At 70.7% G+C, this 56,455-nt stretch carries 54 protein-coding genes (2 of these 54 only partly in view); 20 read left to right on the plus strand and 34 right to left on the minus strand.

Annotated elements, in window-relative coordinates; genetic code table 11:
* Positions 1-21, minus strand: the 5' end (the start) of a protein-coding gene (locus ACFUN8_RS00230; protein WP_383629481.1) for a peptidase. The gene continues 1,284 nt to the left of window position 1, outside the view; the window shows 21 of its 1,305 coding nt (coding positions 1-21); it begins with the start codon at positions 19-21; the stop codon falls past the left edge of the window.
* 434 nt (positions 22-455) lie between these two features.
* Positions 456-1,229 carry a polysaccharide deacetylase family protein gene (locus ACFUN8_RS00235; RefSeq protein WP_383629483.1) on the minus strand — a complete coding sequence of 258 codons (774 nt, stop codon included), beginning with the start codon at positions 1,227-1,229 and terminating at the stop codon, positions 456-458.
* 246 nt (positions 1,230-1,475) lie between these two features.
* On the opposite strand from ACFUN8_RS00235, the gene ACFUN8_RS00240 reads away from it, so the two are divergent.
* Positions 1,476-2,027, plus strand: a complete 552-nt coding sequence (locus ACFUN8_RS00240; protein ID WP_383629485.1) for an AAA family ATPase — start codon at positions 1,476-1,478, stop codon at positions 2,025-2,027.
* A 64-nt stretch (positions 2,028-2,091) separates the two neighbouring features.
* On the opposite strand, the gene ACFUN8_RS00245 is transcribed toward ACFUN8_RS00240, so the two are convergent.
* Complete coding sequence (locus ACFUN8_RS00245; RefSeq protein ID WP_383629487.1) at positions 2,092-3,012, minus strand: oxidoreductase; 921 nt, start codon at positions 3,010-3,012, stop codon at positions 2,092-2,094.
* Between the two features lie 138 nt (positions 3,013-3,150).
* Here ACFUN8_RS00245 and ACFUN8_RS00250 point away from each other — a divergent pair, with 138 nt between their 5' ends.
* A complete protein-coding gene (locus ACFUN8_RS00250) occupies positions 3,151-4,065 on the plus strand; it encodes a helix-turn-helix transcriptional regulator (RefSeq protein WP_383629489.1) in 915 nt (304 codons plus the stop codon).
* A gap of 96 nt (positions 4,066-4,161) precedes the next feature.
* Here the strand turns inward: ACFUN8_RS00250 and ACFUN8_RS00255 are convergent, their stop codons facing one another.
* The 3 genes from ACFUN8_RS00255 to ACFUN8_RS00265 all read right to left on the minus strand — a co-directional run bounded on the left by ACFUN8_RS00255 (position 4,162) and on the right by ACFUN8_RS00265 (position 6,335).
* Complete coding sequence (locus tag ACFUN8_RS00255; RefSeq protein ID WP_383629491.1) at positions 4,162-4,761, minus strand: hypothetical protein; 600 nt, start codon at positions 4,759-4,761, stop codon at positions 4,162-4,164.
* Between the two features lie 335 nt (positions 4,762-5,096).
* Entirely contained in the window at positions 5,097-5,783 is a 687-nt protein-coding gene (locus ACFUN8_RS00260; RefSeq protein WP_383629493.1) for a TetR/AcrR family transcriptional regulator, read from the minus strand.
* A 99-nt stretch (positions 5,784-5,882) separates the two neighbouring features.
* Entirely contained in the window at positions 5,883-6,335 is a 453-nt protein-coding gene (locus ACFUN8_RS00265) for a hypothetical protein (RefSeq protein ID WP_383629495.1), read from the minus strand.
* A gap of 175 nt (positions 6,336-6,510) precedes the next feature.
* Between ACFUN8_RS00265 and ACFUN8_RS00270 the strand changes: the two genes are divergently transcribed.
* Genes ACFUN8_RS00270 through ACFUN8_RS00280 form a run of 3 tightly spaced genes read left to right on the plus strand, consistent with a single transcriptional unit; the run spans position 6,511 to position 8,692 of the window.
* On the plus strand, positions 6,511-6,684 hold the full coding sequence (locus tag ACFUN8_RS00270; RefSeq protein WP_383629497.1) for a hypothetical protein: 174 nt from the start codon (positions 6,511-6,513) through the stop codon (positions 6,682-6,684).
* Between the two features lie 47 nt (positions 6,685-6,731).
* On the plus strand, positions 6,732-8,012 hold the full coding sequence (locus tag ACFUN8_RS00275; protein WP_383629499.1) for a sensor domain-containing protein: 1,281 nt from the start codon (positions 6,732-6,734) through the stop codon (positions 8,010-8,012).
* A 35-nt stretch (positions 8,013-8,047) separates the two neighbouring features.
* Positions 8,048-8,692: a response regulator gene (locus ACFUN8_RS00280; protein WP_383629750.1), complete on the plus strand. Its 645-nt coding sequence runs from the start codon at positions 8,048-8,050 to the stop codon at positions 8,690-8,692.
* A 30-nt stretch (positions 8,693-8,722) separates the two neighbouring features.
* Here the strand turns inward: ACFUN8_RS00280 and ACFUN8_RS00285 are convergent, their stop codons facing one another.
* Positions 8,723-9,604, minus strand: a complete 882-nt coding sequence (locus tag ACFUN8_RS00285; protein WP_383629501.1) for a hypothetical protein — start codon at positions 9,602-9,604, stop codon at positions 8,723-8,725.
* Positions 9,605-9,658: 54 nt separating this feature from the next.
* Here ACFUN8_RS00285 and ACFUN8_RS00290 point away from each other — a divergent pair, with 54 nt between their 5' ends.
* Positions 9,659-10,255 carry a TetR/AcrR family transcriptional regulator gene (locus tag ACFUN8_RS00290; protein ID WP_383629503.1) on the plus strand — a complete coding sequence of 199 codons (597 nt, stop codon included), beginning with the start codon at positions 9,659-9,661 and terminating at the stop codon, positions 10,253-10,255.
* Between the two features lie 21 nt (positions 10,256-10,276).
* Here the strand turns inward: ACFUN8_RS00290 and ACFUN8_RS00295 are convergent, their stop codons facing one another.
* The 19 genes from ACFUN8_RS00295 to ACFUN8_RS00385 form a co-directional block, all read right to left on the minus strand.
* Positions 10,277-11,347 (minus strand): hypothetical protein, encoded by a 1,071-nt coding sequence (locus ACFUN8_RS00295; RefSeq protein ID WP_383629504.1) that lies wholly within the window; start codon positions 11,345-11,347, stop codon positions 10,277-10,279.
* 139 nt (positions 11,348-11,486) lie between these two features.
* Complete coding sequence (locus tag ACFUN8_RS00300) at positions 11,487-12,176, minus strand: M24 family metallopeptidase (RefSeq protein WP_383629506.1); 690 nt, start codon at positions 12,174-12,176, stop codon at positions 11,487-11,489.
* A gap of 196 nt (positions 12,177-12,372) precedes the next feature.
* Positions 12,373-13,092: an SGNH/GDSL hydrolase family protein gene (locus ACFUN8_RS00305; protein WP_383629508.1), complete on the minus strand. Its 720-nt coding sequence runs from the start codon at positions 13,090-13,092 to the stop codon at positions 12,373-12,375.
* Entirely contained in the window at positions 13,089-13,556 is a 468-nt protein-coding gene (locus ACFUN8_RS00310; protein WP_383629510.1) for a cupin domain-containing protein, read from the minus strand. The genes ACFUN8_RS00305 and ACFUN8_RS00310 overlap by 4 nt, the downstream gene beginning before the upstream one ends.
* An 83-nt stretch (positions 13,557-13,639) precedes the next feature.
* Entirely contained in the window at positions 13,640-14,476 is an 837-nt protein-coding gene (locus ACFUN8_RS00315) for a helix-turn-helix domain-containing protein (RefSeq protein ID WP_383629512.1), read from the minus strand.
* A gap of 429 nt (positions 14,477-14,905) precedes the next feature.
* On the minus strand, positions 14,906-17,932 hold the full coding sequence (locus ACFUN8_RS00320) for an ADP-ribosyltransferase (RefSeq protein WP_383629514.1): 3,027 nt from the start codon (positions 17,930-17,932) through the stop codon (positions 14,906-14,908).
* 301 nt (positions 17,933-18,233) lie between these two features.
* A complete protein-coding gene (locus tag ACFUN8_RS00325; RefSeq protein ID WP_383629516.1) occupies positions 18,234-18,812 on the minus strand; it encodes a snapalysin family zinc-dependent metalloprotease in 579 nt (192 codons plus the stop codon).
* A 140-nt stretch (positions 18,813-18,952) separates the two neighbouring features.
* Positions 18,953-20,416 carry an alkaline phosphatase family protein gene (locus ACFUN8_RS00330; protein ID WP_383629752.1) on the minus strand — a complete coding sequence of 488 codons (1,464 nt, stop codon included), beginning with the start codon at positions 20,414-20,416 and terminating at the stop codon, positions 18,953-18,955.
* A 148-nt stretch (positions 20,417-20,564) separates the two neighbouring features.
* Complete coding sequence (locus ACFUN8_RS00335; RefSeq protein WP_383629518.1) at positions 20,565-21,626, minus strand: 2-aminoethylphosphonate ABC transporter substrate-binding protein; 1,062 nt, start codon at positions 21,624-21,626, stop codon at positions 20,565-20,567.
* Positions 21,627-21,677: 51 nt separating this feature from the next.
* Positions 21,678-22,484 (minus strand): ABC transporter permease, encoded by an 807-nt coding sequence (locus ACFUN8_RS00340; RefSeq protein ID WP_383629754.1) that lies wholly within the window; start codon positions 22,482-22,484, stop codon positions 21,678-21,680.
* Positions 22,477-23,325, minus strand: coding sequence for a 2-aminoethylphosphonate ABC transporter permease subunit (locus tag ACFUN8_RS00345; RefSeq protein WP_383629520.1), 849 nt, complete (start codon positions 23,323-23,325; stop codon positions 22,477-22,479). The genes ACFUN8_RS00340 and ACFUN8_RS00345 overlap by 8 nt, the downstream gene beginning before the upstream one ends.
* Positions 23,318-24,397 (minus strand): ABC transporter ATP-binding protein, encoded by a 1,080-nt coding sequence (locus ACFUN8_RS00350; protein ID WP_383629522.1) that lies wholly within the window; start codon positions 24,395-24,397, stop codon positions 23,318-23,320. Before ACFUN8_RS00350 ends, ACFUN8_RS00345 begins: the two co-directional genes overlap by 8 nt.
* Positions 24,394-25,116 (minus strand): phosphonatase-like hydrolase, encoded by a 723-nt coding sequence (locus ACFUN8_RS00355; protein WP_383629524.1) that lies wholly within the window; start codon positions 25,114-25,116, stop codon positions 24,394-24,396. Before ACFUN8_RS00355 ends, ACFUN8_RS00350 begins: the two co-directional genes overlap by 4 nt.
* A gap of 5 nt (positions 25,117-25,121) precedes the next feature.
* On the minus strand, positions 25,122-26,246 hold the full coding sequence (locus tag ACFUN8_RS00360; RefSeq protein ID WP_383629526.1) for a TIGR03364 family FAD-dependent oxidoreductase: 1,125 nt from the start codon (positions 26,244-26,246) through the stop codon (positions 25,122-25,124).
* 144 nt (positions 26,247-26,390) lie between these two features.
* Positions 26,391-27,149 (minus strand): GntR family transcriptional regulator, encoded by a 759-nt coding sequence (locus ACFUN8_RS00365; RefSeq protein WP_383629528.1) that lies wholly within the window; start codon positions 27,147-27,149, stop codon positions 26,391-26,393.
* Between the two features lie 154 nt (positions 27,150-27,303).
* On the minus strand, positions 27,304-28,512 hold the full coding sequence (locus ACFUN8_RS00370; RefSeq protein WP_383629530.1) for a serine hydrolase domain-containing protein: 1,209 nt from the start codon (positions 28,510-28,512) through the stop codon (positions 27,304-27,306).
* Between the two features lie 181 nt (positions 28,513-28,693).
* Positions 28,694-29,803, minus strand: coding sequence for a winged helix DNA-binding domain-containing protein (locus ACFUN8_RS00375; protein WP_383629532.1), 1,110 nt, complete (start codon positions 29,801-29,803; stop codon positions 28,694-28,696).
* A gap of 3 nt (positions 29,804-29,806) precedes the next feature.
* Positions 29,807-30,388 (minus strand): DinB family protein, encoded by a 582-nt coding sequence (locus tag ACFUN8_RS00380; RefSeq protein WP_383629758.1) that lies wholly within the window; start codon positions 30,386-30,388, stop codon positions 29,807-29,809.
* Positions 30,389-30,654: 266 nt separating this feature from the next.
* On the minus strand, positions 30,655-32,580 hold the full coding sequence (locus ACFUN8_RS00385) for a LamG-like jellyroll fold domain-containing protein (protein ID WP_383629534.1): 1,926 nt from the start codon (positions 32,578-32,580) through the stop codon (positions 30,655-30,657).
* A 202-nt stretch (positions 32,581-32,782) separates the two neighbouring features.
* On the opposite strand from ACFUN8_RS00385, the gene ACFUN8_RS00390 reads away from it, so the two are divergent.
* A complete protein-coding gene (locus tag ACFUN8_RS00390) occupies positions 32,783-33,901 on the plus strand; it encodes an NADH:flavin oxidoreductase (protein ID WP_383629535.1) in 1,119 nt (372 codons plus the stop codon).
* A gap of 70 nt (positions 33,902-33,971) precedes the next feature.
* Here the strand turns inward: ACFUN8_RS00390 and ACFUN8_RS00395 are convergent, their stop codons facing one another.
* Together ACFUN8_RS00395 and ACFUN8_RS00400 are read right to left on the minus strand one after the other, a co-directional pair.
* Positions 33,972-35,543: a SulP family inorganic anion transporter gene (locus ACFUN8_RS00395; RefSeq protein ID WP_383629537.1), complete on the minus strand. Its 1,572-nt coding sequence runs from the start codon at positions 35,541-35,543 to the stop codon at positions 33,972-33,974.
* Positions 35,544-35,688: 145 nt separating this feature from the next.
* The gene (locus tag ACFUN8_RS00400) at positions 35,689-36,273 is read right to left on the minus strand and encodes a carbonic anhydrase (protein WP_383629539.1); all 585 of its coding nucleotides are present in this window, start codon (positions 36,271-36,273) and stop codon (positions 35,689-35,691) included.
* Positions 36,274-36,836: 563 nt separating this feature from the next.
* Here ACFUN8_RS00400 and ACFUN8_RS00405 point away from each other — a divergent pair.
* The 9 genes from ACFUN8_RS00405 (at position 36,837) to ACFUN8_RS00445 (ending at position 45,079) form a co-directional block, all read left to right on the plus strand.
* Positions 36,837-37,784, plus strand: a complete 948-nt coding sequence (locus tag ACFUN8_RS00405) for a hypothetical protein (RefSeq protein ID WP_383629541.1) — start codon at positions 36,837-36,839, stop codon at positions 37,782-37,784.
* Positions 37,785-38,075: 291 nt separating this feature from the next.
* A complete protein-coding gene (locus tag ACFUN8_RS00410) occupies positions 38,076-38,561 on the plus strand; it encodes a DUF6221 family protein (protein ID WP_383629543.1) in 486 nt (161 codons plus the stop codon).
* An 86-nt stretch (positions 38,562-38,647) separates the two neighbouring features.
* Positions 38,648-39,025 (plus strand): TraR/DksA family transcriptional regulator, encoded by a 378-nt coding sequence (locus ACFUN8_RS00415; RefSeq protein ID WP_383629545.1) that lies wholly within the window; start codon positions 38,648-38,650, stop codon positions 39,023-39,025.
* Between the two features lie 51 nt (positions 39,026-39,076).
* Positions 39,077-40,114: an LLM class flavin-dependent oxidoreductase gene (locus ACFUN8_RS00420; protein WP_383629547.1), complete on the plus strand. Its 1,038-nt coding sequence runs from the start codon at positions 39,077-39,079 to the stop codon at positions 40,112-40,114.
* A 33-nt stretch (positions 40,115-40,147) separates the two neighbouring features.
* On the plus strand, positions 40,148-40,387 hold the full coding sequence (locus tag ACFUN8_RS00425) for a putative leader peptide (protein WP_383629549.1): 240 nt from the start codon (positions 40,148-40,150) through the stop codon (positions 40,385-40,387).
* Positions 40,388-40,632: 245 nt separating this feature from the next.
* Positions 40,633-41,187, plus strand: coding sequence for an NADPH-dependent FMN reductase (ssuE, locus tag ACFUN8_RS00430; protein ID WP_383629551.1), 555 nt, complete (start codon positions 40,633-40,635; stop codon positions 41,185-41,187).
* A gap of 167 nt (positions 41,188-41,354) precedes the next feature.
* Positions 41,355-43,544 (plus strand): MMPL family transporter, encoded by a 2,190-nt coding sequence (locus ACFUN8_RS00435; protein WP_383629553.1) that lies wholly within the window; start codon positions 41,355-41,357, stop codon positions 43,542-43,544.
* Between the two features lie 146 nt (positions 43,545-43,690).
* Positions 43,691-44,134 (plus strand): BlaI/MecI/CopY family transcriptional regulator, encoded by a 444-nt coding sequence (locus ACFUN8_RS00440; protein WP_383629555.1) that lies wholly within the window; start codon positions 43,691-43,693, stop codon positions 44,132-44,134.
* Positions 44,135-44,137: 3 nt separating this feature from the next.
* On the plus strand, positions 44,138-45,079 hold the full coding sequence (locus ACFUN8_RS00445; protein ID WP_383629557.1) for a M56 family metallopeptidase: 942 nt from the start codon (positions 44,138-44,140) through the stop codon (positions 45,077-45,079).
* Here the strand turns inward: ACFUN8_RS00445 and aroQ are convergent.
* Entirely contained in the window at positions 45,039-45,734 is a 696-nt protein-coding gene (aroQ, locus tag ACFUN8_RS00450; protein WP_383629559.1) for a gamma subclass chorismate mutase AroQ, read from the minus strand. The genes ACFUN8_RS00445 and aroQ overlap by 41 nt on opposite strands.
* A gap of 188 nt (positions 45,735-45,922) precedes the next feature.
* Positions 45,923-46,858, minus strand: a complete 936-nt coding sequence (locus tag ACFUN8_RS00455; protein ID WP_383629561.1) for a sporulation protein — start codon at positions 46,856-46,858, stop codon at positions 45,923-45,925.
* A 157-nt stretch (positions 46,859-47,015) separates the two neighbouring features.
* On the opposite strand from ACFUN8_RS00455, the gene ACFUN8_RS00460 reads away from it, so the two are divergent.
* The gene (locus tag ACFUN8_RS00460; RefSeq protein ID WP_383629563.1) at positions 47,016-47,906 is read left to right on the plus strand and encodes a hypothetical protein; all 891 of its coding nucleotides are present in this window, start codon (positions 47,016-47,018) and stop codon (positions 47,904-47,906) included.
* Between the two features lie 4 nt (positions 47,907-47,910).
* Positions 47,911-48,645, plus strand: coding sequence for a class F sortase (locus tag ACFUN8_RS00465; RefSeq protein ID WP_383629565.1), 735 nt, complete (start codon positions 47,911-47,913; stop codon positions 48,643-48,645).
* Between the two features lie 74 nt (positions 48,646-48,719).
* On the opposite strand, the gene ACFUN8_RS00470 is transcribed toward ACFUN8_RS00465, so the two are convergent.
* Together ACFUN8_RS00470 and ACFUN8_RS00475 are read right to left on the minus strand one after the other, a co-directional pair.
* Entirely contained in the window at positions 48,720-51,023 is a 2,304-nt protein-coding gene (locus ACFUN8_RS00470; RefSeq protein ID WP_383629567.1) for an MMPL family transporter, read from the minus strand.
* A 48-nt stretch (positions 51,024-51,071) separates the two neighbouring features.
* The gene (locus tag ACFUN8_RS00475) at positions 51,072-51,626 is read right to left on the minus strand and encodes a TetR/AcrR family transcriptional regulator (RefSeq protein ID WP_383629569.1); all 555 of its coding nucleotides are present in this window, start codon (positions 51,624-51,626) and stop codon (positions 51,072-51,074) included.
* A gap of 281 nt (positions 51,627-51,907) precedes the next feature.
* On the opposite strand from ACFUN8_RS00475, the gene ACFUN8_RS00480 reads away from it, so the two are divergent.
* Positions 51,908-52,627, plus strand: a complete 720-nt coding sequence (locus tag ACFUN8_RS00480) for a DedA family protein (RefSeq protein WP_383629571.1) — start codon at positions 51,908-51,910, stop codon at positions 52,625-52,627.
* Between the two features lie 67 nt (positions 52,628-52,694).
* Here ACFUN8_RS00480 and ACFUN8_RS00485 read toward each other — a convergent pair whose 3' ends face one another.
* Together ACFUN8_RS00485 and ACFUN8_RS00490 are read right to left on the minus strand one after the other, a co-directional pair.
* On the minus strand, positions 52,695-55,139 hold the full coding sequence (locus ACFUN8_RS00485; RefSeq protein WP_383629573.1) for a phosphoketolase: 2,445 nt from the start codon (positions 55,137-55,139) through the stop codon (positions 52,695-52,697).
* A gap of 139 nt (positions 55,140-55,278) precedes the next feature.
* Positions 55,279-56,322 carry an aldo/keto reductase gene (locus ACFUN8_RS00490; protein WP_383629575.1) on the minus strand — a complete coding sequence of 348 codons (1,044 nt, stop codon included), beginning with the start codon at positions 56,320-56,322 and terminating at the stop codon, positions 55,279-55,281.
* Between the two features lie 129 nt (positions 56,323-56,451).
* Between ACFUN8_RS00490 and ACFUN8_RS00495 the strand changes: the two genes are divergently transcribed.
* Positions 56,452-56,455, plus strand: partial view of a TetR/AcrR family transcriptional regulator gene (locus ACFUN8_RS00495; protein WP_383629577.1) — the 5' end (the start) only. The gene runs 638 nt beyond the window's last position; the window shows 4 of its 642 coding nt (coding positions 1-4); it begins with the start codon at positions 56,452-56,454; its stop codon lies beyond the right edge, outside the window.

The raw sequence follows: 56,455 nt of genomic DNA on the forward strand, positions 1-56,455 counted from the left end.
GAGTATGCGGCGAATCTTCAACGGAGTCCTTCGCGGGTCCGACAAACAGGTCTGGACAACGGGTCTGGGAGCGGGCCCGAAAAGCGAGGCCCGAAAAGCGGGTTCACGTGTTGAGGCAACCGCTGCGGCAGCGACACGCAGGGCTTGGTTGGTGATCGTATGACCGAAAACACCGTTGTCGGAAGCGCGTTAGACAGAGCGCGAGTGCGGCAGACCGTCCGCACAGGTGGGGCAATTGCCGCATAAGGGGGCAGTTGCTTTCCGCACACGGGTCACTTTTGTGATCCATGTCATTTCATGGAAGGCGCCCGGAATCGGCCGTGGAGGCGGGAGTCCGGGGCCGGGTGGCGGTGCGGGTGGGAGTCACTGACCGTGCGGGCGGGAGTCAGTCGGTGTGCGGGCCAACCTCAGTCAGCGTGCGGGCCGGCCTCAGTGACCGTGCGGGCGGGACTCGGTCACCGTACGGGGAAGCCGAAGGAGTACCCCTCCTGCTTCAGCCAGGGCAGCACCTCGCGCAGCGCGGCCACGGTCTGCGAGCGCTCCCCTCCCGCGTCGTGGAAGAGGACGGTCGGGCCGTCGGAGATCTCCCGCTTGACGGTGGCGACCATGGTGTCCACACCGGGACGCTCGAAGTCCTTGGAGTCGACGTTCCAGCCCAGCGGCCGCATCCCCCGGGACGCGGCGAGCTGCCGGCTGTACGGGGTGAAGGCACCGCCCGGTGCGCGGTAGTACTCCGGCCGGACGCCGCCGGACGCCTTGGTGATCATGCGCTCGGCATCGAGGATCTGCTTGGACTGGTATGCCTCGGACTTGGTGTCCATGGTGGTGTCGTGCGAGACCGTGTGGTTGCACAGCTTGTGCCCGTCCGCCACCACCGCCTTGACCAGGTCCGGGTACGCCTGGGCCTGCGTGCCCACCATGCAGAAGGTGGCCTTCGTACCGTTGTCCTTCAGCAGTTGCAGCACCTGCGGCGTCCACTTCGGGTCCGGTCCGTCGTCGATGGTGATGTTGACGCCCTGGGCACCGCGGTCCGAGGCGTGCGCGATGTCCGCCGCCACCTTGGCCACTTCCCGGTCCTGGTCCGGCACGGAGACCCGCGCTTCCGGCTGCCGCCCCGCGACGGGGTTGGCCTGCGCGGTCCACATCGAGGCTGCCGCGGCCACCGCCGTGACTCCGAGCGCCGTAGCGAGAAGGCGGCCGTGCCATCCCTTTCCCTTGTGCTTTGACATGTTCGCCCGCCCCTTCGCTGTCTCCGCCGATGCCGTGCACTCATGAAGCCATACGAACGCCCGGGCAGGGCCCCTCTGTTACCGATCAAGGACGAACCCGGAGGGGGTCGGCGACAAACGCGGGAGATCCGCGACCTACGGACACCCGGACCGGGATCCGCACCGGGATCCGCACCGGGATCCGCACCGGGTCCGGACCGGGAAATACGATTGCCGCCCCGGCGGACGCGCTGGCACCATGCGGGCGTGACCACCGCCGGAGCGCCGAACTGCCTGCTGGTGACGGGGATGCCGGGCGCCGGCAAGTCGACCGTGACCAGGCTTGTCGCCGAGCGGCTGCCGCGTGCCGCCCGGCTCGACGGCGACGAGTTCAACAGGATGATTGTCAGCGGTTTCGTCTGGGCCCTGGGCGAGCCCGCCGACGAAGCGGCCCGGCAGGTGGAGCTGTTGCACCGCAATCTGTGCGCACTGGCGAACAACTTCGCCGACGCGGGCTTCACGCCCGTGATCGACGCGATCATCCCCTCCCGCGAGAAGCTGGACTTCTTCCTCGATCTCCTCACGCCCCGCCGGGTCCGGTTCGTCGTCCTGACACCGGGCATCGAGGTCTGCAAGCACCGCAACACGCTCAGGGATCCTCGCGACCGGTTCGACTTCGACGGTTACGAAGCCCTCGACGCTGACATGAAGGGCCAGTTCGGCGATGTCGGTTGGTGGTTCGACACCGCGGCGCTCACCCCCGGACGGACCGCCGATCTCATCGTCCGCGAAGCGGACCGCCGTGCCGTCGTGAACTGACCGGCGTCAACTGGCCGTTAGCCCGCCCGACGGTCTTGGTCCTGGTCCTGGCCCTGTACAACCGTCACAGATAGCTGACGCCGGTCAGTCCCTCGGCGGCCTCCCACAGCGTCTTCCCGTACGCGGGGTCGGACGCCTCCGGGTTGGGCTCCGTCGGGGCGACCGGGCCGCGGATCTCCTGGAAACCGGACGGGCCGTAGAACTGGCCGCCCCGTACGCCAGGTGCGGTCGCGGCGTGCAGTTGGGGGCGCGCGCCCCCTTGGACCGAAGGGAACGCCAGTTGTGTCCACCGGTCGATGGCCCGTGGGATCGCCCCGCGCTCCTCGAACGCCCGCTGGCTGAGGTTGGTACGGCAGATCCCGGGGTGGGCGACGACGCTGATGACGGGCGCGCCCGCCTTCTCCAGCCGGCGGTGGAGTTCGAAGCCGTACACGGTGCAGGCCAGCTTGGAACGGGCGTACGCGCGGCGGGGTTTGAAGTTGTTCCGCGACATCAGGTCGTCGAAGTCGAGTCGGGCGCCCCGGTGCGCGGTCGAGCTGATGCTGACCACGCGCGCGCCGGCCGCCCGGCTGAGGGGGCCGAGCAGCAGACCGGTGAGCGCGAAGTGGCCCAGCATGTTGACCCCGAAATGGGCCTCGAAGCCGTCGCCGGTGGTACGGGGCGGGCCGAGGTGGACCACACCGGCGTTGTTGACCAGGACATCGACCGCGGGGAAGTCGTCGTTCATCCCCTTCGCGAAGGCGCGTACGGATTGGAGCGAGGCCAGGTCGAGTTGGCGTGCCTCCACCTGCGCCCCCGGTACGGTCCGCCGGATGTCCGCGACCGCCTGCTCCCCGGCGACGGTGTTGCGTACGGCCAGCACCACCTCCGCCCCGCTGCGGGCGAGTTCGGTCGCGGTGGCCAGGCCGAGTCCGGAGTTCGCACCGGTCACAACGGCCAGGCGGCCTCTCTGGTCGGGGATGTCACGTTCGGTCCATTCGGTCATGACCGCTGCTCCTCGGGGACGCTGTGCACGGCTGCTGGGCCCCAACGCTAGGAGCGGGGAGCCGAGTTGACGTCGTACCCGCTTCCCTAGGAGTACGAGACCTACCTTCGGCCCGTACCGCACCCGCACACTGTCCGTATGGCTGCCGACCACTCGTTCGCCCGTGAACTCGGTGACTTCCTCCGCGCCCGGCGCGACCGGCTGCGCCCGCAGGACCTCGGGCTGGAGCCGGGCCCCCGGCGCAAGGTCACCGGACTCAGGCGCGAGGAGATCGCGCTGCTGGCGGGGCTGAGCACCGACTACTACCAGCGCATGGAGCAGGGCCGCGACGTACGCCCCTCCGACCATGTCCTCGACGACCTCGCCACCGCGCTGAACCTCGACGACGACGAACGCAGGCACCTCTTCGCCCTCGCCCAGGCGGCACGCCGGCCGCAGCGCGTGCGCAGGCGCCGCGCCCCCGAGCGCGTACCGGACGGCACCCGGCACCTGCTGGCCGCCATGAACACCCCGGCGGTGGTGCTCAGCCGGCACCTCGACCTGCTCGCGTGGAACCCACTGGCCGAGGAGTTGTTCGGCGACCCCAGCCAACAGCCGCCGGAGCACCGCAACATGCTCACCTCGCTGTTCCACGACCCCGAGACCCGGATGCGCTGCCCCGACTGGGAAGCCACCGCGCTCCAGTACATCGGCATGCTGCGCGCCGCCGTCGCCACGGACCCGACGCATCCGCGGGCCACCACTCTCATCGGCGAACTCAGCATCCGCAGCGCGGACTTCAGGCGGCTCTGGGCCCGGCACGAGGTGCGCGAGACGGTGCACGGGACGAAGCTGTTCCGGCATCCGCAGGTCGGCGAGATCACGGTCGAGTGGGGCAGCTACCCGTTGCCCGGCAGTCCCGGCCCGGTGATGTTCGTCTACACCGCCGAGCCGGGCACCCCGGACGCCGAGCGGCTGCAGCTGCTGGCCTCCCTGCGGGCCGGCCGCACCCGGCGGGACGGGCACGCGGAGTCCGGCGGGCACGCGGGGCACGACCGGTACCTCGGGTCGTAACAGACGGCCGGGTGCGACCGGCACGCGAAACGCTCGGCTGGGAGACCCCAACCGAGCGTCCGGTGTTCTGTGTTCTGTGCCGCTTTCGGTTTTCGGTCAGATCGTCGGTGTCTCGTCGACGATCTCCTTGTGCGGCTCGACAACGAACTTCCAGCCGTCGCTGGGCTCCAGGAACCGCACCCGGGTCGGGTAGATGTCCAGGGCGCGGCGGTCGCGGTTCTGGTTGCTCGTGTTCTTCCGCCCCCGGGCCGGCTCCTCGAACAGGTCGACCTTGACGTCCGGCACCGCGGCGACTTCCTCGCTCCAGCGCTGCACGATCCCCGCGCCGAACGCGTCCCGCGCGGAGGAATAGAGCGCCTCCAGGGATTCCAGATTCCCATTGGGTACGAAGAGAGCGAGGTTCAGGAGAACGCCGGCACTCTGGAGAACCTCGATTTCCTCCCCCGCCTTGTCGGCGACCCAGATCCCGCGCTCTTCGGCATTGTCCGGGAGAACATGGATTTCTTCACCGAAGATTGTCTTCGCGGTGAAGGACCCTCCCTCAAAATTCTTACCCGGCTCCGTGAGGAAAGCCGAGGCGTAGCAGTCGAGAGGAAGGCCATCCATCTCCGCCGAGACGAAAATGCCGTCCTGGAGCCCCAACTCGGAGACCTCTCCGGCCGTAAGACGTCGAGCCGTAACCTTCTCGGTATTCACGCCATTCCCCTTTTCTGCGGCGTCCTGTGAATTCATTGAACTCTACCATGAAAACGATCGTCCACTTCCCGCCGTCAATCGCCGAGCGGAATGTGAACGGACTTAGCGGAATGCAAACGGGTCGAGTCGCACCCTGACTACGGATAACCGCTCTCGCGGATTTCCCCGACCAATTCCGACAGATCGGCCCCGGCGTTCAACGACAACACTATTTCTGTCGTCAACGGTCGCGGGGCATACACATGACGCACCGCGTCCAGGTCCACGGGAACCCAGTAGTCGTATGCAGTCACGCGCTCATCCAACCGCACGCCACTGACACCGGCCCGCGCCGGTCAGAGGCCGACCGTGTCCGCCAGGCCGTCGGTGTGGGTGCGGAGGAAGGCTTCGGGGTCCGTCACCGTGTCCGCCGCGTAGTGGCCGAAGGTGTCGAACAGGATCGCGCCGATGACCGCCGACCACAGTCCGTAGACCCGGGCCACGTTGCCCACCGGCATGTCGAAGCCGAACAGTTCCCGCAGTCGCTCCATGTCGGCGCGGACCGCCGGATCGCGCGGCGCCTCCACCGTTCTCAGCTTGCCCGCCCGCCAGGCGTCCTCGACCAGTCGGGCGAGAGCGAGGGCGAGCCGGGTGCCGGGCTCCACGGTCTGGTCGCCGGGAGCCGTGTAGCCGGGGACCGGTGTGCCGTAGAGCATGGCGAAGCGGGACGGTTCACGGACGGCCCAGGCGCGCGCCGCGAGTACCGCCGCCTCCAGCCGCTCGCGGTGCGACAGGCGCGATGCCGTCGCGAGGGCCGCGTCGACCTCGTCGGCGAGTTCGTCGTAAGCGTCGACGATCAGCAGCGTGATGAGCGCTTCGCGGTCCTTGACGTAGCGATAGAGCGCCGACGGTACGACTCCGATGTCGCGTGCCACGGCCCGCAGGGAGAGGTCGGCGGGAAGTACCGTCGCCAGGTGCTCGCGTCCCACGCGCACGATGTCGTGCATCATCTGCTCGCGTGCGACTTGCCGTGAAGTGACCATGCATCCACCTTATTAGTCAACGGTGTTCTCTCTTGGGCCGGCGGTGCGCGATGGCCGGCCGGGGTCGTACCGGCCGGCCGGCCTGCTGCGCGTGACGGCTCAGGCCGCGGTCAGCGGAGCGTTCTCGCGCTGGAGGACCCGCCAGGACTGCCAGCCGCGGCAGGCGATGTACGCGAAGATCGTCAGCGTCGCGACGGAGGTGTCGGTGATGGAGGACTGCTGACCCTCGGTGGTGTCCAGGATCGTGAACGCGAGGATCGTCGCGGCGACCTTGTGGAAGATCACCATCTCCCAGATCGCCGGAACCTGACGCGGCCGGTACGCGAGCATCGCCCACATCGCGCTGAACACCAGATACCCGAACGTCCGCCAGCCCTCGACCATCATCCGGTCGTCGGCCGCGTCGGCCATCAGGAACAGCCCGTTGATGAACACCGCGAAGGTCACCGCGGAGTTCAGTCCCATCAGACTCCGGCCGATGAGGTCCCAACGCCGGGACGGGGCGCTGGTGTTGGTGTTGGTGTTGGTGGAGGTGACGGTCGCTGTGGCCATGACGGACATCCTTCGGGTGAGAAGCGAGAAGCGAGAACACTGTTCTCCGTTGAGAAGAATCATGCCTCGCATCCCCGGACGAAGTCAAGAACAGTGTTCTCGTTTCTCGCTCAGTCCGTGCCGCCGCACCCAGGAGGAGATCGCCGCGGCTATCTCGACGGGACGGTCCTCGGGCGTGTGGTGCCCGGCCGGAACCCTGGCTGTCGAACTCGACAAGCGCGCCGACGGCACACTCGACACGGAGGCCGGCGCCGTGATCCAACGCCTGCTGGACTGCACCGGCCACCAGTTCCGCGCCTTGGGCCTGCCCGCCCCGGACGACCTCGCCGTCACCCTCGTCGCCGCCTAGAGAAACGCGACGAGATGGACCGGGCGGGGCGGGATTACGCTGGGGGGATGGCTGAGTCGTTGCCCTCCGTGGTCGTCGGTCGGTGGCAGTCGCGAGGGCGGGGCGCCGGTCGGGTGGGGCGTCGTGTGGTCGGGGAGTCGGTGTATCTGCTCACCGCGCCGGTGAGTGCCGTGGTCGGTCTGCTGCTGGTCGTCGGTGGGTTGGGCGTGGGGGTGGCCGGGCGGGGGCTGGGGGTGGTGCGGTGGGCCGGGGATCTGGAGTGGTGGCGGATCGGCGCGGTGCGTTCCCGGCGCGGCGAGGAGCGGTCGAGGGTGGCCGGCGCGGCCGACCCCGGGCTGTGGCTGGACCTGGTGCACGCGGTGACGGTGCTGCCCGTCGTGCTGGTCACCTCCGTGGTGACGGGGCTGTGGTGGTTCGTGGGAGTCGCGACCGTCACGTATCCCCTGCGCAGCGGGGACGCGCCCGGGTCGCTGCCGCCCATGACCCTGTACGCGGGCAGTGACCAGTCCCATGTCGCCCTGAGCCTGGGGCTGACGTCCCCGGCCGAGCGGCTCGTCTTCGCGATCACGCTCGGGCTGTCGCTGCTGTGCACCCTGCCGCTGGTGACCCGGGTGTGCGTCGCCGCCCAGGCCGGGTTGGGGCAGGCGCTGCTCTCCAACACGTCGGCGTTGCACCGCCGGATCAGCGGGCTGGAGCGGGAGCGCGACACCGCCCGCGCACAGGCCGTCGCCGCCGTCACGGCCGAAGCCGCCGCCCTGCGCCGACTGGAACGCGACATCCACGACGGGCCCCAGCAGCAGTTGGTCCGCCTGGCGATGGAACTGGGCCGCGCCCAGCACCACTTCGACACCCGGCCGGAGATCGTCCGGGCGGCACTCGCCGACGCGGTCGTCCAGACCCAGGAGGCGCTGGACGAACTACGCGCCCTGTCACGCGGCATCGCCCCACCGATCCTCGCCGACCAAGGACTGCGGGAGGCGCTCGCCGCCCTGGCCGCGCGCTGCGTCGTACCCGTCGAACTCGACGCCGGTCCCTTGAACCGCCGGCTCGACGCTGCGGTCGAGACAGCCGCGTACTTCGTGGTCTCCGAGGCCCTGACGAACGTGGCGAAGCACAGCGACGCCCGCCGGTGCACGGTCGGAATGCGGCACACCGACGGAACCCTGCGCGTCTGGGCGACCGACGACGGGGTGGGCGGCGCGGCTCTCGCCAAAGGACACGGACTGCGCGGCCTGGACGACCGGGTACGTGCGGTCGGCGGCCGGCTGCGGGTCACGAGTCCCGACGGCGGCCCGACGACGGTCACCGCGGAGCTGCCATGTCGCTGATCCCGTACGAGACGGACCGCGCCGTCCGGGGGCCGCTGCGCGTCGTCGTCGCCGACGACGCGGTGCTCCTGCGCGAGGGCCTGGTCCGGCTGCTCACCGAGGACGGTCACCAGGTGGTGGCGGCGGTCGGTGACGGCCCCGCCCTGGTGGACGCGGTGCTCGAACACCGCCCGGACGTGTCGCTCGTGGACGTACGAATGCCCCCGACCCACCGGGACGAGGGCCTGCGCGCGGCGATCACCGCCCGTGGACATCTGCCTGGCGCCCCGATGCTGGTGCTCAGCCAGTACGTGGAGGTGTCCTACGCCGCCGCCCTGCTCGCGGACGGCTCCGGCGCGGTCGGCTATCTGCTGAAGGACCGGGTCGCGAAGGTCGAAGAGTTTCTGGACGCCCTGGACCGGGTCGCCCGTGGCGCGACGGTGCTCGATCCGCAGGTCGTGGCCCAACTGCTGGCCGGGCAGCGCCGGGACGACCCGCTCGGCGCGCTGACCGCGCGTGAACGGCAGTTGCTGGCGCTGATGGCCGAGGGCCACTCCAACACGGCCATCGCCCGGCGGCTGGTGCTCTCCAACAGCGCGGTGGAGAAGCACATCGGCAACGTCTTCGCGAAGCTCGGCCTACCGCCCGACGACGCCCAGCACCGCCGGGTGCTCGCCGTCCTCGCCTACCTCAACGCCTAGGAGACAACACGGCCGTACGAGGAGCCGTCATCACCAGCCGCCCTCGAGGAAGGCGAGGAGCGCCGGCGCCGAGTCCATCGTGGTGAGTGTGTTCGCGACGGCCACGACGATCACCGCCGGTGACAGCAGGGCGGAGAGAACGCCGTACGACGCCAGCACCCGCCTCGTTCGCCGCTCGGACGCCCCTGTTCCGGCGAACCTCTTCCACAGCACCACAGTCATCCGGACGAGAACGGCCCCCACGATCGCGGCGGCCACGGCTATCACCGCGTGGTACCGGGAGAAGTCGCTGATCATCTCCTGGAGGGCGGGAGAGGTCCGGACACTCGCGCCGGCGTTCGCGTTCGGGTTCGCGTTCGGGTTCGCGGCCAGGCCCTGCTCGATCTGGCCGAGGGCGTGGGCGAGTTCACCTTCTGGCGCGTCGAGCGGCAGCATCGGCAGCAGAGAGGAGAAGGGTGCTGTCGCGCCCTGGATGTTGGCCATCAGCGCCGCCGACGAGAAAAGCGCGAGCGCCGTGACGAGCACCCCGGCCGACGCGAGGGCCGCCCTGCTTCCCGCCCCGAGACCGCCGGCCCGCAGGAATGTCTGCCAGAGACGCAGGCCGAGCGCGACCAGCACGATCAGCAGGAGCGCGGCGATCACGGCCTTGGCCACGTGGTAGTGGAACCACTGGTCGACGAGGTGCGCCAAGTCCGGCGGGAACGCGCGGTCGCCGGAGTTCCAGTAGTCCACGAACGGCCCGGGAAGGCTTTCGCCGAGGGCGCGTTCGTCGGTGAAGCCGCCGCCCGACATGCGCGCCGCCCAGCCGCGAGGGGCGAGGACGAAGGCGGGGACGAGGGCCGCGGCGAGGGCGACGAGCGTGAGGTACGCGCGAGCGGAGGTGGCCGCGGAGGGCGGTGGGGCTGCTGTCATGCCGGTCAGCCTTTCGCCCCGGCGCCCACCCGGTCACTGCGGTCCGCCACTCACTTGAGGTATGGCCTGCCACACCCCAAGCCTGGTCCACCGCCACCGTCAGTCACGTGGCGTGGTCTCGAACTCGTCGCCGAACGCGGCCCGCACGGCTTCACCCTGGCCGAGGCGAGCCGCCGGGCGGGCGTGAGCGTCGCGGCGCCGTACAAGCACTTCGCCGACCGGGAAACCCTGCTGGCCGAACTCGCCACCAAGGGATACCGCGAGCAACGGAGCCGCTTCGCCGTCGCCGTGGGCAGCGGCGAGAGTCCCGAGGAGCAACTGGCGGCTTTCGCGTCCGCCTACGTCCGATTCGCCGCCGAGGAGCCGGCCCTCTTCGACATCACCTTCAACGCGGGCCTCAACAAGTCCCGGTTCACCGAGTTGGCCTCGGCCGGCGACGAGGTGGCCGGACTCCTGCTGCCGGTTGCCCGCCGGCTGGCCCCGGACCCGGACGAGGCGTCCGACCTGCTCCTCCGCGTCGCCGGTGCCGCGCACGGCCTCGCCGTATTTCTACGTCAGGGCCTGTTCGGAGTGGGGAGCGGAGCGCTCGCGGACACGGCGGAGAAGGCCGCTCGCACGGCCCGCGCGATCACGCGGCAGCACGACGCCTGACCGGCGACGCGGCTCGGCCGGTCACGACCGCGTGGCGGTTCCGCACTCCTCTTCGTCGGCGTCCTGCAGGCGGACGTCCATCGACGTACTGCGGTCGTACGGGTCCATCGCGGGGCCGGAACCCTTGTCCGTACGCTCGGAGGTGAACTCGGGGAGGAAGAAGCCGGTGGAGTCGGCGCAACCGCCGTTGGTGGCGTCCACCTTGTAGGAGAGAAGGGTGAACGTCCCCGCCTCGGTGATCACCTTCGCCGGGTCGTCCCAGCTCATCACCGTCTCGCGGCGCGCGATGGTGCGCGCGACCTCGTCGCTGCCCTTCGCCGCCCGGACGACCGGGTAGACGTACGTGACGTCGCTGGTCACCTCGACCGCGCCACGCTTGCCCTCACGGAAGGTGATCTGTCCCTGCGTCTTCACCACGTCCCCCACCAGCCGCACCTTCGTCTGCGCGAACCGGCTGAACAGCAGCAGGGGGTCGTTCTCCTCGCCGGGCTCGCGGAACGCTGCCGTCACGTAGTCCTGGACATCGCGCTGATGGGGATTCATCAGCGCGATCGCCTTCTTCGGTCGCTCCCCGCGCAGCACGGCCGGATCCAGACTGGACGCCTCAAGGAAGTTCCGGGTCTCGTCGAGCGCCCGCGCGACCTGCTCCTTGGTCATCCAACCGGTCGCCCGCGCCTCGGGCATGCTGATCCCGGCCGTTCCGTCGAACCACTCCACCGCCGGAGATCCCTTGAACGGCTCCTCCGGCGTGGGCAGTTGGGAAGCCTGCTCGACGACGGGCGCGGCGGTTCCCGCGCCCCCGTTGCCGTCGCCGTCCCCGAACCATCCGACGACCCGCCCCGGATCCAGCGCCAACGCCAACAGGCCGACCGCGAGCAGCAGTCCGACCACGTACCACGCCTTGCCCCGTTCACGCCGGGGTGGTTGGTGGGTCCGCCATCCCGCGGGAGGTGCGGGCTCTTCCCGCAGCCGCCGTCCGACCATCCGGGCCCGCGCGGACGGCTCCTGGGGCGCGCTGGAGGCCCCGGCCTCGGCATCCCGCAGGAAACGTTCCCACTCCTCGTCCGCTATGGACTCCCCGTCCTTGGCCATGACGCCCTCCCCCTTGCCGCGCGACGGTTCCACCCCCGGGTCCGTTCGCGATCCGAACATCATCACATGACTGATCTGCGGTGACGCGGCGGGGCGAGGTGGGGCGGAGAGGGGGCGAGGCCGAACCGGGCCGGGGGTCTCAGCCGAGGTCGAGGAGTTCCTCGTAGAAGCCGCCGAAGCCGTGTTCGCGGTCGACCAGGTGGATCTCCAGGATCCAGTGGCAGGCACGTCCGACGCGGTCGGGGCGGCGCAGCGGGGTCTCGTTGCCGGGCGCGATGTACGACTCGATGTCGGCCCCGTCGATCTTCTCGTGCGGGAACTCGCCCACCGGATGCCCGGCGTGCCAACCGCCCAGCTCCCAGCCGCGTTCGGCGGCCAGCCGGGCGACCTCGGCGTACAGGCGGGCACCGGTGATGTCCGGGTCGGCGTCGAACGCGCGGCGGCCGCCGGCGAACACCTCGGGCAGGTCGTCGCGCAGCCGGTGCTTGACGGGGTCGTCACCGAGCACGAAGGTGCGCCCGAAGTCGGCTTCCCACTCCTCGAAGATCGGGCCGAAGTCGGCGAACGCGATGTCGTCCTGGCCGATGGCCCGGTCCGGAGGGTTCTCCCGGTACGGGTGGAGGGTGTTCGGCCCGGAGCGGACGATGCGCTTGTGCCAGTGACGGGTCGGGCCGAACAGCTCATTGGCCAGATCCCGGATCCGGTCACTGACCTCCTTCTCCCCCACGCCCGGCGCGACCAGGCCCCGCGACTCGATCTCGGCGAAGAGGTCGGCGGCCTTGGCCTGGGCGTCCAGCAGGCGTTCGGCCCGGGTGGTCTCGTCGTTCATCTGTCCCTCTTCGTCGTGTGTCGCAAGGGCGGCCGACGTCAGCCTAGACGAGGGAAGAGGCCGGCGTTGGTGAGACCAACAATCCACCTGACGATTCGCCACACCACCATTCCGGGCAGCCCTCGAAGGAGCCGCCATGTCCACCGACGCCCGGTGGGAACCGAGTACGCGGGAAAGGGACCACCCTCCGAACCGGCTACGCGCGCCGGGTCGGGAGCCAGGTGTCGATGACCTCGGCGACAAGTGCGGCGCCGCGGCTGTTCTGGTGGATGTGGTCGGTCGTGAGCACGAGACCTCGGCTCCGCGAGATCGTGTCGAGGCTGCGGCGCAGCACGGCGCGCCGGACGAGGACGCCGACGCTCGCCGCGGGCGTCGGGTCCCGGTAGGGGATCGGCGGCGGGTCGGCCCGGCGTAGTTCCTCGGTCTGGCGTTCGTGGAGCGGGAGGTAGGTCGCCTCGTGGGCGGTGGCGACCTCGGCGATCATGCGGCTGTACGCCAGTGATGCCCGCCCCGCGGCTCCGTCGAGTTGTTGGCCGAGGACCGGGAGGGACAGCAGAGCGATCGTCGCGTCGGTCCGCGTTCGCAGCCGTTCGACAACGGCTCCCAGGCAGTGCTGGAACCAGCCGGCCGACGGGCGCTCGGGGAGTTGCTTGCGTTTCATGGCCCGCTCGACGGGGTAGCCGGCGAGGCTCGCTCGGGCGTCGTTGGTCCCGATCAGCACGGTGATCACGTCGGGTGGGTCCGCGACGACGGCATCGAGGCGCCCCAGAAGGTTGTGGGCGAAGTCGCCGTTGACGCCGAAGCGGGCGAGCCGTACGTCGCCGGGAGGACGGCGTCGTTCGAGAAGGTCCAGGTAGTCGACGCTGAGCTGCGCTCGGGTGAGGCTGTCGCCGAGGCACGCGACACGGGTCGTCACGGTGTTCGCGGGCCGGACGCGCCGGCGTGCCCGGTCGGGCGGGCTTCGGTCCGGGGACGGTGGTCGGTGCCGAGGCCGGCGGTGACGGTCAGGATGGACGCCGGCCCCGCCATGTCGACCGCGTGCCATGTCCCTGCCGGGTTGACGGTGGCTTCGCCCGGCCCGAGCACAACCCGGTCGGGCACTCCGTCCACATCGCGGGTGACAGTCACCGACCCGCTGAGGCAGACGACCAGTTCGTCGCCGGCGGGGTGGCGCTCCCAGTCGTCGCCGGGGCCGTCGCCGTCGAAGATCGTCACCAGCCGGCCCTCGGCGCCGTCCGCCGCGACCGCGGCGCTGTAGGCATGGAGCACCTCCGGGTCCCAGGCGAAGCCCTCGACGGGCTTGGCTCTCGACCCCAGCCCGAGGTGCACGGGGGTGGTCCGCAGGTCGATGGCGTCGGGTTCGTGATTGACGAGTCTCATGCCGACCATCGTCACAGGACGACAACGGGGTGGTCTTGAAGAAAAGGGAACGGAAGCCGACGCGATAGGCGGCCGGTCGGCGACTACCCGGTCCCGAGCAGGACTTCGCCGCGACGCCATGCCGTCGGCGATCGGCCCGTGAACTCGCCCCAGTCCCGTACGAGATGGGCCTGGTCGGCGTAGCCGGAGGCGGTCGCCACCTCGGCCCACGGAAGCGGGTCGTGCGCGGTGGCCAGTTCGTGCGCGTGCTCGAAGCGCAGAACCCGGGCGAAGGTCTTCGGCGACAGGCCCACCTCACCGCGAAACCGCTCGGTGAGATACCGACGGCTCCAGCCCAGTTCTGTGGCGACCGCCCCAACCCGGACCCGGCCCCGCGCGGCCAGGAGGCGGCGCCATGCCTCGGCCACCTCGGGGCGCACCTGGGACGCGCGGTCGCCGCCGGCGCCGCGGCCGACGGCTCGCAGGAGCAACTCGTCCAGCGCGGCGAACCGCGCGGCCCAGGTCGCCGCCGCACGGAGCCGGTCGACCAACTCGACGCCGAGCGCTCCGAGAAGCTCGTCGAGCGGGACCAGTCGGTGGGCGAGATCAGCGGCGGGCACGCCGTAGACGGCCCGGGCCCCGAGCGGTGTCAGCGACACCTGCACGCCTTCCTGGCGGCCGTCGTGGTGGATCGCGACGGACCGGCGCATCAGACCGCCGGCCACGCTGCCGAATCGGGTGACCGGTGACCCGTCGTCGACGCCCGCCGCCATCTCCAAAGGGCCGGACAGACTGATCACCGCGGTGAGCACGCGGCCCGGCGGACCGCAGTGCACCCCCGCCGGAAACCCACGAAGATCAAAACCGACGTACGAGCCGACGTACCGCCGCAGCGCGGGCGCCGGACACGCGGAGATCCTGGTGGCCCTATGGTCTTCCACCCTCGAAGTGTACGAACCGGCGATCGGAGTGTCGGAACGGAAATCAGCGGTAGCCACTGAGGGTTCCGGCCGTCGCGCTTGCCGGTGGGCGATCGGGGCGGCGCGCTCCCGGGCTCGGGACGGCTCGTGGTGCTCGACCTTGACGAGCCAGGCCGTGACGCGGTCGTGCAGCATCACGCGCATCCGGTCGGTCGTGTCGAGGACGATGTCGCGGACGGTCGGGTCGGTGGTCGCCTCGCCCCAAGGCTGCCCGCCGACCCGGGCCCTCGGCGACTCTCTTCGCGGCCGTCATCCGCCCGGCGCCTCCTGCGCCGGCGCCCGCTCAGAGAAGTGACGCGGCAGCCGCGCGTGTTGACCGCATGGACCCGTTACGACGCGGAGCGCCTGTGCGGTGACCGGAAGGCCACCGCACAGGGCCGTACGCGCGGCTCAGCCGACCTGCTTCACCTCGATGACCTTGTACTCCTTGCCACCGATGATCTTCGTCCGCTCTCCCACCTTCTCGAACTTGCCGTCGCGCGGGATGAGCACCTCCGACTCCTTGCCCCGGTAGCGGGACAGGGGGTCGATGTTGCGGCCGTTGTCCGTGGTGATTTCGAGCAGGACGTTCTCGCCGCCGGGCCGGTTCTTGTTCGCCGAGGCTTCAACGGCGCGATCGGCCTTCGCCGGGTCGCTGGACGTACTGAGGTATTCGGGCATCTCCACGACCTCACCGCTGGCGAACCTCTCGATCAGTTCGTCCGGCATGAACGTGCCCCGGTAGAACGTCCCCTCGACCGGCGGCAGGTGGTCCAGAGCACGGTCCATCCGCTCGATGAACTGATCCATGTTGTTCCCACGGAGGCCGGGGATCGTGTTACCCCGCAGGTGGCTGTTGGCGTCATCGGCCCAGGAGCCGGTGTAGTCGGCGATGGTGAGCGCGTCCTCGGCGGTGAAGTCCTTGGTCAGCTCGTACTTCTTGGCGATCTCCTCGACCTCGGCCGCCCACTTCTTGCTCGCCTCCTTGCCGCGCTTGTACTCCGGGATGTCGTCCAGGACGTTCATCGGAGTCTTCAGCGGGCAACCACCGAGGTGCGGCGGCTTGGGCGGCGGCTTGGGCTTCGGCTTCGGCTCGGGCTTCTCGTCGGGGTCGTCCTTGATCGGCGGGGGCGGCGGGTCGGTGAGACCGAGCGCGTTGCTGAGCCTGTCTTCGACCATCTGGTACGTATCGACGCCGGCCATGGCGGAGCCGGACACGGCGGCCATCATGCTCATCGGGGAGGGCGCTCCGGAGCCGGCCGCGAGCGTGGCACTGGTGACGACAACCTGCTGAGGGGCCCCGGCGGAGGCGAGCGTGTAGCGGCCGCTGCCGGCTGCGCCGGTGGTCACACTGCCGTAGAAGGCGACGTTCGTGGTGTCCGGGCAGTCGTCCTTGTCCTCGTCTTTGTCCTCGTCCTCGTCGTCCTTGTCCTCGTCTTCGTCATCCTTGTCGTCGTCTTTGTCGTCCTCCTCCGGCGGATCATCCGGCTTGGGGACTTCGTCGCAGTACTGGGTGATGCCCCAGGGGGCCATGACGGGATTGCAGACGGTCTCGGTCTCGTCTTCTTCGTCGTCGTCCTCGTCATCATCGTCGTCGTCTTCGTCATCGTCGTTGTCGTCGTTGTCCTCCGAGCCGCCGCTGCTCGAACCGCCGCCGGAGGAAGAGCCACCGCCGGACGAACCACCGGAGGATGAGCCACCGCCGGAGGAAGAGCCGCCACCGGACGAACCGCCGCCGATGAGGCCGCCGCTGATGACCCCGCCGATGAGCCCACCACTGGCCATTCCGCCGTTGGAACCGCCACCGCTGGAGGAGCCACCACCGGACGAACCGCCGCTGTTGGAACCACCACCGGAGTTGGAGCCGCCACCGCTGGAGGAGCCTCCGCTGCTGGAGCCGCCACCGGAGTCACTGCCGCCGTTGTTCCCACCGCCGCTGGAGGAGCCACCACCAGACGAACCGCCACCGTTGTTCCCGCCGCCACTGGACGAGCCACCGGAGTTGGAGCTGCCACCGCTGGAGGAGCCGCCGCCGGACGAGCCGCCGGAGTTGGAGCTGCCACCGCCGCTGTTGGAACCACCGCCGTTGCTGGAGGAACCGCCGCCGGACGAACCGCCACCGTTGTTCCCGCCGCCACTGGAGGAACCGCCGCCGGCGACGACGCCGTTGTCGTCGTCATCGTCATCCGAACCGCCGCTGTTGGAGCCGCCACCGGAGGAGTTGCCGCCGTTGTTCCCGCCGCCGCTGGAGGAGCCTCCACCGGACGAGCCGCCGCTGTTGGAACCACCGCCGTTGCTGGAGGAGCCACCACCGTTGGAACCGCTACCAGAGGCACCGCCGGTGTCGTCATCGTCGTCATCCGAACCGCCGGAGTTGGACCCACCACCGTTGCTGGAGGAGCCGCCGCCGTTCGAGCCACCGGAGTTGGACCCGCCGCCTGAGGAGGAGCCCCCGCCGTTGTTCCCACCGCCGGAGTCACCGCCGCCGTTGTTCCCGCTACCGCCGTTGTTGGAGCCTCCGCCGTTCGAACCCCCGCCGCCGGAGTCACCTCCGCCGCCGTTCGAACCCCCACCACCGTTGGCGCCGCCGCCGTTGTCACCGCCGCGGTTGTCACCGCCGCCGGAGTCGCCTCCGCCGTTGTTCCCACCGCCGCCGTTGGCACCGCCCCCGCCGTTCGAACCCCCGCCACCATTGGCTCCCCCGCCGTTGCTGCCGCCGCCCCCGTTGTCTCCTCCGCCGTTGTTGCCGTCGCCCGCGACCGTCGTCGCTTCGCAGTCGCCGCCCAGGATGTTGCAGACCTGCGTCCGCAGCCCGTCGGAAATAGCAGGTGCCACACCACTGAACAACAGGGTCCCGACGATGAGCGCGACCAGACCCACCATGCCCACGTACTCGACCGTCGACTGCCCCCGGTTCCGACGCCAGGTGATCAGATGCGGAACCGACGGCACCACCTCACGACGCAACCGCTCCCACGTCCACCGCGGCCTCACCACCCGCTCCTCCACCGGCAGCGCGAACCACGACCGGCTCGCCCCCACCCCCACCAACCCCAGCAGCACACCCGGCAACAGCAACTGGCTGACACCCCGCGCCGAACCCCCGTACAAGTTCACGACGCCACCCACCAGCAACCACACCTGCAGAGCGACCAACGCGAACCACACCACCCTCCCCCCGGTCCACAACCGCCCCGCCAGCACCACCGCCACCACACCCGGCACCACCGCATACACCGCCGCCACAGCCACCGCAACCGACACACGCGAACCCAGCCCCAGCAGCGAGTCCAGCACACCCACGCCACCCAACAGCGTCAACCCGAACATCAAATACAACAGAACCCGGGTCAGGATCAGGGGCCGGGGCAACTCCCTGCGGCCGGCGGACAGGCGCGGCGCGACGCCTTGGAACGTCAGGACACCCGGGTCGGACATTGGAAACCCTTCCACCGCACTGCTCAAGACGTTCCGCCATCGGCGTCCAGCCGTAGCGCACGCGTCGTCACCGTCGTCACCGTACGAAAGCGGAAGGCCCAATTCGCAGGGTCCACAGGCCCATCCAGGGCCCAACTGAGCCTCATGGCTGTCGTTCTCATCCGGATCGGCCGGGCGGCGGCTTGAGCGTGAGGTCCGGACCCGATGTCCAGTCGTAGGGTCCGGAACCACGTACGCCCCGGAGCGCGATTCAACGCTCCGGGGCGTACGGGCACTGCGCCTGGCGACTACACGCCGTGCGTCAGTCCACGATCATGGTGTTGAGCGGTGCCTCTCCGGCCGTCCGCGCGAACGCGCCGCCGAAGTAGCCCTCGACCGCCGACTTCTCGGCCGCGTTCGGGTACGGGTTGGTGCACGAGGTTCCCGCCGTGGAACCGGACATCAGGCTGGTGCAGGGGCCGGGCTTGATGTCCGGCAGGCCCAGGATGTGGCCCAGTTCGTGGGACGAGATACGGATCGTGTTGTGACCCTCGTTCACGGCCTGGCGGCCGATCCACACGGTGCCGTTGCCCAGTGAGGTGGTCTGGGCGCGGGGCCAGCCGTTGTCCGCCAGGACGCGTATGTTGGCGCGTTGGCCGGCCGCGGACGGGACGAGTTCGACGGCGTTGACGCTCTCGTTCCAGATCGCCGCGCCCCGGTCGACCGCCGACCTGAACTCCGCCGAACCGCTGGCGTCGTACGTGACGATCCGTGCGGCGACGGCGGTGTCCGCGGCGGGGGCCGGAGCCGGGGCCGGAGCAGCCGTGGCCTGGCCGCTCATCAGGGAGAACGTGACGGCCAGGGCGGCAACGAGTCCGCCGGTCAACTTACGGATGTGCATGGTCGACCTCCTTGGGGGGAGAGAGTCGTGGACGAGGGGTCGTGAACCGGAGTCCTGGACCAAAGTCGTGGACATGACACGAAGTTCCCCTCCTCACTGCCCAACGCGGCCTGACACCAATCCGTCAATCCGTTGGCGGCTCAACTGCCGCTGATACCAACCTGGTCGACGGTCCAGTACCAGTTGTTGCCCGCCGTGTAACGGAACCGGACCCGTGCCGTCCGGGCTCCCGACGGGACCTGGAGGGTGATCGACTCGACCCGCGACACGGCGTCGGCGGTGTAGGTCCGCACCGGGACCGGGGCGCCGTCGTCGTACGAGACGAGGACCTCGCCCCGCTGGGGTGACTCGTGGCGGTAGTGCGTCGTGTACGTGAGCGTGGCGGTACGGCCTCCCGTGACCGGCCAGGCCGGGCTGACGAGCGTGGAGTCGAAGGTGCCGGTGTACGCCTTGTCGACCCACTCGTCACCGTCGGCGACGGCGAAGACGTTCCGCGCGCGCACGTTGTTCTCACGCCACTGGTCCCGTTCGGCGGCGGTCCAGAACTCGTCGGTGGTGAAGGCCCAGCCGCGCCATTCGGTCATGCCGCCCGTCCCCATCGCCCCGTTCTCGACCGACCAGCCGGCGGGCGGGGTATGGGTGAAGCCGGGCGTCCCGGCCGGGATGCCGGTCTCGTCGACGCGGCCCGTCAGCAGCGGGCGCAGGGCGTCGAAGGCGTCGGGCGCGGGCTGTTGGAGCGGACGGCCGTCCAGCCCCCACGCGGTGGCGATGGGGATGCCGAGGTGGGCGAGGGCGGAGGCGGCGACGTCGGGCATCTTGATGTCGTGGCGGGTGGAGCCCGCGGCGACGGAGCCGCCGCTCGCGATGAGGAACGTCTGCCGCTCGGCGCCGCTGGAGCCGCCGTGCCCGCCCGCGTCGGTGTGCCCGTGGTCGGTGGTGACCATGATGAGCCAGTCCTCCGAGCCGTACGTCGCACGTGCCCGTACGGCGTCGACCATCCGCCCCACCTGCGCGTCGACGTCCTGGATCGCCTCCAGGTAACGCGCGGACGCGGCGCCGTGACTGTGGCCCGCGTGGTCGATGTTGTCGAGGTGGACGAAGACGGCGTCGCGGTTGCCGTCGCGCAGTTCGGCCACGGCCCGTGCCGTCGTGCCGGTGTCGTACTCGGCGGTGGGCGTGGAGACCCGGGTGTCGACCGCGGGCGAGAAGATCGTCGTGGTGACCGGGTTCCAGGAGGCGACGGCGTACGTCGACAGGGCGGGCTTCGCGGTCTCGATACGGGTCAGGAAGTCCGGGTACTGGCCGAACCGGCTGCCGGTGAAGTTGTTGTCCTTCACACCGTGCTTGTCGGGCCAGACACCGGTGATGATCGTGGACCAGCCCGGCCCGGACACCGTGGGTGCCATGGGGTTGGCGGGCAGCGGGCTCACCGAGGTGAGGCCGCTCGCCATCAGCGCGTCGAGGCGCGGTGCGACGGCGTCCCTGATCCGGCCGAGCAGGGCGCCGTCCAGGCCGATGACCAGGACCTTGGGGGTACGGGCCGCCGCGTGGGCGGTCGCCGCGGCGAGTGGTCCGGCCGCGGTGGCGAGGGCCGCCGCGCCCATGAGGAGCTTGCGGCGAGACAGACTTGATGACACGAAGGGCCTCCGAGTTCAGTTCCGAGCAAGGGACGAGCAATCGAGCAGGGGAGGGGAGTTGGGTGGGCTGCAACGTGGGCCCGTGGGTCCGGACCCGTTATGAAAGGGGCGCGCGTCAGCTGCCCGTCGCCGACTTCCACGCGTCCACGTAGCCGTCCAGGTTGGCGCCGATGTCCGACCAGTCCGGCTCGAAGATCTCCACGCCGTCCATCAGCGCGGTGAGTTCGGTGGCGTTCGGATCGGTGGCCTCGATGTCCTTACGGGCCGCGAAGCCGCCGCCGACCGCGCTCACGTCGTTCTGCGCCTGCTCGGAGAGCATGAAGTCCAGCAGCTTCTTGCCGTTGGCGGTGTGCGGGGCCTTGTCGATCAGCCCAGCGGCGTACGGGAGCGCGAAGCTGGTGGGGCGGCCGTCGCCCTTCGCGGGGAACCAGATGCCGAGGTTCGGCATGTCCTTGGACTGCGCGAAGTTCATCTGGACATCACCGTTGGCGGCGAGGAGTTCGCCCTTGTCGACCTTGGGCGCGAGCTTGCCGGTGGAGGCGGACGGGCCGACGTTGTTGGTCTGGAGCTTCTTCAGATACGCCATCGCCGGCTCCTCGCCGCCGAAGTCGTGCATCGCCTTGATGAGGACGGCCGTGCCGTCACCCGCGACGCCGGGGGTCGAGTACTGGATCTTCTCCTTGAACTTCCCCTCCAGCAGCTCCTCCCAGCTCCTGGGCGGGCTCGTCAGCTCCTTCTTGTTGTAGACGAAGCCGAAGTAGTTGTTCACGACGGACGTCCACTTGGCGTCGGACGCCTTGTCCGCGCCGTCGACCTGGCCCGCGCCGGCCGGCTCGTACGCCGCGAGCAGACCCTTGGAGTCGGCCTGCTGGATGAACGGCGGCAGCGTGACGAGGACATCGGCCTGGGTGTTGGACTTCTCGCGCACCGCGCGCTGCACCATCTCGCCCGAGCCGCCCTCGACGTACTCGACCTTGATGCCGGTCTCCTTCTCGAAGTCCTCGAAGACCTTGTCGTACCAGCCGTCGCCGTTCTCACCCTTGAGTCCGTCGGCGCTGTAGACGGTGACGACCTTCTCGTCGGCGGCGCTCGACGAGCCACCGCAGGCGGCGAGGCCCGCGAGGAGGGCGAAGGTGCCGCAGACGGCGGCGGCGGGCCGGATGTGGTTCTCGGGCATGAGCGGGTCCTCCAGGAAACAGTCAGTGGTTACGGGGAGTTGAGCGAAGGGTCAGCGGTACGAAGCCCTCGTCCGGATACGGGATACGGCCAGCAGCACGAGCAGCGTCGTCGCCATCAGGACCACCGCGACCGCCGCACCGGTGAAGAGCGAACCGCGGTCGGTGGCCGCGAAGATCCGCACCGGCAGCGGTGTCCAGTCGGGCGGGTAGAGCATCATCGTGGCGCTCAACTCGCCCATGGACAGGGCGAAGCAGAGCCCCGCGGCGGCTGTCAGCGAGGGCAGCAGCAGCGGCAGCCTGATCCGCCACAGGACGGACGAGGGGCGGGCCCCGAGGCTGGCGGCGGCCTGCTCGTACATCGGGTCGAGACGCGCCGCCGCGGCCGAGACCGACTGGTAGGCGAACGCGGTGACGAGGACGGTGTGCGCCAGGATCACGATCCAGCGCGTCCCGTTGAGCAGGACCGGCGGCCGGCTGAAGGCGACCAGCACGGCGAGACCGACGACGACGGACGGCACGGCGACGGGCAGCATGAACAGCACGTCGAGGAACCGCTTGCCGCGTGCGCGCAGCGAGGCGGCGGCCAGCGCCGCCCAGCCTCCGACGAGCAGCGCCAGGACGCTGGCGGTGACCGCCGTGACCAGGCTGGTGGTGAGCGCCTTGAGGGAGTCGCCGCCGGTGGCGGCGGCGTAGTGCTCGGTCGTCGCTCCCGAGGGAAAGGCCCCGGACCAGTTCGTGGTGAACGACGCGGCGACGACGACCAGCAGCGGCACGGCGAACAACGGGACGAAGAGCAGCAGGAAGACGGCCCAGGTGGCCCATTTCCCGGCTCGGCTGTGTACCAACGGGCTATGCACCGACACGGCGGCTCACCATCCGGTAGAGGCTGTAGAGACCGACGGAGATCGCGATGTTGACGACGGCGACGACGCAGGCGGCCGGATAGTCGGACTCCAGGATCGCCTTGCCGTAGACGAGCATCGGCAGCGTCGTGACGTCCTTCGCGCCGGTGAACAGCACGATCCCGAACTCGTTGAGGCTCATCACCAGGACGAGGCTGCCGCCGGCCGCGAGCGCCGGAAGCGCCTCGGGGAGGATCACCCGCCGCACGATCCGGGCCGGTTTGGCGCCGAGCGAGGAGGCGACCTCCAACTGGGCGGTGTCGAGTTGGGAGAACGCGGCGAGCAGGGGGCGCATCACGAAGGGCGTGAAGTAGGTGATCTCGGCGAGCAGTACGCCCCAGGGTGTGGTCAGGAAGTGGAAGGGGCCGCTGTCGGCGCCGGTGATGTCCGTCCAGAGGCCGTTGGCCATGCCGACCGTGCCGTACATGAACAGCAGGGCGAGCGTGATCAGGAACGACGGGAAGGAGAGGAAGACATCGATGAACCGGGCGACCGCCTTGCCGCCGGGGAACGGCACGAAGGCGATGATCAGCGCGAGGGCGAACCCGAGGACCAGGCAGCCGACGGTCGATCCCGCCGCGAGCCACACGGTGGTGGTGAGCGCGTCGCGGAACGACTCGGAGGCGAATACGTCGGCGTACGGGGTGAGTGACGTGCCGCCCTCGTCCGGTGAGACGGACTGCCGGACCACGAGGGCCAGCGGATAGAGGAAGGCGAGCGCGAGGACGACGACGGGCGGCAGCGCCCAGACGCGGCGCGGGACCCGGCTCGTCCCCGCGAGACCGGCGCTACTCATCGCCCGCCCCCACCGGGAGCAGCACCGCGTCCTCGGTGGCGAAGTGCAGGGTGGCGGGGGCGCCGATCGCCGGGGTCTCGCGCAGTTCGCGCAGGTCGGCCTTGACCCGGTGGCCCTCGATGTCCACGTACAGACGGTGGGTCGAGCCGCGCCACTGGACCTCGGAGACGGTCCCGGTCAGCGTGTTGGGCCCGGCACCGAGCCCGACCAGATGGGGCCGGACGCAGAGGGTGGCGGTGACTCCGGCCACCAAGTCACCTGTCGGAACGGTCAGTTGGTGTCCGGCGAAGTCGACGCGGCCGTCGGCGACGGTGACCGGCAGCAGGTTCGCGTTCCCGACGAACGACGCGGTGAACTCCGTACGGGGCCGGCGGTACAGCTCCTGCGGCGTACCGCAGTCCCGCAGCCGCGCCCGGTCCATGACGGCGATCCGGTCGGCGAGGGTGAGCGCCTCGACCTGGTCGTGGGTGACGTACAGGATGGAGACGTCGGGGAGTTCACGGTGGAGCCTGGCCAGCTCGGCGAGCATGCCGGAGCGCAGTTGGGCGTCGAGCGCGGAGAGCGGTTCGTCGAGCAGCAGGACTCCGGGGCGGGTCGCCAGCGCGCGGGCGATGGCGACGCGCTGCTGCTGGCCGCCGGAGAGTTCGCGCGGATAGCGGCCGGCGTACGTCGCCATGCCGACGAGTTCGAGGGCGTCGGCGACCAGTTGGGGTATCTCGGACTTCCGCGCCTTGGGGGTCTTGCGGGCCTTGAGCCCGAAGGCGACGTTGTCCGACACCCGCATGTGCGGGAACAGCGCGTACTGCTGGACGACCATTCCGATGCCCCGCTTGTGCGGAGGCAGCCCGGTGACATCACGCCCGCCGAGGTACACCCGCCCGTGGGAGGGCCGGACGAAGCCGGCGACGGCGCGCAGCGCGGTGGTCTTGCCCGATCCCGAGGGCCCGAGGAGGGCCATGACCTCACCGGGTTCGACGGTCAGATCGAGCCGGTCGAGGACGGTGTTGCCGTCGTACGCGACGCTGACCTGGTCGAACCGGATGCCGCCCGGTACGGCGCCGACGCCCGTCACGCCTCGGCCCGCGCTATCAGGTCCGGGAGTTCGGCGACGGAGGCGATGACATGCGTGGCCCCGTGGCCGGTCAGCTGCTCCTCGTCGTGGGCGCCGGTGAGGACACCCGCGACGATCCCCGCGCCGGACCGGACGCCGCTGAGCATGTCGTACGAGGTGTCCCCCGCCACGACCACGCGCCGCACCCCGTCGACCGCGCCGGTGCGCAGGAACGCGGCGAGGACCATGTCCGGATAGGGGCGGCCCCGGCCGCCCGCGTCGGCCGGGCAGAGGGTCAGGGCGACCAGGTCCCGCCAGCCGAGGGCTTCGAGGATCGCGTCCTGGGTGGTCCGGGCGAAGCCGGTGGTCAGCACGACCGTACGGCCCTCGTCCTGAAGTGTCTCGATGGCCTCCCGGGCGCCGGGGACCGGGGCGATACGGCCGGCGGCGACGAGCGCGAAGTACGCCTCCTCGAATGCGGTGTTGGCGCGCTGGGCCCGCTCCTCGGCTCCGAAGAGATGACGGAAGACGGAGATCTTCGATTCGCCCATGGTGGCCCGGACATAGGCGAGTTGGTCGGCGTGGTCGGCGGATCCGGGTGTCACGCCGAGGCGTTCGGCGGCGGCGGAGAACGCCTGCTCGACCAGGCCGCCGTCGGCCACGGTGGTACCGGCCATGTCGAGAACGATCAGCTTCAGCGTGTCGGTGGCAGTGTCGGTGTCGGTGTCGGTGTCAGACATGTTCGTCACCAGTCCAGTTCGTCGGCGGTGGCTTCGGCGATCGCGGGCGAGCAGGTCATGCCACGCCCGCCGGGCCCGGTGACCAGCCAGACCCCGTCGCGCACCTGCTGCCGGTGGACGACGCGGCCGGTGTCCACGCACTGGGCGTAGACCCCGGCCCAGCGCCGCCGGACGCGCGGCAGCGGGCGGCCGAGGAAGGACTCGACGACCCTGGTGAGGTGCTCGTACGGCTCCTCGACCGTGTCGAACGCGAAGGGGTGCTCGTACTCGTGCGTGTCACCGATGGTCAGTCCGCCGTCCCGGCGCTGCACCATCAGCAGTTGCATCCGGTGTTCGGCGGCGGTCGGGGCCTGCGGCTGCGCGGAGTTGAGAGCGTCCAGCGCCGCGCCGCGGTAGGCGGGGTAGTAGCGGAAGCTGTCGGCGTCGGCGACGGAGGTGGTGAGGTCCTCGCCGAGCGGGTCGGTCTGCATCATCTGGAGGCGGACGCGCCGTACGGGCAGGTCGGGACCGGCCAGTTCGCGGACGAGGCCGCCGAGCCAGGCGCCGGTGGCCAGGATGACGGCGTCGCCGGTGTGGACGTCGCCGTGATCGTCACGTACGGACGCGGTGCCCACCACCTCGCGGACCTCGCGGCCGCCGAGGTAGGTGTAGCGGCCGGACGCCAACAGGGCTTCCTTCAGGGCGAGTTGGGCGGTGCGCGGCTCGACCGCCGCGTCCCGCTCGCACCACAGGGCGCCGGTGAAGTCGCCGCGCAGCGCGGGGTTGAGCACGCGGGCCTCGTCGGCGGTGAGCAGTTTGTAGCCGCGGTCCGCCGCGTCGGGCCGGGCGACGGCCGCCTCGGCCACGGCGGTCTCCGGCCCGTTGCGGAGCGGAGTGAGGGAGCCGCAGGCCCGGAAGCCGAGACCGGGCACCCGCTCGCCGAGTCCCTGCCAGAGTTCACGGGCCCGGAGGGCGGTCGCCAACTCCTCGCCGCCGGCCCGGCCACTGACCCATATCTGCCCGAAGTTACGGAGTGACGCCCCGCGTGCCTCGCTCTCGCGCTCGATCTGTACGACCTCGTGGCCGCGGTCCACTGCGTGCCAGGCGTGCATGGTTCCCACCACGCCGGCTCCTACGACGATGACTCTCACGTCGTCAACGCTGGGCGCGGCGGGCGACCCGTACGGATCCGCGAGGCGACGGGACGGTGAACGACCCGCCAAACTTGGACTAGACCCGTTATCTTCTCGTGACAATAAGAAGAAGACGCCATGAGGTCTGAGGTCTGAGGTCGGTCAGGTCCCCAGGTGCGTGGTGAAGGAGAACCGGTCGCCGCGGAAGAGGGTCCGTACCCGCTCCAGCGGACGCCCGTCGGTGTCCCGCGAGAGCCGGTGCATCAGCAGCATCGGCAGGGCGGGCGGCGTGCCGATCAGCAACGCCTCGCGCGGGGTCGCCAGCACCGTCTCGATCCGCTCGTCCGCGTCCCCGAAGGAGATACCGAGCCGGTCACGGAGGTAGGCGTAGAAGGAGGAGTCCGGATCGAACCCCGTGTCCAGCTCCGGGACCCGGCCGACCGCGACGTACGTGCTCTCCAGGCCGACCCGCTCGTCGTCGGCGAGCAGCACCCGCTCCAGGTGCCAGACGGGCTCACCGAGGCCCACGCCGATCTCGGGGGCGAGCGACTCGGGGCACGGGAAGCGGTCGAGTCCGACGAGGCTCCGGCCGGGCCGGCGGCCCTGGCGCCGGACGCCCTCGGTGTAGCTGGCCAGCGACAGCGGCTGCTCCAGCTTGGGACCGGCGACGACCGTGCCGCGGCCCTGCCTGCGCAGCCGCCCCTCCAGCAGGAGTTCGCGCAGCGCCTGGCGCACGGTCTCGCGGGACACCTCGTAACGCAGGGCGAGGTCCCGCTCGGTGGGCAGCAGTCCCCCCTCGCCCAACTCGTCCACCAGGACGCTCAGATGGGCCTTGACCGCGTAGTACTTGGGGATACGGCCGTGCTCCGGAATGCCGGAACGGATGGGTGCGCCGGGGGCGTGAGCGTTCAGGTGGTCCACGGCCCGATGGTGTCAGACATCGGAAGAGGGCCCGCCCGGACCTGGTCCGGACGGGCCCCGCGCACTTCCGTCACCGGCGCTACGTCACCGGCTCCCCGTCGCCGGGTCTCACTCACCGGCTCTCCGTCGCCGGGTCTCACTCACCGGCCTTGGGTCACTTGGCGCCGTCGGCGCACAGTTGCTTGTCGACGAGGTCGCTCGCCGCGTGGATGGTGCCCGGCATGGACCCGTCGCCCGTGGCCTCCAGGACGACGACGCGGCGGCCGTCCGGAGTCGCGCCGGTACGGGTGGCGTAGCCGGGGAGGTCGCCGGCGTGGCCGTAGTAGCTGCCGCCGCAGGTGAGCGGGATCTCCATCAGACCGAGGCCGTAGCGGGCGCCCGGCCATGCCTCGTCCAGCTCCTCGGACCGCACCGTCTTCTTCATCTCCTTCAGCTGCGCCGGCTTCAGCAGCTTCCCGCGCATGAGCGCCTGGTAGAAGGTGGTCATGTCGCCGGTGGTGCTGATCATGGCCCCGGCGGCGCCGGCCGCGCTGGGGTTGATGGCGGTGACGTCGATGGCGGGCGCGGCCTCGCCGAAGGCGGAGTAGCCCTTCAGATGAGAGCCGGGTATCCGGGAGGACGTGGTCGGGGTGAGGGTGTTGCGCAGACCCAGCGGCCGGACGACGCGCTTGGTGACTTCCTGCTGCCAGGTGTGGCCGGTGACCTTCTTGATGATCATCCCGGCGAGGGTGTAATTCGTGTTGGAGTACGACCAGTTGGCGCCGGGCTCGAAGCTGGGCTCGTGGCGCGTCGCGATGGCGACGAGCTGCTCGTCCGTCCAGGTCGTGTAGCGGCCGGCCTGGTAGGCCGCGATGCCGGTGAGCGCCGGGAAGTCACCGGTGTAGTTGAACAGGCCGCTGGTGTGGTTCAGGAGCTGTCGTACGGTGATCTCGCCGCCGTCGTTGCCGTTGCCGGACACGACGCCGGGCAGCCAGTCCTCGACGGTGTCGTCCAGGGAGAGCCGTCCCTCGCCCACCAGTTGCAGCACCACCGTGGAGACGTACGTCTTCGTCGCGCTCGCGATCCGGAACTTGTCACCCGGCCGCGCCTTGCGGTTCGTCTCCGCGTCCGCCACCCCGGCCGTCGCGTACCGCACCCCGCGCGGCCCGGTCGACCGGGCGAGCACGCCCACGGTCCCCGTCCGCTGGACGGCGTCCACCTGCCGCTGGAAGGACTCCCGCTGGGACGCCTCCTGCCGGGGCGCCTCCGTCACTCGCTCCGTGGCACTCGCGGCCGGCACCGCGACACCCAGCGCGGCAAGCGCCGTGACGAGCGTGGTGGTCACGGCACGGGAGGTGGTCCGGCTGAACGTCTTGGTCGCCATGGTCCGCTGGCTCCTTGGGAGTTGGTGGTGCCACCGCTCCGTGCGGTGTGACCACCAACCTAGGAAATCACCCGGTCGGCAACGATCCGGCCAGCAGGCCACTCCGGGGTACAGCTAGCCATACCCCGTCCCCGCCCCGTACGCCCAGTATTCCCGCTCCTCCCGCTGCTCCCCGTGCGTCTCAGTGGGGCGAAGCGGCCACCCGTACACCGTCGTTCTCCTTGTCGGACAGGAACAACGCCATCTCCCGGCCCTCCTCGGCTACGGCCGTACGGTCCGCCCCGGACAGACGGCCCAGCGGCGTGACCGTCACCGTGCCCGCCTCGACGCGCCAGGTCGCGGCGACCCGGCCGTCGACCAGGACGACGCGCTCGCCCGCGACCGACAGACCGCGGTGTTCGTCGTCGATGATCCGGCCGCGGTCGTGGTAGCCCAGGATCGCGTTGTCGAAGGCCGGCAGGAACCGCACCGGCGCCGGTGTGTCCGGATCGGGGCGCGGCGCGTCGGGGAGGTCCAGCAGCTCCCTGCCGCGCTCGTCGCGGAAGGAGACCAGCTCCTCGCGCACCGCGGCCACCGCGGCCGGGAGCCCGGCGAGGCCGCACCAGGCGCGCAGGTCGGCCGAGGCGGCGGGGCCGTACGCGGCCAGATAGCGCCGGAGCAGCGCCTGGCCCACCGGGTCGGAGCCGTCCGGCGACAGCGGATCGGCCGCGCGGCCCAGCCAGGACGCGAGCGGGACGTTGCGTACACCCGCCTTCGTCCGCCACAGCCCGCGCGGCGGCAGCTGGATCATCGGCACCAGCGCGGTGATCACCATCTCGCCCAGCGCCCGCGGCCCCGGCGCCGGCCACCGACCGGCGAGCGCCCGTGCCACCTCGGTCATCGTGCGCGGCTCGCCGTCCGCCATCAACGCCCGCCCCGCCACCGCGAGTTCGTCGAGGTCGGTCCCCGCCAGCTCGCCGCGGTAGACCCCGAGCACGCGCTGACGCAGCATGGCCTCGTGGCGGGACCGCCAGGCCAGGGCGTCGGCGGCGGTGACGAGATGGACGGTACGGCGCATGAGATGCGTCCGCACCACGCTCCGCCCCGTCAACAGGCCCGAGAGCACGGCGGGTTCGAAGCCGCGCAGCCGCGACCAGAGCCCGGGATACGGCTCCTGCGGTTCCTGGGCCTGCAGACCGCCGAGGTGCGCGACGGCGTCGAGGACCGGTACGTCGGCCCGGTCGAGCAGCAACTGCCGGGCCAGCGTGGCGCGGTTGAGCGCCCTAGTGCCGAGCACAGTGCGAACGCTCATCGGTCAGGTCGACTTCTGGCCGTCGAGCGCCTCGCGCACGATGTCCGCGTGCCCGGCGTGCTGCGCGGTCTCGGCGATGACGTGCATCAGCACCCCGCGTACGCTCCGCACCGCTCCCGGCACATGCCAGGGCGCCGCCGGCAACGGGTGCGTCGCCGACAGGTCGGGCACGGCGGCGACGGTCTTCTCGGTCGCGGCGGCGACGTCCTCGTAGCGGGCGAGGATCCCGGCCGCCGTGTCGCCGGACTGCATCCGGAAGTCGTTCTCGCGGTCGAGCACCCATCGGGGGGCCTCGGCGACACCGGCCGCGAGGTCGGCCCAGGTGACGCCGTCCGGCAGGTCGAAGTTCATCGCCGACGGGCCCTCGGCCGCGAAGCGCAGCCACGCCTCCTCGGTGGACGCGACGTGCTTGATCAGCCCGCCCAGGCAGAGCGAACCGGCCGTCGGGGTCTCGCCGAGTTGCTCGTCGCTGAGCCCGCGCACCGTCTTGACCAGGGCCGCTCGTGTGGTCGCGAGCGTGGCGAGCAGATCGGCGCGCTCGGCGTCGGCGCCCGAGTCGGCGGTGGGGGTGGGGGTGGGGGTCATGATGATCGGGCCCTTCCGGTCGTTCACGCTCACGTCGTCCTGCTCGTGTTCTGACACGGACAACAGTCTCAGCACATGAGGACAGGTTGTGGCCGCTTCTCGGGCGCCATCGCGAGGACGGGCAGGATCCGAGGACGGGCAGGATCCCCGGCCCGCCCGTCGCGGAGGTGACGGGACACCCCACCGACGGGCAGACCGGGGAACTCGGCCGGGACGGCTGCCGGGACGGGACCTCGGCCGGGACCGCTGCCGGGCCAGGGACGCGCCTACTCGACGGGCAGCAGGAAGTCCCGCGGTCTCAGGGCGCGGTCGACGATGCGGGTGTCGCCGATCCATCCGTAGAAGCCCTGGCCGAACTCCTCCGCGAACTGGGTGCCGCCGATGGCGAACGGCTTGCCCAGCGTGGCGATGCCGGTGGCCCGCTGGGACGGATTGCGGGCGATCTTCGACCCGTCCACGTACATCACCGTGCGGCGGCCGTCGTTGACGATCGCGATGTGCGTCCAGCGGCCCACGGGCAGGGCATGGCTCCACGACGTGGGGTCGGCGTCCTGGACGTGCGGGTAGAGCACGAACTGCAGGAACCGCTCCGGTGTGATGTTGAGACTGCACGTGGGCTCGTCCGTCGACCAGCCCGTCGTCTTGCCCGCGTCGCCGTTGCGGCCCTCCCAGCTGAGTATGCCCATCCAGTCGTGGTTGCCCTCGTACGGCTCCGGCAGCTTGATGAACGTCTCGATGGTGAAACCGGACCTGAACGTGGCGCTGTTGAGCGGCGCAGTGGCGCTCGTGGTCAGCACCGCGCCCCGGTCGGGCCCCTTGCCGCCGTCGAAGCGCAGACTCGCGTGCGCGGGCTGGTGGGTGTGGTGGTCGGCGGACCGGGTGAGTACCTCCGCCGCGCTGTCGTGCAGCAGCCGTACGCGCAGGTCGTTGCCGTGCCCCGAGAGATCACGCGCCACCGCGCCCTTGCCCACCACCGACCCCGGCTTTCCGGCCCCGGCGAGTCCGTCGGCGTCGAACCGCCAGTACGCCACGGTGCCCCGCGGCATCACCCGGCCGGCCGGTCGCGGCTTCGGCGGGACGATGCCGTCGAAGCCCTTGAACCGCTCGGCGAAGTCGATGTCCAGGCTGAACCGGTCGACAGGGCCGGTCAGTTCGAGGGTCTCCGCCTCCAGTGGTGTCCGCTTCGCGGGGTCCCGCCGCAGGAACCACGGCGCGAACGTCTCGATGTCGACGGCGCCGCGCGCCGTGTCGAAGGCGTACAGGCGGATCATGCCCGCGCCGCCGTAGTAGCGGTCCTGGTAGTTGGTGATGTGGACGTGCACATCGTGCCCGGCGTCGTTGGTGAGGACCGTACGGCCCGAGGGCCAGTAGTGACCGCCCAGCGCGAGGAAGAACTGGTCGTTGCCCCGGACGAGGCCGTCCCAGAGCCGCTGCCCGTGCTCCGACAGCCGCGCCTCACCGTTCTCCTCGGCCCAGGCCAGGTCGTGGGTGGTCAGGATCGCGGGCAGGGTGGGGTGGGCGTCGAGTACGCCCTGCGCCCATGCCAGGGCCTTGTCCGACGCGCGCCAGTCGATGGCGAACACCAGCCACTGCCGGCCGGCCGCCTTGATCACGTGGTAGCTGTTGTAGCCGCCGGGTGAGGCCCCGCCGAACGTCGGCATACCGGTGAACCGGTCGGGGCCGAACGCCTTCAGATAGGCGGAGTCCCCGCGCTGGTCGTCCTTGCTCCCGTCGATGTCGTGATTGCCCGCCAGGACGCTGTAGGGGACCTTGCCGTGGATGGTCCGGAAGGTCTGGGCGGCGAGCGTGATCTCCTGCTCGGTGCCGTGCTCGGTCACGTCACCGAGGTGCGTCATGAAGGCGATGTTCGCCCCCTCGCGCTCCGAGACGAGGTAGTCGAAGGTCTCCCGCAGCGGCTCCGGGTCGGCGCTGTCGGCGTCGAAGAGGTACTGCGTGTCCGGCAGCACGGCCAGCGCGAAGCGGGGGCTGTCCTCGTCGTAGCGGCCTCGTCCGGAGGAGGAACCCGAGGAGGCCGGGGAGCCCGAGGAAGCGGCGGGCGCCTGGGGCGCGGCCTGCGCCTGTTGCGTGCCCAGGACGGCGGCGGTGGCCCCGACGGCGGGGACGGCGAGCGCGGCCTGCAGCAGCGAACGCCGGTCCGGACCGGCGGGAACAGAGGGAACGGACTTGCTCATTACGATCTCCCAGCTCTCGACACATGCGTGTCCGTGGGGATCGTGTGCCGTCCCGGCGTCCGTATGACAACGCTGTCCTGAACGGCGGCCGTCGCCGACCGGTCCGGAGACCTGCGCCACACCGTCCCGGCGGCGGGAAGTGGAGGGGGCCTTCGGTTGTTGCCCACCGTCGGACACCCCCACCCGAGGAACAGGACTGGCCATGACAGACGCGTACGCCCACCGCTCGGCGGACACCCTCGCCCGCCCCTTCACGGTCCGCGGACTCACCACGCGCAACCGGATCGCCATGGCACCCATGACCCGGCAGTTCTCCCCCGACGGCGTCCCCGGCCAGGACGTGGCGGACTACTACACCCGACGCGCCGCCGGCGGCGTCGGCCTGATCATCACCGAGGGCACCTACATCGACCACGACTCCGCCGGCACCAGCGACCGGGTCCCCCGGTTCCACGGCGCGGACGCGCTCGCGGGCTGGGCGGATGTCGCGGACTCCGTGCACCGGGCGGGCGGCGCGATCATCCCGCAGCTGTGGCACGTGGGTGTCACGCGGGACGCCGGCGCCCCGCCGGTGACGGACGCGGAGCCGGTCGGCCCCTCGGGCATCTCCCTGAGCGGTGAGCCCAAGGGCCGCGCCATGACGCAGAAGGACCTGGACGACGTCATCGGCGCGTTCGCCGACGGGGCCGCCGCCGCCGAACGGCTCGGCTTCGACGGGATCGAACTGCACGGCGCGCACGGCTACTTGATCGACCAGTTCCTGTGGGCGGGCAGCAACCGCCGTACCGACGTGTACGGAGGCGACATCGTCGCCCGCACCCGCTTCGCGGCCGAGATCGTGGCGGCCTGCCGCGCCGCCGTGTCCGACTCCTTCCCGATCTTCCTCCGTATGTCCCAGTGGAAGGGGGGCCTGTACGACGCGAAGCTCGCGCACTCGCCCGCCGAACTCGACATCCTGCTCAGGCCCCTGGTCGAGGCCGGTGTCGACGTCTTCCACGCGTCCACCCGCCGCTACTGGCTGCCGGAGTTCGACGACTCCGACCTGAACTTCGCCGGCTGGGTCAAGAAGATCAGCGGCCGGCCGACGGTCACCGTCGGCTCGGTCGGTCTGGACGGTGTCTTCTCCGACTCCTTCCAGGGCAAGGACTCCGGGGTCACCCCCATCGATCCGCTGCTGGACCGGCTGGAGCGCGACGAGTTCGACCTGGTCGCCGTGGGCCGGGCGCTGATCGCCGACCCCGAGTGGACGGTGAAGACCCTGGGCGGGCGCACCGAGGCCATCACGCCGTTCGCCGCGGAGATGCTGAAGTCGCTTCGCTGAGCTGACGCCCGGAGCGGACCCGACCGCCGTCCCCCAGGCTCCGGGGGACGGCGCTCGTTTACCGGACCGGTCAGACGGCCGCGGTCGAGGAGGGGTCCTTGGCCGGCGGCGGGACCATGCGGACCGGGACCGTGTCGGCGTCGTTGTGGCGCTGGGACCAGGTCTCCAGTGCCACCTGGCAGGCGTGGTCGAGGTGGCGCAGACCGGTCAGGTCCAGTTCGATCGGGCGGTTCTGGGGCAGTGCCTCCAGTTGGTCGAGGATCCGCGGCAGACGCAGGAAGGTCGCGTTGCCGGTGATGGCCACGACCAGGCGTCCGCCGGTGAGTTCGTGGACGTTGAGGTGTATGTGCGAGGTCTCCCAGGCCGACTTGCAGACGGACAGGAGCAGCCCGAGCACCACGCCCTCGAAGAGGTTGCCGATGACGATGGTGCCGGTGGTGATGCCGAGGATGACGGCGTCGCCGCGGTGTGTCCGCCACAGCGGGACGATCTCCTTGACCGGCACGAGCTTCATCCCCGCGTGCACCAGGACACCCGCGAGCGCGGCCAGCGGGATGACGCCGATGACGAACGGGAGCAGCGCGGCGAACAGCAGCAGCCATACGCCGTGCAGGACCCGGGAGAGTGAAGTCTTCGCGCCCGCCTGCACGTTGGCGGCGCTGCGCACGATGACGGCGGTCATCGGGAGCGCGCCGAGCGCCCCGCAGACGGTGTTGCCGATGCCCTGCGCCATCAGCTCCTTGTCGTAGTCGGTACGGGGACCGTCGTGCATACGGTCCACCGCGGCAGCGCTGAACAGGCTCTCGGCCGAGGCGATCAGGGTGAAGGCGAGGATCGTGCCGAGGGCGGCGACACCGGCCAGGCTGCCGAAGTCCCCGAGGCCGGGCGGGTCGATCGCCGCCAGCAGGCCCCGGACCTCGACCCGGGCGACATCGAGATTCAGCAGGACGGCGGCGCCCGTGGCCAGTCCGACCGCGACGAGCGGACCGGGGACGACGCGCGCCTTGGCCGGCAGCGTCGGCCACACGAAGAGGACGGCGATGGTCGCGGCGCCGAGCAGGAACGCCGTCAACGCCGTTCCCCCGGTGACGACTTCGCCGAAGAGACCGGGCAGCCCGGCGATCTTCGCGAGCCCGCCCGAGGGCTGGGTCACGTCGGCCATCGCGTAGACCTGGCCGAAGACGAGGACGAGCCCGATGCCGGCGAGCATGCCCTGGACGACGGCGACCGAGATGGCCCGGAACCAGCGTCCGAACTTCAGCGCCCCTAGGAGGAGTTGGAGAAGCCCGGAGATGAGGACGAGGGCGCCGAGCGCGCCCAGCCCGAACTCCTGGACGGCCTCGAAGACCAGGACGGTCAGTCCGGCCGCGGGGCCGCTGACCTGGAGGCTGCTGCCGGGCAGCAGACCGACGAGCAGCCCGCCGACGATGCCGGTGATCAGGCCCAGTTCGGCCGGCACACCGGAGGCGACGGCGACGCCGACGCACAGGGGCAGGGCGACGAGGAAGACGACGAACGAGGCGAGGACGTCGCGCCCCAGGACGCCGGGTTCCTTCAACTGCGAAACGCGCGAGGTGAGTGAGGGGGGCGCGGAGGATGAGGGGGGTGAGGGGGGTGCGGAGGGTGAGGGGGGTGAAGTCATGGGTGTGTTCCTTGCGGAGCGGTCCGCCGACAGCGACGGCGACGGACGGAGGGGACACGGACTCGGAACGCGGACCGGAGAGACGGACTCGGGCGCGGCTCGACGCGTCGGCCGCGCGGGCGCGGCGGCGCGGAGCGCGTCCCGGTCAGAGCGGCACGAACGCGCCGCCCGCGCCGGGCCGTTGGACGCTCACGGTGCCGGTGTCGACCTCGTAGTACCAGGCGCTGAGCGCGAGGGTGCCCTCGGCGAGCGCCTCCCGGACGCACGGGTAGCCCCGCAGGGTGTCGAGTTGGGCGACGACATGGTGCCGTACGGCGTGGGGGATGCCCGCGTCGTCGGGGAGGCCGGCGACCGAGTGGTCCAGCCAGCCGCGTACGGCGGGGACGGCGGAGAGGTCCGTGCCACTCACGAGCGCTCCGACCGCGCCGCAGTGGGAGTGTCCGCACACGACGATGTCGCGCACTCCGAGGACCCGTACGGCGTACTCGATGGTGGCGGTCTCGCCGCTGGGACGGTCGGAATCGTAGGGGGGCACGATATTCCCCGCCGTACGCAGTTCGAAGAGTTCACCCGGCCGTGCGCCGGTGATGAGTGTCGGTACGACACGGGAGTCGGAACAGGTGATGAAGAGCGCTTCCGGTTGTTGTCCGTGGGCGAGGACGCGGAACTCCTGGCGTCGCTCGGCCACGCGGTCCGGAAAGGAACGGGCGTTTTCGATAAGGGATTTCATGGCGGCCTGCCTCCTGCGCCCGCGATGTGGGGACGGGGCGCGGTGTGGTCGGGTCAGAGGAAGATACCTGCTGGTCCGTGACGTCTCCGCACAGAGTCACGGGCAGGCTGGAGCGCACCGGACCGCGACATCGCGAACCGGGTGCTCTCCTGCGAAGACCGTACGCTTTACCAATACATTACCTTCGCAGTGGCGACGATATCACGCCAGATAAAGGCTCCCGGAAAGCCGACGCATGTGTCATCGATGTGAACGGATGATGTCTCCACTATCACCCCGCCGCGTACATATAGCGGAAAACCGGCCGCGCGTTCGAGAATGGGCCGGGGCGCCGGCGGATATTCGCCGCCGCTCGGGCCGGTCCGGTGCGCGTCTTCACTTGGCCGGGAATATCCGGCCCGGGAACTTTCCGCCCCGGCGGCGGCACGGCCGGGCACGGTCGGGGCGCGACTCCGGCACTCACCTAACTCGCTTCCAGTGACCGGGAGTTGACGCCTAAACTGCCCACTCCTCCGGGTGCTGGTCCGCGCGCCCGCCACAGTGAGCGAGGAGTGAGAGCGAGAGTGAGTCACGGGGGACACGGTCCGTACGGCCCACAGCCACCGCAGCCGCCGCCGTATCCGCCGTACGTGCCGTATCCGCCGCCGCACATGCCGCTGTGGCGACGGTTCCGTGAGGACGAGTGGCCGACGCTCAGGGAAGTCCTGCGGTCTGCCAGTCAGATCCACGGCTGCCTGTGGCTCTTCGCGTTGTGCTGTTTCGGGCCCACGGTCGTCGGGCTGCTGATCTGCTATCCACTGGCCCGCTCTGCGCGGACCCACGCCCGGCGGATCTTCCCGCCGGGCGCCCATCTGCGGGTCCACTTCCCCGACGTGGTGCGCATCCAGAAGGCCCGCGCGTGGGTGGCGCTCGCCGCGACCTTCGCGCTGCTGGTGGCGTACGCGACACCGGACGACTGGGACCAGGCGATGCGGCAGTTCGCCCTGCGCATGGCGATCACTCCATGGCTGCTGCTTCTCAGCGCGCCCCTGGTGATCACGGTCATCATCCGGCTGGCCGCGCCCACCGCGAGAGCCGGCATGCGGGCCAGGCTCCGTCCGTCGCTGCGGTCGGCGCTCTGGTACTGCGGGGCGTTCGCGGCGACGCCGGCTCTCTTCGCGGGCGGTCTCTACGTCAACTACGAGCTGTACGAGGGCCCGCTCGCCCCGTTCGTCGCGATCGTGCTGGTGCTGCCCGCCCTGTGGGTGGGGCTGTTCGTCGCGTTCGCCTCCCCGACGGTCGTACGCTCGGCGTTCCACACGGCGCCCGTGCACGCGGCCCTGCCCGCGCTGCTCACCGGCGTACTGGTGTGGGAGTTCGCGGCCATCAGCCTGGCGGTGGGCGGCCTGCCCCCGGGCCCGACCTTCCTCGCGCTCCTCGCGGCGGTCGGCGGCCCGGCGACGGTCTCGGCGCTGGCGTGGTGGGAGATCCACCGGCTGCGTACGTGGCACGGGGTACGGCTGCGGGCCTGAGCCGTACAGGGTGGTGGTGCGCGGTCGGCGCTGACAGGTCTCGCTCAGGCCATCGTCGGAGCCTGGCCGCTGGTTGGGTCCCGGCTGTTCCCGGGCCTCCCCCGAGCAGAACCAGGGATGCAGCCACACTGCGGAGTTGGACACCTCGGATGCCGACCGCGCGCCTCCCACCGTAACGACGCCCACTGACAACGGCCGGGCGGCGGGGGACGGCCGGGCGATGGAGCGGCCGGGCGGCGGAGGCTGATCAAATCAGCTGACGCCTGCCCCGAGTCCGCCCAGGATGGGCCCATGAGTGACGACCTCGTGGAATTCCTGCGAGCGCGCCTGGCCGAGGACGCCGAACTGGCCGCACGGAGCGGCGGCGACGGCTGCGGAGACTGGGTGGCCCACGGTCACACGGTGGACTTCTGCCAGTCGGAACTGGCCGGCTTCCACCCCGCTGTCGCCCGCCACGTGGCCGCGCACGATCCCGGCCGCGTCCTGCGTGACGTCGACGCCAAGCGGCGCGTCCTGGCGCGGCACGCGCTCAGCCCCGCCGTCGGCGACCCCGAGCTGCCGTGGGACAACCGCGACGACTGCCAGTGGGACGGGGAGAAGTGGCCCTGCCCCGACCTCCTCGACCTGGCGCTCCCCTACTCCGACCACCCCGACTACCGCGGGCAATGGCGGCCGCACCCGAAGGCGGGCATCCGGCGGCGAGCGGTACGGCGCCGAGCGGTCCGGCGCCGAGCGGTCCGGCGCCGAGCGGTCCGGCGTGACCGTGGAAGAGGCTGACCGGCGCGCCCGTGGGAGAGGCCCGTGGGAGAGGCTGGCCGGGGCCGGTCAGGAATGCCTCGGCCGGGGTGGGCGTTGTTCGTGCCGTGAGCCCCGAGGTCCCCGCCGATCACGCATCCGTACGCGCGCGGCTGTCCGCCCGCCGTACGGACACCCATGCGCGGATCGACGCCCTTGAGCGCGATTTCGACGCGATCGTCGAGGCCAACACGCTGGTCGCGGTCGACGACGAGCACGACCCCGACGGATCGAGCACCGCCTTCGAGCGGGCCCACGTCGCCTCCCTGCTGGCGCGGGCGCGCGAGGAACTGCTCGGGCTGGACGAGGCACTGGAACGGCTGGAGCAGGGTGACTACGGGCAGTGCGAGGTGTGCGGTGAGGCGATCCCCGTCGAGCGGCTGGAAGTACGGCCTGCGGCGCGTAGCTGTGTACGGTGCGCCACGGCCGGGCGGCGCCCCCGCTGAGCACCACCGACAGACATCGAAGCAGTACGACGTGAACGACGGAGGAGCCTCGTGCCGCTGACCTCGGAGCCGTTGCGGAAGCTGGGCTTCCTGACCATCGGGCTGTTCGACGCCGCCGATCCGCGGCGGGGCCACGAGTCGACCCTGGAGATCATCGAGCTGGGCGAACGGCTCGGGTTCGACAGCGCGTGGGTGCGCCACCGGCACCTCCAGTACGGCATCTCCTCCCCCGTCGCCGTCCTGGCCGCCGCCTCGCAGCGCACAAGCCGTATCGAGCTGGGCACCGCCGTCATCCCCCTCGGCTGGGAGAATCCGCTGCGGCTGGCCGAGGACCTGGCGACCGTCGACATCCTGTCCGGGGGCCGGCTCAACCCCGGCGTCAGCGTCGGCCCGCCCATGCACTACGACCAGGTCAAGGGCGCGCTCTACCCCGACACGGCCGAGGCCGAGGACTTCAGTTACGAGCGTGTACGACGGCTGCTCGCCCACGTACGCGGTGAACCCGCCACCGGATCCGGGGGAGTCGAGGGCTTCGAGGTCTTCTCCGACCGCGTACAGCCACAGGCCGCCGGTCTGGGCAGCCGTATGTGGTACGGCGGCGCGAGCACACGGTCCGCGCGGTGGGCCGGTGAGCACGGGATGAACTTCCTGACCAGCAGCGTCGTCAAGGCGGAGGAGGGGCAGGACGCCCCGGACTTCGCGGCGATCCAGCTCTCGACCGTCCGCGCCTTCCGCGCCCACCACCCGGACGGCGACCGCGCCCGTGTCTCGCAGGGGCTCGTCGTCGTCCCGACGGACAACGCGACGGCGACGCAACGCGCCAAGTACGAGGAGTACGCGCGTACGCGGCTGCCGCGTACGGCCACACCCCAGGGCCCGGCCCGTCTGATGTTCGCGCCCGATCTCGTCGGCCCCTCGGCGGAGATCGCCGAACGCCTCCATGAACACGCCGCGTTCCGCGAGATCGACGAGGTCGCGTTCGCGCTGCCGTTCACCTTCGACCACGAGGACTACGTCCAGATACTCACCGACATCGCCACCGGTCTCGGCCCGGCGCTCGGCTGGCGAGCACAGGCGAACGGCCTCTAGGCGTCTCGGCGTCCAGGCGTCCAGGCCGCGTACATGGCCAGGACCTGGGCGGTCGGACCTGGGCGGTGGATCCCGCGCCATGCCCGACCAGCCGGGGATCCGTCTCCGCCTCCCGGACACCCGACCGTCTCGACCCGGCGGCCCGCTGTGCGTACTCTCGTTGACGTGGGCCATTCCCGATCGGCGCCGGTCCCGGCGCAGCGGATTCTGACGCGGCGACGTCACATCGACCTCGCCCGTGTCTCCAGTGCCTTCTGTTGTCGCGCAGCCTGAGGGGCAACTCCCCTGCGTGGCGCGCCACTTCGAGGACCGGTAGACCGCTTCGTACCTAGCGACAGGTAGTCCGCACCGCCCCCCTATCCCAGCCACGAGCGGCACTCCCCCCGCCTGGGCCGTGCCTCGCCATGCCCGTGCGAGCGCGCACCCCCACGGCCGAGCCGAGCCGACTTCGGACACCCACCACCCCAACCCCAGCACGCCAGCACCCCCCACCCGCCCGACCACGGAAGCGAGCTCTCATGGCCACCGTTCTGTCCGTCTCGGGGAGCCCGTCCCCGACGTCACGCACCGCCCGGCTGCTGCGCCATCTCGACGCGGCGCTGATCGCCCAGGGCCACCGGGTCGTCCCCCTCGACGTCCGGACCCTGTCCGCCGAGGCCCTGCTGGGCGCCGACTTCGGGCACCCCGACATCAAGCGCGCGACCGAGCTGTTCGCGCAGGCCGACGGGGTCGTCGTCGGTACGCCGGTCTACAAGGCCGCCTACTCCGGACTGCTGAAGTCGCTCCTCGACCTGCTGCCGCAGTACGCCCTCGCCGACAAGGTCGTCCTGCCGCTCGCCACCGGCGGCTCCGTCGCGCACGTCCTGGCCATCGACTACGCGCTCCGCCCGGTCCTCACGGCGATGGGGGCGACGCATGTCGTGCCGGGCTGGTTCGTCCTGGACCGGCACATAGTCACCGCCCCGGACGGGTCGACGGAGATAGAGGAGAGCACGGCCGGGGCGCTCGACCAGGTACTCACGCAGTTCTCCACGGCCCTCGGGGGCGGTGTGTTCCTCCGCGCGGCGAGTTGAGCCACCCACCGTCCCGTCCGCCGGCCGGTGAGGGCGTGACAGGATCCCGCGGGCGAATGACGCGTGACCCGCCCACGTTGGAGTGACGTTTCTCCGCCGCAGCGAGCCCGTCGAGTAGATCTTCATCCGTCCTGTCCGGCCACTCGACATCCCGGCGGAGAAGCATCGTGTCTCGACTGGCTCACTGGTGTTTCCTGCACCGCCGCAGAGTGGTGGCCCTCTGGCTCCTGGTCCTGGTCCTCGCCGTCGGGTTCAGTCAGTCGCTCGGCAGCAAGTACAACGAGAGCGCGAGCCTGCCCGGCACCGACGCCCAGGCGGCCATCACCCTCCTCACGGACAACTTCCCCGCGGCCTCCGGCGAGGGCGACCAGATCGTCATCGAGGCCACCGGCGGGGACACCGTCCGCTCGGACGCGGTGCGGACGCCGGTGACCGCGGCGCTCACCAAGGTGGCCGCCATCCCCGGCATCGCGTCGGTCGTCAGCCCGTACAGCAAGCAGGGCGCGGCGCAGATCAGCAAGGACGGCACCATCGCGTTCGCCGCCGTCAACTGGAAGATGAAGGCCGCCGATGTCACCAAGTCGGACGCCCGGAAGCTGATCGACGCCGCCAAGACCGCCGACGGACCGAACATCCGTATCTCGCTCGGCGGCCCGGCCATCACCAACGAGGAGAGCGCCGGCCCCGGCCTGTCGGTCGCGGTGGGCGCGATCGCCGCACTGGTCGTCCTGCTGATCGTCTTCGGCGGCGCCCTGTTCGCCTCGCTGATGCCGCTGGTGACCGCAGCCATCGCGCTGTTCATCGGCACCTCACTCATCAGCCTGCTGTCGCACGTCATGGACACCCCGAGCGTCTCCAGCGACCTCGCCGTACTGATCGGACTCGGCGTCGGCATCGACTACGGCCTGTTCATCATCAGCCGCCATCGCAGCGCGGTGAAGACCGGTCTGTCGTACGAGGAATCGACGGTGCAGGCGGTCAACACCTCAGGCCGGACCGTGCTGTTCGCCGGGATCACGGTGTGTATCGCGCTGCTCGGGCAGTTCGCGCTCGGGATCGACTTCCTGTACGGCCTGTCGGCGGCCTCCGCCCTCACAGTCGCGCTCACCATGGCCAGCTCGCTGACGTTCCTGCCCGCCATGCTGGGCTTCCTCGGCCCCAAGACCCTCTCGCGGCGCGAGCGGCGCGCGCAGACGGAGAAGGGGCCGGTCTCCGACGACGCCGCCGGATTCTGGCTGCACTGGGCCACGTTCGTGGAGCGGCGCAGGGTGCCGGTGGCCGCGATCGCACTGGCGGTGGTCGTCGTGATCGGGCTGCCGCTGTTCTCGCTGCGCCTCGGCTCGTCCGGCGCCGCGAACGACCCTTCCGACTCCACCACCCACCAGGCGTACACCACCCTGGCCAGAGGGTTCGGGCCGGGCTTCAACGGGCCGTTCCAACTGGTGACGGAGCTGAAGTCGCCGGACGACGCGCAGGCGTTCAACACGTACCTGGCCGCCGCCGCCAAGACGCCGGGCGTGGTGTCGGTGACACCGCCGACGACCTCGCCCAACGGCAAGGTGGCACTCGCGATCCTCTACCCGAGCACCGGCCCCGGGGCGAAACAGACGGTCACGCTGGTGAGCACCATCCGCGACCTGGCGCCCAAGGCCGAGGGCCCCGGCCACTCCGCCGTCCATGTCGGCGGAGTGACGCCCACCAACATCGACTTCTCACGGGTGCTCAGCTCGAAACTGCCGCTGTTCATCGCCATCGTCGTCATCCTGGCGTTCCTGCTGCTGGTGGCGGTGTTCCGCAGTCTGCTGATCCCGCTGGTGGCGGCCGTGATGAATCTGCTGTCCGTCGGCGCCGCGCTCGGCGCGATGAACGCCGTGTTCACGTGGGGCTGGGGCATCTCGGTCTTCAACATCGCGGGAACCGGGCCCGTCGACGCCTTCATCCCGGTCCTGCTGTTCTCGGTGCTGTTCGGGCTCTCGATGGACTACGAGGTGTATCTGGTCAGCCGGATGCAGGAGGAGTGGGGCCATCGTCGCCCGACGTCGTCACGCGCGGACGAAGTCGAGGCCAACCACTGGGCGGTGACGCACGGTCAGGCGAAGACCGGCCGGGTCATCGCGGCGGCGGCCGGGATCATGATCCTGGTGTTCGGCTCGTTCCTGATCGGCGACAACCATGTGCTCCAGGAGTTCGGCTTCGGCCTGGCCTTCGCCGTCCTCGTCGACGCCCTGATCATCCGGGGCCTGCTCGTCCCGGCACTGATGCATCTGATCGGTCCGGCGAACTGGGCCATGCCGGCCCGGCTGAACCGGATCGTGCCCAACCTCTCGATCGAGTCGTCGCGAAGAGACGCTCGCTGAGGGGGAGTTGGCGGACGGGGGTACGGCGTGCCGGGAGAGGGCGCGTGCCGGGGGCCGGGTCCGACTTCATCGCGCGGGCCCGCACTGGTACGGGCCCGCGATCTGCGTCAGAATCTACAGCAGTGTAGAAGTTGACGGGAGACGGTGTGAGCGAGCGAGAGGGCCCCGACGAACGTCGGCGCCGGGGGCAGGGCGAGCTGGAGTCGCAGGTGCTGGCGGCGCTCCGGGAGGCGCCGGGGCCGGTGAACGCCGGCTGGGTACGTGAACGGCTCGGCGGGACCCTCGCGTACACCACCGTGATGACGATCCTGACCCGTCTCCAGGCCAAGAACGCGGTGACCAGGGAGCGTTCGGGGCGTTCCTTCGAATGGCGCGCGGCCTCCGACGGCGCGGGGCTCGCCGCGCTGCGGATGCGCCGGGTGCTGGACGCGGAGTCGGACCGGGAGACGGTGCTCGCGCGGTTCGTCACCGCCCTGTCGTACGACGACGAGCGGCTGCTGCGCGACCTGTTGGACGACCTGCCGCACGAGTCGCCGAACGAGTCGTCGCACGAGTCGCCGAACGTCGTCGCAGACGAGGCGGAGGACTGATCCGTGGGTGTCTTCGTCTTTCTGCCACTGGTGCTGCCCCTCACGGCGGTGCCGGTCGCGCGGCTGGCCGAGCAGCATCTCCATCCACGCCTGGCCACCCGTTTCCTGACGGCGCTGGCCGTGGTCCTGGCGGTGTGCAGCACGCTGTGCCTGGGGCTGTTGGTGGTCGTCGGGACGGCCCAACTGCCGGGAAACCCGCTGCCCGACGGCTGGTCGGACGCGGAGGTGCGGGAGGCCGTCCCGTACGACGAGGTGGCCGGCAGGGCGGCGATCGCCGCGCTGGTCGCGGTGGCCGTGGGGTGCGCGGTCACGGGGTGGCGGCACCGGCGCGTACGGCGACGGGCCTGGCGGGCGCTGGAGGAGATGCCGGAGCGACAGCTCGTGGTACTGCCGGACGACGGGACACCGTACGCGTACGCACTGCCCGGAAGCGGTCTGGAGGAGGGACGGATCGTCGTCTCCAGCGCGCTGCTGGACTGTCTCGACCCGGCCGAGCGGAATGCACTGTTGGCCCACGAGCGGGCGCATCTGACGAACCGTCACCATCGCTCGCTGCTCGCGGTACGGCTGGCCGCGCGGGCGAACCCGTTGCTGCGGCCCCTGCGGGCGGCCGTGGCGTACACCACCGAGCGCTGGGCCGACGAGGAGGCGGCCCGGACCACCGGCAGCCGCAAGCAGGTGGCCCGCGCCATCGGCAAGGCCGCGCTCGTGTCACGCGGGGCCCCGACGCCGACGCTGGCCGGAATCGACGGCGCGGGCCCCGTACCGCGCCGCGTCGCCGCACTGCTCGCCCCGGCACCCGCCGCGATGACGTGGCCCTCGGTCTTCACCACGGCGGGCCTGGCCGTCTGGACGGCGGCGGCGGGGACGGTCGGCTCGGCACTGTCCTCGGCGAACGCGACCGTCACGCTCTTCTTCGTACTGAAGGCGGCGACTCCGCTGTAGCGGCGCGGGCCGTCGATTCCGCGCACACCGAGGGCAACGCCCGCTCCAGCCCCTTCAGATGCGGGAGGTTGAGCTGGTGGCTGTACGCCGAGAGGGCCGCCGCGCCGTACAGCCGCGGCTCGCACGTCAGCGAGGCGCGCACGCCCTCCGTCGCCGCCAGCGCGCTCAGCAGCCGCGTGGTGATGCGGTCGAGTGCCGGCCGGACTTCCTTGTCGAGGTCCGGCCGCTGGGTGGGCCGCTCCTCAGGATGCTTGTCCCAGCGCGAGTAAAGCCCACGCTGCACCACCTTGCTCGCCTCGATCTGGTCCCGGAAGACGGCGACCACCGCGCCGGGATCCAGCCCGAGCCCGACGGCCCGAGCGGCGACGTCGTCGAGGATGATCCGCTCGCGCGCGGGGTCGTCGATCGGCCGGTCGGTGCCGTACTTGGCGGCGGACACCTTGTCGGCGATCAGCAGCCGCTCGGCGAACAGGTCGGTCAACGAGGTGAGTCCATGAGCGGCAGAAGGCGCGGACGCGGACGCGGCAGGCTGCGACTGGGCGACTGCGGGCATGGCAGTGGCAGTGGCAGCGGCAGCGGAGAGCAGCAGCGCGGCGGATGCGACGACCAACACGGACCGTGTACGTCGGATTCGCACGGGGAGTGTCCTTTCCATGGGGGGATCAACGCCTGTCGGCCTACACGTTCGACAACCCGTTCCACCACCACCAGGACCTCAACCGGCCGGCCCGCCCGGCCACCGGGCGGACCCGGTGAACCCTTCCGGTCACGGCACCAGGCCCTGTCCGGAAAGTCTCGCCCGGCCCGCCCTCGGGGCGGACGGCGCTACGTCTCACACACGGTCTAGCCCTCCTCGTCGCCCTCGAAGAAGTCGCCCACCTCGTCCACGACCTCGGCCGCCACCATGCCGCCCGCGACGCCCACGGCCAGACCGGCCGCGCCGACGGCGACCGCCGCGCCCGTGCCCATGCCGGAGCCGTGGCCATCGCCGCCGCCCCGGCCGCCACGGGCCGCGTACCGGCCGGCGAGTTGTTCGACCCAGCCCCCGACCACGGTGTTCCAGTCGGTGTGCGCGACCTCGTCGTGACCGACGGTGTGCCGGTTCAGGGCGTCGTCCACGCCCGTGCCCCCGCGCCCGTCCGCCTCCAGGACGATCTCGGTCCCGCCCGCGTGAGCCAGGAACGTCACCTCGATCTCATTCAGCCGGTCCGCGTAACCCGGCGCCGGAATGATCTCGATCTCCTGGTAGAAGGGCAGTTGCTGCCCGCTCCCGTTGATGTGCCCCAGCTCCAGGTCCGCCGACCTGAAGCCGAAGCCGAGCTGCCCGAACGCCTCCAGCACGGCTTCCTGCACCGCCAACGGCCGTACGACGAAGGCGTCGAAGTCGCCCTTGTCCCTTGCTCCGGCGATCTCCAGCTCCGTACGTACACCCAGCGTGATGCCCAGCGCCTCACCGTGCAGCTCGGTGACGGGCGTCTCCCACGGCAGCGTCACCTCGAACGGCACGCGGTACGAGTCCTCCTCGCCCAGCCGGAAGGCGCCACCGACCTCGTACCGCGCGAAGCCGACCAGGCCCTCGCTCTCACCCTCCTCGTGCTCCGCCTCCGCGCGGGCGACGAGTTCGAGGGTGACGCGGTCGATGTCGTACGACGCGTTCCCGCCGGCCAGCCGCACCTCGCCCCGCAAGGTGCCACCCGGCAGGACCGCGCCGTCCTCCAGCACCGTCTCCACCGTCGGCCCACCGACGCCGAGTGAACCGAGCAGTCGCTTGAACACCATCGAGGTGTTCCCTCCTTCGTTCCCTGACTCCTGATGCGTGCTTACTTCTACAGGACTGTAGAACAACTGCCTTGCCGCCGGGACCAATCCGCATCACCCAGGTCACCGAATGCACACCAACAACACAGCCTCACCGTCGCAAAGGGGATGCATCGTAGTGATACGCAAGCGCACAGCACGATTCACGGCCCTCCTCACCCTGCCCGCCGCTCTCACACTCGTCGCGGCCACGCCCGCTCTCGCGAGCGGCGCCGGCAGCGAGCACGGCGAGAAGAGCGGACACAGCGGGCACTCCGCCAACTCCCAGGCAGCGTCGACGGCCAAGGAGGGCGAGACGTACCAGATCGATCTGGAGTCGCTGAACGACTCCGGTGCCAGTGGCGCCGCCCTGGTCAGCTTCCAGGGCACGAAGCTGACGGTGAAGATCGAGGCCACCGGCCTCGTACCCGGCCAGCCGCACGCGCAGCACATCCACGGTTCCACCGACGGTCACGACTTCAGCTGTCCCGACGCGAGTGCGGACAAGGACGGCGACGGCATCGTCAGCACCGCCGAGGGCCTGCCGCAGTACGGGGACATCAACATCTCCCTGACGACGAAGGGCGACACGTCCAAGGACAGCGGACTCGCCGTCGACCGGATGCCGGTCGCCGACAAGGACGGCAAGCTCGACTACTCCCGCACCATCGAGGTGTCGCAGGACGTCGTCGACCACATCAAGGACCTGCACATCGTGCAGCACGGTATCGACCGCAACGACGACGGCAAGTACGACTTCGGCGCCGGCAAGAGCGAGTTGGACCCGAAGCTCCCGCAGGAGGCCACCGCACCCGCCGACTGCGGCATGGTCAAGGGCGCGGCCGTCGGCTCCATGCCGGTGGGCGGCGTCGAGACCGGTACGGCCGCCGGCCCGGGCGGCGCGGCGGGAATCGAAGCGCCCGGCATGGTGGCGGGCGGCGCGGCGGCGATCCTCGTCGCGGGCGGGCTGTTCGCGGTGAAGCGCCGTACGCGGCCGACCACTTCGGGCACGAACCGAGTGCTCGGCTGATCCTGTGAGTGAGTCGAACGGTACGGGCGAGGGTGACGAGAGGGCCGGGGGCCGCGCGGGACGCCGTACGGCACTGATCGTCGCGATCCCGGTCCTGCTGGTCGTCGGCGGGCTGCTGCTGGTCCTGGGAATGGGCCGGCAGCAGCCCGCCCCGCCGAAGGCCGTCGACAAGGGCGGTCCGTCGGTGGCGGATTCGGCCCCCCGGTCGACGGGCCCCGCCCCGGAGTCCGAAAAGAAGTCCGAGAAGAAGCGGGCCGCCGCCCTCCCCGCGTCCGACCCCGTACGCGTCATGATCCCCTCGCTCAAGGTGAACTCCACCCTGGAGCGCCTCGGACTCGACAAGAACCGCGCGATGGAGACGCCCGAGGACCCGGACAAGGCGGGCTGGTACCACCCCGGGCCCGCCCCCGGCGCCAACGGCCCCTCCGTCATCGCGGGCCATGTGACCTGGGACGGCGCGCCCACCGTCTTCTTCGACCTGGCCAGGATCGATCCGGGAGACAAGGTCGAGGTGGCGCGGAAGGACGGCAGGACGGCCGAGTTCACGGTCGACCGCGTGGCGACGTACGCCAAGGACAAGTTCCCGACGGTCGAGGTCTACCGCAACCTCGACCACGCCGGACTGCGCCTCATCACCTGCGGCGGCGACTTCTCCGAGGCCGACCGCCGCTACGCCGACAACGTGGTCGTGTACGCGACCCTCACCGGCAGCCATCGATCGACTGCCGGTGAGAACTGACGACGAGCGCTGACGACGAGCGCTGCCGGCGAGGGCTGAGGGCGAGTGCTGACGGCGACCGACCGCCGACGGACTCACACCTTGACCGCGTCCGCCTCCTCGCTCTCGTCGGCCGCGCCCTGCCGCTGCTCCGGTACGAGCTTCTGCTGCAGGCTCTCGCCCTCGATGTCGAGGTTGGGCAGGGCGCGGTCGACGAGGCGCGGGAGCCACCAAGCGGCGCGCCCGAGCAGGGACATGACCGCCGGGACCAGCGCCATACGCACGATGAACGCGTCGACGAGTACACCCACGGCCAGCGCGAATCCCATCGACTTGATGATCGGGTCGGGCATGAAGATGAACCCGCCGAACACGGCCGTCATGATCAGCGCGGCGGCCGTGACGACGCGGGCGTTGTGCCCCATGCCACTGACGGTCGCCTCCTGCGCGCCGGCGCCGTGGACGAAGTCCTCGCGCATACGCGAGACGAGGAAGACCTCGTAGTCCATGGCGAGTCCGAACAGGATGCCGATGAGCAGGATCGGCAGGAAGCTCACCAGCGGACCGGGGGTGTCGACGCCCAACAGGTCCGCGAAATGGCCCTGTTGGAAGATCGCCACGGTGATGCCGAAGGTGGCGCCGATGGTGAGGAGGAAGCCGAGCGCGGCCTTGAGCGGTACCAGGAACGAGCGGAAGACCAGCATCAGCAGCAGGATCGACAGGCCGACCACGAGCAGCAGATAGATCAGCATGGCGTCCGCGACCTTCTCGGAGACGTCGATGCCGACCGCCGTGGTGCCGGACAGCGCGACGTCGGTGCCCTCCGCGCCCGCGAAGTCGCCGATGTCGGCGACGCGGTCGCGGACGGCGTGCACGACCGCCTCGGTGGCCTCGTCGGTGGGACCGGCCTTGGGGATGACGGTGAGGAGGGCGGTGGTGCCCTGCTTGTTCAACAGCGGCGGGGTGACGGCGAGTACGTCCTTCGTCCCCTGGATGCGCTTGGTGGCCTCCTTGGCGGCGACGGCCGTGCTCGCGGCGTCGTCGCCGGAGACGACCGCGATCAGGCGGCCGTTGAAGCCGGGGCCGAAGCCCTCGCTGGTCAGGTCGTACGCCTCACGGGTCGCCGAGCCGGCGGCGGCGGTGCCCGCGTCGGGGAGCGCCAGGCGCATGTCGGCGGCGGGGAGGGCGAGTACGCCGAGCCCGAGGATGCCGACGAGGAGGACCGGGACGCGGAAGCGGGTGACGGTACGGCCCCAGCGGAAGCCGAAGCCCTCGCGGGGCCCGGCCTCGGGGGACCCGTTCTCGGGGGCGGCGCCGGGGGCAGCGCCGGTCGGGATGTCTGTCGGGGTGCCGGTCGGGGTGCCGGTCGGAGTGACCGCCGCCGGGTGCCCGGCGCGCTGCTTGCGGGGCAGTACGCGGTCGCCGGCGAACCCGAGGAGCGCGGGCAGCAGGGTGAGCGCGACGACGACGGCGACGGCGACCGTACCCGCGGCGGCGAGGCCCATGACGCTCAGGAAGGGGATGTTGACGACGGTCAGCCCGGCGAGGGCGATGACGACGGTGGCGCCCGCGAAGACCACGGCCGAACCGGCGGTCCCGACCGCGCGTCCGGCCGCCTCCTCGGCGTCCACACCTTCGGTGAGGTACTGGCGGTGGCGGGAGGTGATGAACAGCGAGTAGTCGATACCGACCGCGAGACCCAGCATGAGCGCCAGGATGGGGGCGGTGCTGGTGAGTTCGATGACGCTGCTCAGGGCGAAGAGCCCGGCCATCCCCGCCGCGACGCCGACGAGCGCGTTCAGCAGGGTCATACCGGCGGCCACCAGGGACCCGAAGGTGACGACGAGGACGCCTGCGGCGATCAGCACGCCGATGGCCTCGGTGGAGCCCACCTCGACCTCGGCGCTGAGGACTTCACCGCCATGCTCGACCCGCAGACCTGCGGCGGAGCCCGCCGCTGAGGCACCGGCCTTCTCGTACGCCGCGCGCTGCGCGTCGGTCACCTCGTCCGCGCCGGCCTCGAACTGCACCTGGACCAGGGCGTATCGGCCGTCCTCGGAGACGGCGCCCGCCTCGAACGGGTCCACCGCGCCGACCACACCGTCCACGGCCGCGGCCTCGCGTACGACGGGTGCGACGGCGGCCTTGTCGAGCTTCGCGCCCTCGGGCGCGGCTATGACGATCGTGCCGGTCGTACCGCTGGCCTGCGGGAACTGCTCCTGGAGCGAGTCCAGCGCGCGCTGCGACTCGGTGCCGGGCATGGTGAATTTGTCGCTGGTGGGGCCCATGAGCGTGGCGGCGGCTCCGCCCAGCACGACGAGCAGGAGCAGCCATACGGCGACGACGCGCTTGCGTCGGCGGAAGGAGAACCGGCCGAGCCGGTACAGCAGGGAAGCCATGGCGAAGGTTTCTCTTCTCGGTGGTCGGTGGTCGGTGGGCGTGGCGGGTCAGTGGTGCTCGGGGTCGGGGCGCAGGGTGCGGAGCGCGCCGAGGATCAGCTCGTCGCGCAGTTCCTGGTCCGGTACGTCGATGTCGCTGGCGCCCGTGACGAAGACGGCCCCGAGGACCATGTGGGCCGCGACCACGTCCCGCGCTTCCGTGGACCGGCCCGCGAGCGCGTCCAGCAGGCGGTCGACGGTGCCGGGGATGCTGCCGAGCGCCGGATGGGTGGTCATGCTCGGGATGTCCTCGAAGAGGATCTTGATCTCGCGCCGGAAGCGCATGGCGAGATCGACGTAGCCGGTGACGGCGGCCTCCGCCGCCTCCCGCCCGTCGAGGGCGACGAGTTGGGCGTCGAGCGCGGCGAGTCCTTCGCCGGCGGGGGTCAGCAGTTCGGTGAGGATCGCGTCCTTGCTGGTGAAGTGGTAGAGCAGGGACGCCTTCGAGCAGCCGACGGTGGAGGCGATGTCGTGCAGTGACGTGCCTTCGTAGCCGCGCGTCGCGAACAGTTGCAGCGCCGATTCCAGGATGTGTCCGCGCAGGGCGGAGGCGGGGCGTGCCATGCACCCCACCATAACTGTCCGATCGGTCAGCTATGACGGGTGCCCTGCGGAAAACCACAGGGTGCCGGCTGCGGAAAGCCGCAGTGAGCCGGGTGGGAACCCGCATACCGGGGCTGGCCTGCCCTTTCTAGTGTTGTGGGGGAAAGGCGACGTGGGCGCTGCGGTGACCGGCGCCTGCGTCCCCGTTCTCTCCCTTCCGCCCCTTCCATCCCTTCGCTCCCGTTGCCCTCTCACTCCCTCTCGCCCCCTCTCGCTCCTCACCGTCGGCTTGGAGACAGCTCATGGATGTCGTACTGCTCGCCCTTCCGCAGGAGCCTGCGGGAGGTATCGCGGGCTGGGCCGCCGATCTGGTCGACACGATGGGGGCTCCGGGCGCGGGTCTCGCCATCGCGCTGGAGAATCTCTTCCCGCCGCTGCCGAGCGAGATCATCCTGCCGCTGACCGGCTTCGCGGCGGGTCAGGGAGTCATCAGCCTGGCGTCCGCGCTCTTCTGGACCACCCTCGGTTCGGTGGTGGGAGCGGTGGTCCTGTACTGGGTGGGGATGCTCTTCGGCCGCGAGCGGATGCACGCGATCTGGGCGAAGCTGCCGCTGGTCAAGGACGCGGATCTGGTGCGTACGGAGGAGTGGTTCGCCAGGCATGGCACCAAGGCGGTCCTCCTGGGCCGCATGGTGCCGATATTCCGGAGTCTGATCTCGGTGCCGGCCGGAGTCGAGCGCATGCGGCTGCCGCTCTTCATATCCCTGACCACGCTGGGCAGTCTGCTGTGGAACTCGGTCCTGGTGCTGGCCGGTTACTGGCTGGGGGACCAGTGGCATTTGGTGGAGACGTATGTCGGAGTGGTCTCCAAGGCGGTTCTCGTCCTGGTGGTGCTGTCCGTCGTCACGTACGTGGTCGTGCGCCTGCGGTCACGCGACGACCGCGAGGACCGGGGGCACCGTGGCCGTCGCGGTCAGGGTCGCCGCCGTCGTCCCCGACGAGCCGCGCGGCAGCGCACCTGACCGAACCGCACGCCGCCGTCGCTACAGCGGCCACCGCCGCTACCACGACGGACGCCCCCGCCGGGCGTCAGCCCGCCCAGCTCCAGTCCGAGACCTCCGGCAGGTCCACCCCGTGTTCGCGGATCCAGCTGTGATGACGGGTCCGGGTGTCCACCATGATCTGGCGTACGTCGGCGGCCCGGACGCCCAGGCCCGGCACCCGGTCGATGACGTCCATCACCAGGCGGTAGCGGTCCAGGTCGTTGCGGACGACCATGTCGAAGGGCGTGGTCGTGGTGCCCATCTCCTTGTAGCCGCGGACATGCAGATTCTCGTGACCGGCGCGGCGGTAGGCGAGACGGTGGATGAGCCAGGGGTAGCCGTGGTAGGCGAAGATCACCGGCTTGTCCGTGGTGAACAGGTCGTCGTACTCGGCCTCGGTCATCCCGTGCGGGTGCTCCTCGCGCGGCATCAGCCGGGTCATGTCCACGACGTTGACCACACGGACGGCCAACTCCGGCAGATGCCGGCGCAACAGGCCCGCCGCCGCGATGACTTCCTGGGTGGGTACGTCTCCCGCGCAGGCCAGAACGGCGTCCGGCTCCCGGGTCCCGTCCTCCGTACCGGCCCACTTCCACAGGCCCGCGCCACGGGCGCAGTGGGCGCGCGCCTCCTCCATGGTGAGCCAGTCGAAGGTGGGCTGCTTGCCGGCGACGACGACGTTCACGTAGTCGCGGCTGCGCAGCACATGGTCGGCCACGGAGAGCAGGGTGTTGGCGTCCGGCGGCAGGTAGACCCGTACGACTTCGGGGCTCTTGTTGAGTACGTGGTCGACGAAGCCCGGGTCCTGGTGGGAGAAGCCGTTGTGGTCCTGGCGCCAGACATGGGAGGTCAGCAGGTAGTTGAGGGAGGCGACCGGACGGCGCCAGGCCAACTCCCTCGATGTCTTGAGCCACTTGATGTGCTGGTTGACCATCGAGTCCACGATGTGCACGAACGCCTCGTAGCAGGAGAACAGCCCATGACGGCCCGTCAGGAGATAACCCTCCAGCCAGCCCTGGCACAGATGCTCGGAGAGGACTTCCATCACCCGGCCGTCGCGGGCCAGGTGTTCGTCGGTGGGCAGGATCCGTGCCTGCCAGGCCTTGCCGGTGGCCTCGAAGAGCGCTTCCAGCCGGTTGGACGCGGTCTCGTCCGGGCCGACGACCCGGAAGTCCCTGCGGTCGGCGGTGTCGGCCATGATCCTGGCCAGCATCCCGCCGAGGACGCGGGTGGGTTCGTGCAGGGCCACCCCGGGCTTGTCCACCTGCACGGCGAAGTCCTCCAGCGGCGGGATCGGCAGGTCCCGGACCAGAATGCCGCCGTTGGCGTGCGGGGTGGCGCCGAGACGGCGGGTGCCGGCCGGGACGCAGGAGAGGACCTGCGCGGACGGGCGGCCGTCCGGCCCGAAGAGTTCGTCGGGGCGGTACGAGCGCAGCCACGCCTCCAGTTGGGCGAGGTGGGCCTGGTTGTCCCGTACTCCGGAGAGTGGGACCTGGTGGGACCGCCACGTCCCTTCGACGGGCAGCCCGTCGACCTCGCCGGGGCCGGTCCAGCCCTTGGGCGTGCGCAGCACGATCATGGGCCAGGCGGCCCGCTCGTCGGCGGCTCCGTCCCGGGCGTCCCGCTGGATCTCGGAGATGCGGTCCGCCGCGCGGTCGAGGGCCGCTGCCATGTCGCGGTGGACCTGACGCGGGTCGCTGCCCGTGACGTACAGCGGCTCGTGGCCGTATCCGCGCAGCAGGGCGTCCAGTTCCTCGTCGGGGATGCGGGCGAGGACGGTGGGGTTGGCGATCTTGTAGCCGTTGAGGTGCAGGATCGGCAGGACGGCGCCGTCGTGGACCGGGTCCAGGAACTTGTTGGCGTGCCAGGACCCGGCCAGCGGCCCGGTCTCGGCCTCGCCGTCGCCGATCACGCAGGCGACGAGCAGGTCGGGGTTGTCGAGCGCGGCGCCGTAGGCGTGGGCGAGGGAGTAGCCGAGTTCGCCGCCCTCGTGGATGGAGCCGGGTGTCTCGGGGGCGACATGGCTCGGGACACCGCCGGGGAAGGAGAACTGCCGGAAGAGCCGGTCCATGCCGGCCGCGTCCCGGCTCACGTCGGGATACGTCTCGGCGTACGTCCCCTCCAGCCAGGAGTTGGCCAGCACGGCCGGTCCGCCGTGTCCGGGACCCCAGATGCAGAGCGTGGACTGATCCCGGTTCTTGATGAGCCGGTTGAGATGGGTGTGGACGAGGTTGAGTCCCGGGGAAGTGCCCCAGTGGCCCAGCAGCCGGGGCTTGATGTGCTCGGGCCGCAGGGGCTCGGTGAGGAGCGCGTTGCCCATCAGATAGATCTGACCGACGGCGAGATAGTTCGCCGCACGCCAGTGGGCGTCGAGAGCGGTCACTTCCTCCTCGGTCAGCACGGTGTCACTGTCACGCTTCGTCTTCGTCTTCGTCTTCGTCTTCGTTTTCGTCTTCGCCTGTGCCTGCGCCTGTGCCTTCGCCTGCCGCATGGGTTTCTCCGTCACGTCGTCACTGCCGCTGCTCGGTCCGGTTACCCCCGTTCACCGTCGCACAGTCGAGGCGGGGTGACGGGGGAGGCTGACCGGGCAGATCGAGGGACGTTCGGCCCTCCCCCGCCCCCCTCCCCCCTCATCCCTGCGGGAGCGGTGAGGGGTTGAGGCGGGCGAAGCCCTCCTGGCGTTCGTACGGGAAGTAGGGATACGGCGCCACCTTCGCGCTCGCCGCGTCGAGCCGGGCCACCTGTTCGGGCGCCAGTTCCCACCCCACGGCGCCGATGTTCTGGCGCAGCTGCTCCTCGTTGCGGGCGCCGATGATGACGGAGGACACGGTGGGGCGCCGCAGCAGCCAGTTGATGGCCACCTGGGGAATGGTCCTGCCGGTCTCCGCCGCGATCTCGTCCAGCGCGTCGACCACACGGAAGAGATGGTCGTCGTCCACGGGCGGCCCGAAGTCGGCGGTCCGGTGCAGCCGGCTGCCCTCGGGCAGCGGCCGGCCACGGCGCACCTTGCCGGTGAGCCGCCCCCACCCCAGCGGACTCCAGACCATCGCGCCGACGCCCTGGTCGAGGCCGAGGGGCAGCAGTTCCCACTCGTAGTCGCGGCCGGTGAGCGAGTAGTAGACCTGGTGCGCCACATAGCGCGGGTAGCCGTGCCGCTCGGCGGCGGCCAGCGACTTCATCAGCTGCCAGCCGGAGAAGTTGGAGACGCCGACGTAGCGGACCTTCCCGGACCGAACGAGCTGGTCGAGCGTGGACAGCACCTCTTCGACCGGTGTCCCGGCGTCGAACGCGTGCAGCTGGAAGAGGTCGATGTGGTCGGTGCCGAGCCGGCGCAGCGCGTCCTCCGTCGCCCGGATCAGGCGCGAGCGCGAGGAGCCGGCGTCGCCCGGCCCGTCGCCCATCGGCAGGCTCGTCTTGGTCGACAGCAACACCTCGTCGCGGCGCCCCTTGATCGCCCGGCCGAGGACTTCCTCGGACGCGCCCGCCGAGTACACGTCCGCCGTGTCGAACATCGAGATGCCCGCTTCCAGGCAGATGTCCACGAGTCGGCGCGCCTCCTGCGCGTCGGTGTCGCCCCAGGCGCCGAAGAGCGGCCCCCGGCCGCCGAACGTGCCCGCCCCGAAGCTGAGAGCCGGGACCTTGAGCCCGGACGCGCCCAACTGCCTGTACTCCATGATCGACCCCTCCACGAGACCTTGCGACCTTGAGGTCCTGAGACCCGATTCGCCCTAACGGGACGCCCGTCCCTTTAGGATGGCCCCAACGTAACAGAGATGGACGACTAATGAAACTGGAGTCCCGTTATGA

The organism is Streptomyces sp. NPDC057307 (assembly GCF_042667665.1).
GTDB lineage: Bacteria > Actinomycetota > Actinomycetes > Streptomycetales > Streptomycetaceae > Streptomyces.

What these genes read in the sequence shown, in the direction of transcription:
- ACFUN8_RS00235 (WP_383629483.1), bottom strand. Translation starts at nt 1,229, where the DNA reads ATGTCAAAGCACAAGGGAAAGGGATGGCACGGCCGCCTTCTCGCTACG.
- ACFUN8_RS00245 (WP_383629487.1), bottom strand. Translation starts at nt 3,012, where the DNA reads ATGACCGAATGGACCGAACGTGACATCCCCGACCAGAGAGGCCGCCTG.
- ACFUN8_RS00250 (WP_383629489.1), top strand. Translation starts at nt 3,151, where the DNA reads ATGGCTGCCGACCACTCGTTCGCCCGTGAACTCGGTGACTTCCTCCGC.
- ACFUN8_RS00260 (WP_383629493.1), bottom strand. Translation starts at nt 5,783, where the DNA reads ATGGTCACTTCACGGCAAGTCGCACGCGAGCAGATGATGCACGACATC.
- ACFUN8_RS00265 (WP_383629495.1), bottom strand. Translation starts at nt 6,335, where the DNA reads ATGGCCACAGCGACCGTCACCTCCACCAACACCAACACCAACACCAGC.
- ACFUN8_RS00275 (WP_383629499.1), top strand. Translation starts at nt 6,732, where the DNA reads ATGGCTGAGTCGTTGCCCTCCGTGGTCGTCGGTCGGTGGCAGTCGCGA.
- ACFUN8_RS00285 (WP_383629501.1), bottom strand. Translation starts at nt 9,604, where the DNA reads ATGACAGCAGCCCCACCGCCCTCCGCGGCCACCTCCGCTCGCGCGTAC.
- ACFUN8_RS00295 (WP_383629504.1), bottom strand. Translation starts at nt 11,347, where the DNA reads ATGGCCAAGGACGGGGAGTCCATAGCGGACGAGGAGTGGGAACGTTTC.
- ACFUN8_RS00300 (WP_383629506.1), bottom strand. Translation starts at nt 12,176, where the DNA reads ATGAACGACGAGACCACCCGGGCCGAACGCCTGCTGGACGCCCAGGCC.
- ACFUN8_RS00310 (WP_383629510.1), bottom strand. Translation starts at nt 13,556, where the DNA reads ATGAGACTCGTCAATCACGAACCCGACGCCATCGACCTGCGGACCACC.
- ACFUN8_RS00320 (WP_383629514.1), bottom strand. Translation starts at nt 17,932, where the DNA reads ATGTCCGACCCGGGTGTCCTGACGTTCCAAGGCGTCGCGCCGCGCCTG.
- ACFUN8_RS00325 (WP_383629516.1), bottom strand. Translation starts at nt 18,812, where the DNA reads ATGCACATCCGTAAGTTGACCGGCGGACTCGTTGCCGCCCTGGCCGTC.
- ACFUN8_RS00330 (WP_383629752.1), bottom strand. Translation starts at nt 20,416, where the DNA reads ATGGGCGCGGCGGCCCTCGCCACCGCGGCCGGACCACTCGCCGCGGCG.
- ACFUN8_RS00335 (WP_383629518.1), bottom strand. Translation starts at nt 21,626, where the DNA reads ATGCCCGAGAACCACATCCGGCCCGCCGCCGCCGTCTGCGGCACCTTC.
- ACFUN8_RS00345 (WP_383629520.1), bottom strand. Translation starts at nt 23,325, where the DNA reads ATGAGTAGCGCCGGTCTCGCGGGGACGAGCCGGGTCCCGCGCCGCGTC.
- ACFUN8_RS00355 (WP_383629524.1), bottom strand. Translation starts at nt 25,116, where the DNA reads ATGTCTGACACCGACACCGACACCGACACTGCCACCGACACGCTGAAG.
- ACFUN8_RS00370 (WP_383629530.1), bottom strand. Translation starts at nt 28,512, where the DNA reads ATGGCGACCAAGACGTTCAGCCGGACCACCTCCCGTGCCGTGACCACC.
- ACFUN8_RS00375 (WP_383629532.1), bottom strand. Translation starts at nt 29,803, where the DNA reads ATGAGCGTTCGCACTGTGCTCGGCACTAGGGCGCTCAACCGCGCCACG.
- ACFUN8_RS00380 (WP_383629758.1), bottom strand. Translation starts at nt 30,388, where the DNA reads ATGACCCCCACCCCCACCCCCACCGCCGACTCGGGCGCCGACGCCGAG.
- ACFUN8_RS00385 (WP_383629534.1), bottom strand. Translation starts at nt 32,580, where the DNA reads ATGAGCAAGTCCGTTCCCTCTGTTCCCGCCGGTCCGGACCGGCGTTCG.
- ACFUN8_RS00390 (WP_383629535.1), top strand. Translation starts at nt 32,783, where the DNA reads ATGACAGACGCGTACGCCCACCGCTCGGCGGACACCCTCGCCCGCCCC.
- ACFUN8_RS00395 (WP_383629537.1), bottom strand. Translation starts at nt 35,543, where the DNA reads ATGACTTCACCCCCCTCACCCTCCGCACCCCCCTCACCCCCCTCATCC.
- ACFUN8_RS00400 (WP_383629539.1), bottom strand. Translation starts at nt 36,273, where the DNA reads ATGAAATCCCTTATCGAAAACGCCCGTTCCTTTCCGGACCGCGTGGCC.
- ACFUN8_RS00410 (WP_383629543.1), top strand. Translation starts at nt 38,076, where the DNA reads ATGAGTGACGACCTCGTGGAATTCCTGCGAGCGCGCCTGGCCGAGGAC.
- ACFUN8_RS00425 (WP_383629549.1), top strand. Translation starts at nt 40,148, where the DNA reads ATGGCCAGGACCTGGGCGGTCGGACCTGGGCGGTGGATCCCGCGCCAT.
- ssuE (WP_383629551.1), top strand. Translation starts at nt 40,633, where the DNA reads ATGGCCACCGTTCTGTCCGTCTCGGGGAGCCCGTCCCCGACGTCACGC.
- aroQ (WP_383629559.1), bottom strand. Translation starts at nt 45,734, where the DNA reads ATGGAAAGGACACTCCCCGTGCGAATCCGACGTACACGGTCCGTGTTG.
- ACFUN8_RS00455 (WP_383629561.1), bottom strand. Translation starts at nt 46,858, where the DNA reads ATGGTGTTCAAGCGACTGCTCGGTTCACTCGGCGTCGGTGGGCCGACG.
- ACFUN8_RS00470 (WP_383629567.1), bottom strand. Translation starts at nt 51,023, where the DNA reads ATGGCTTCCCTGCTGTACCGGCTCGGCCGGTTCTCCTTCCGCCGACGC.
- ACFUN8_RS00475 (WP_383629569.1), bottom strand. Translation starts at nt 51,626, where the DNA reads ATGGCACGCCCCGCCTCCGCCCTGCGCGGACACATCCTGGAATCGGCG.
- ACFUN8_RS00480 (WP_383629571.1), top strand. Translation starts at nt 51,908, where the DNA reads ATGGATGTCGTACTGCTCGCCCTTCCGCAGGAGCCTGCGGGAGGTATC.
- ACFUN8_RS00485 (WP_383629573.1), bottom strand. Translation starts at nt 55,139, where the DNA reads ATGCGGCAGGCGAAGGCACAGGCGCAGGCACAGGCGAAGACGAAAACG.
- ACFUN8_RS00490 (WP_383629575.1), bottom strand. Translation starts at nt 56,322, where the DNA reads ATGGAGTACAGGCAGTTGGGCGCGTCCGGGCTCAAGGTCCCGGCTCTC.